At 66.0% G+C, this 52,916-nt stretch carries 71 protein-coding genes, 4 tRNA genes and 1 pseudogene (1 of these 76 cut by a window edge); 70 read left to right on the top strand and 6 right to left on the bottom strand.

The features are described 5' to 3' along the window. The first annotated feature begins 58 nt into the window (after window positions 1-58). A pseudogene (locus AC5Y4C_RS08330) lies at window positions 59-2,336 on the top strand (prolyl oligopeptidase family serine peptidase). A gap of 301 nt (window positions 2,337-2,637) precedes the next feature. On the opposite strand, the gene AC5Y4C_RS08325 reads toward AC5Y4C_RS08330, so the two are convergent. Further along, complete coding sequence (locus tag AC5Y4C_RS08325) at window positions 2,638-4,053, bottom strand: PE-PPE domain-containing protein (RefSeq protein WP_499961591.1); 1,416 nt, start codon at window positions 4,051-4,053, stop codon at window positions 2,638-2,640. 274 nt (window positions 4,054-4,327) lie between these two features. Between AC5Y4C_RS08325 and AC5Y4C_RS08320 the strand changes: the two genes are divergently transcribed. Genes AC5Y4C_RS08320 through AC5Y4C_RS08310 form a run of 3 tightly spaced genes read left to right on the top strand, consistent with a single transcriptional unit; the run spans window position 4,328 to window position 6,415 of the window. Then, window positions 4,328-5,317, top strand: coding sequence for a phospholipase D-like domain-containing protein (locus tag AC5Y4C_RS08320; protein ID WP_499961590.1), 990 nt, complete (start codon window positions 4,328-4,330; stop codon window positions 5,315-5,317). Further along, a complete protein-coding gene (locus AC5Y4C_RS08315) occupies window positions 5,310-5,873 on the top strand; it encodes a chromate transporter (RefSeq protein WP_499961589.1) in 564 nt (187 codons plus the stop codon). Before AC5Y4C_RS08320 ends, AC5Y4C_RS08315 begins: the two co-directional genes overlap by 8 nt. After that, on the top strand, window positions 5,870-6,415 hold the full coding sequence (locus AC5Y4C_RS08310) for a chromate transporter (RefSeq protein ID WP_499961587.1): 546 nt from the start codon (window positions 5,870-5,872) through the stop codon (window positions 6,413-6,415). The genes AC5Y4C_RS08315 and AC5Y4C_RS08310 overlap by 4 nt, the downstream gene beginning before the upstream one ends. Window positions 6,416-6,492: 77 nt before the next feature. On the opposite strand, the gene AC5Y4C_RS08305 is transcribed toward AC5Y4C_RS08310, so the two are convergent. From AC5Y4C_RS08305 to AC5Y4C_RS08285, 5 genes are all read right to left on the bottom strand, one after another. Continuing rightward, window positions 6,493-6,750, bottom strand: a complete 258-nt coding sequence (locus AC5Y4C_RS08305) for a hypothetical protein (protein WP_499906824.1) — start codon at window positions 6,748-6,750, stop codon at window positions 6,493-6,495. A 394-nt stretch (window positions 6,751-7,144) separates the two neighbouring features. Further along, a tRNA-Phe gene (locus AC5Y4C_RS08300) sits at window positions 7,145-7,218 on the bottom strand. A gap of 30 nt (window positions 7,219-7,248) precedes the next feature. Next, window positions 7,249-7,325 (bottom strand) — tRNA-Asp (locus tag AC5Y4C_RS08295). Between the two features lie 35 nt (window positions 7,326-7,360). Further along, window positions 7,361-7,433 (bottom strand) — tRNA-Glu (locus tag AC5Y4C_RS08290). A 143-nt stretch (window positions 7,434-7,576) separates the two neighbouring features. Then, on the bottom strand, window positions 7,577-7,900 hold the full coding sequence (locus AC5Y4C_RS08285; protein WP_500008299.1) for a helix-turn-helix domain-containing protein: 324 nt from the start codon (window positions 7,898-7,900) through the stop codon (window positions 7,577-7,579). A gap of 59 nt (window positions 7,901-7,959) precedes the next feature. Between AC5Y4C_RS08285 and AC5Y4C_RS08280 the strand changes: the two genes are divergently transcribed. The 66 genes from AC5Y4C_RS08280 to AC5Y4C_RS07955 all read left to right on the top strand — a co-directional run. Beyond that, window positions 7,960-8,229, top strand: coding sequence for a helix-turn-helix domain-containing protein (locus AC5Y4C_RS08280; protein WP_500008297.1), 270 nt, complete (start codon window positions 7,960-7,962; stop codon window positions 8,227-8,229). A gap of 32 nt (window positions 8,230-8,261) precedes the next feature. Next, a tRNA-Lys gene (locus tag AC5Y4C_RS08275) sits at window positions 8,262-8,337 on the top strand. Between the two features lie 31 nt (window positions 8,338-8,368). Beyond that, the gene (locus tag AC5Y4C_RS08270) at window positions 8,369-8,563 is read left to right on the top strand and encodes a hypothetical protein (protein ID WP_500008295.1); all 195 of its coding nucleotides are present in this window, start codon (window positions 8,369-8,371) and stop codon (window positions 8,561-8,563) included. Next, window positions 8,563-8,751 (top strand): hypothetical protein, encoded by a 189-nt coding sequence (locus tag AC5Y4C_RS08265; protein WP_500008294.1) that lies wholly within the window; start codon window positions 8,563-8,565, stop codon window positions 8,749-8,751. Before AC5Y4C_RS08270 ends, AC5Y4C_RS08265 begins: the two co-directional genes overlap by 1 nt. Next, window positions 8,751-9,578, top strand: a complete 828-nt coding sequence (locus AC5Y4C_RS08260; protein ID WP_500008293.1) for a hypothetical protein — start codon at window positions 8,751-8,753, stop codon at window positions 9,576-9,578. Before AC5Y4C_RS08265 ends, AC5Y4C_RS08260 begins: the two co-directional genes overlap by 1 nt. After that, window positions 9,575-10,492 (top strand): YqaJ viral recombinase family protein, encoded by a 918-nt coding sequence (locus AC5Y4C_RS08255; protein WP_500008292.1) that lies wholly within the window; start codon window positions 9,575-9,577, stop codon window positions 10,490-10,492. The genes AC5Y4C_RS08260 and AC5Y4C_RS08255 overlap by 4 nt, the downstream gene beginning before the upstream one ends. 23 nt (window positions 10,493-10,515) lie before the next feature. After that, window positions 10,516-11,655 carry a recombinase RecT gene (locus AC5Y4C_RS08250; RefSeq protein WP_500008290.1) on the top strand — a complete coding sequence of 380 codons (1,140 nt, stop codon included), beginning with the start codon at window positions 10,516-10,518 and terminating at the stop codon, window positions 11,653-11,655. Then, window positions 11,652-11,972: a hypothetical protein gene (locus AC5Y4C_RS08245; RefSeq protein WP_500008289.1), complete on the top strand. Its 321-nt coding sequence runs from the start codon at window positions 11,652-11,654 to the stop codon at window positions 11,970-11,972. The genes AC5Y4C_RS08250 and AC5Y4C_RS08245 overlap by 4 nt, the downstream gene beginning before the upstream one ends. A gap of 83 nt (window positions 11,973-12,055) precedes the next feature. Next, window positions 12,056-12,661 carry a hypothetical protein gene (locus AC5Y4C_RS08240; RefSeq protein WP_500008288.1) on the top strand — a complete coding sequence of 202 codons (606 nt, stop codon included), beginning with the start codon at window positions 12,056-12,058 and terminating at the stop codon, window positions 12,659-12,661. Beyond that, the gene (locus tag AC5Y4C_RS08235) at window positions 12,658-12,927 is read left to right on the top strand and encodes a hypothetical protein (protein WP_500008286.1); all 270 of its coding nucleotides are present in this window, start codon (window positions 12,658-12,660) and stop codon (window positions 12,925-12,927) included. Before AC5Y4C_RS08240 ends, AC5Y4C_RS08235 begins: the two co-directional genes overlap by 4 nt. Next, window positions 12,927-13,112, top strand: coding sequence for a hypothetical protein (locus tag AC5Y4C_RS08230; RefSeq protein ID WP_500008284.1), 186 nt, complete (start codon window positions 12,927-12,929; stop codon window positions 13,110-13,112). The genes AC5Y4C_RS08235 and AC5Y4C_RS08230 overlap by 1 nt, the downstream gene beginning before the upstream one ends. Then, a complete protein-coding gene (locus tag AC5Y4C_RS08225; protein ID WP_500008283.1) occupies window positions 13,109-13,420 on the top strand; it encodes a DUF7736 domain-containing protein in 312 nt (103 codons plus the stop codon). The genes AC5Y4C_RS08230 and AC5Y4C_RS08225 overlap by 4 nt, the downstream gene beginning before the upstream one ends. Continuing rightward, complete coding sequence (locus tag AC5Y4C_RS08220; RefSeq protein WP_500008282.1) at window positions 13,417-13,803, top strand: hypothetical protein; 387 nt, start codon at window positions 13,417-13,419, stop codon at window positions 13,801-13,803. The genes AC5Y4C_RS08225 and AC5Y4C_RS08220 overlap by 4 nt, the downstream gene beginning before the upstream one ends. 82 nt (window positions 13,804-13,885) lie before the next feature. After that, complete coding sequence (locus tag AC5Y4C_RS08215) at window positions 13,886-14,272, top strand: hypothetical protein (RefSeq protein ID WP_500008280.1); 387 nt, start codon at window positions 13,886-13,888, stop codon at window positions 14,270-14,272. A 91-nt stretch (window positions 14,273-14,363) separates the two neighbouring features. Further along, window positions 14,364-14,630: a hypothetical protein gene (locus tag AC5Y4C_RS08210; RefSeq protein WP_500008278.1), complete on the top strand. Its 267-nt coding sequence runs from the start codon at window positions 14,364-14,366 to the stop codon at window positions 14,628-14,630. 29 nt (window positions 14,631-14,659) lie between these two features. Further along, window positions 14,660-15,277 carry a DUF4326 domain-containing protein gene (locus AC5Y4C_RS08205; RefSeq protein ID WP_500008276.1) on the top strand — a complete coding sequence of 206 codons (618 nt, stop codon included), beginning with the start codon at window positions 14,660-14,662 and terminating at the stop codon, window positions 15,275-15,277. Continuing rightward, window positions 15,274-15,618, top strand: coding sequence for a hypothetical protein (locus AC5Y4C_RS08200; protein ID WP_500008274.1), 345 nt, complete (start codon window positions 15,274-15,276; stop codon window positions 15,616-15,618). Before AC5Y4C_RS08205 ends, AC5Y4C_RS08200 begins: the two co-directional genes overlap by 4 nt. Further along, complete coding sequence (locus AC5Y4C_RS08195) at window positions 15,615-15,884, top strand: hypothetical protein (RefSeq protein ID WP_500008273.1); 270 nt, start codon at window positions 15,615-15,617, stop codon at window positions 15,882-15,884. The genes AC5Y4C_RS08200 and AC5Y4C_RS08195 overlap by 4 nt, the downstream gene beginning before the upstream one ends. Next, on the top strand, window positions 15,881-16,210 hold the full coding sequence (locus AC5Y4C_RS08190) for a hypothetical protein (RefSeq protein ID WP_500008271.1): 330 nt from the start codon (window positions 15,881-15,883) through the stop codon (window positions 16,208-16,210). Before AC5Y4C_RS08195 ends, AC5Y4C_RS08190 begins: the two co-directional genes overlap by 4 nt. Continuing rightward, window positions 16,207-16,524, top strand: a complete 318-nt coding sequence (locus tag AC5Y4C_RS08185; protein ID WP_500008270.1) for a hypothetical protein — start codon at window positions 16,207-16,209, stop codon at window positions 16,522-16,524. The genes AC5Y4C_RS08190 and AC5Y4C_RS08185 overlap by 4 nt, the downstream gene beginning before the upstream one ends. Next, the gene (locus AC5Y4C_RS08180; protein ID WP_500008269.1) at window positions 16,521-17,063 is read left to right on the top strand and encodes a DUF4406 domain-containing protein; all 543 of its coding nucleotides are present in this window, start codon (window positions 16,521-16,523) and stop codon (window positions 17,061-17,063) included. Before AC5Y4C_RS08185 ends, AC5Y4C_RS08180 begins: the two co-directional genes overlap by 4 nt. Further along, complete coding sequence (locus AC5Y4C_RS08175; RefSeq protein WP_500008267.1) at window positions 17,060-17,719, top strand: DNA adenine methylase; 660 nt, start codon at window positions 17,060-17,062, stop codon at window positions 17,717-17,719. Before AC5Y4C_RS08180 ends, AC5Y4C_RS08175 begins: the two co-directional genes overlap by 4 nt. Then, the gene (locus tag AC5Y4C_RS08170) at window positions 17,716-18,357 is read left to right on the top strand and encodes a molecular chaperone DnaJ (RefSeq protein ID WP_500008265.1); all 642 of its coding nucleotides are present in this window, start codon (window positions 17,716-17,718) and stop codon (window positions 18,355-18,357) included. The genes AC5Y4C_RS08175 and AC5Y4C_RS08170 overlap by 4 nt, the downstream gene beginning before the upstream one ends. Beyond that, on the top strand, window positions 18,354-18,803 hold the full coding sequence (locus AC5Y4C_RS08165) for a hypothetical protein (protein ID WP_500008263.1): 450 nt from the start codon (window positions 18,354-18,356) through the stop codon (window positions 18,801-18,803). The genes AC5Y4C_RS08170 and AC5Y4C_RS08165 overlap by 4 nt, the downstream gene beginning before the upstream one ends. Beyond that, on the top strand, window positions 18,803-18,988 hold the full coding sequence (locus tag AC5Y4C_RS08160; RefSeq protein ID WP_500008262.1) for a hypothetical protein: 186 nt from the start codon (window positions 18,803-18,805) through the stop codon (window positions 18,986-18,988). Before AC5Y4C_RS08165 ends, AC5Y4C_RS08160 begins: the two co-directional genes overlap by 1 nt. Window positions 18,989-19,554: 566 nt before the next feature. After that, window positions 19,555-19,839, top strand: coding sequence for a WhiB family transcriptional regulator (locus AC5Y4C_RS08155; protein WP_500008317.1), 285 nt, complete (start codon window positions 19,555-19,557; stop codon window positions 19,837-19,839). Window positions 19,840-19,900: 61 nt separating this feature from the next. Then, the gene (locus tag AC5Y4C_RS08150; RefSeq protein ID WP_500008260.1) at window positions 19,901-20,860 is read left to right on the top strand and encodes a hypothetical protein; all 960 of its coding nucleotides are present in this window, start codon (window positions 19,901-19,903) and stop codon (window positions 20,858-20,860) included. Continuing rightward, a complete protein-coding gene (locus AC5Y4C_RS08145) occupies window positions 20,857-20,982 on the top strand; it encodes a hypothetical protein (RefSeq protein WP_500008259.1) in 126 nt (41 codons plus the stop codon). The genes AC5Y4C_RS08150 and AC5Y4C_RS08145 overlap by 4 nt, the downstream gene beginning before the upstream one ends. Beyond that, window positions 20,979-21,140, top strand: a complete 162-nt coding sequence (locus tag AC5Y4C_RS08140; protein ID WP_500008257.1) for a hypothetical protein — start codon at window positions 20,979-20,981, stop codon at window positions 21,138-21,140. Before AC5Y4C_RS08145 ends, AC5Y4C_RS08140 begins: the two co-directional genes overlap by 4 nt. Further along, complete coding sequence (locus tag AC5Y4C_RS08135) at window positions 21,137-21,712, top strand: crossover junction endodeoxyribonuclease RuvC (protein WP_500008255.1); 576 nt, start codon at window positions 21,137-21,139, stop codon at window positions 21,710-21,712. Before AC5Y4C_RS08140 ends, AC5Y4C_RS08135 begins: the two co-directional genes overlap by 4 nt. Further along, entirely contained in the window at window positions 21,712-22,140 is a 429-nt protein-coding gene (locus AC5Y4C_RS08130; protein WP_500008253.1) for a WhiB family transcriptional regulator, read from the top strand. Before AC5Y4C_RS08135 ends, AC5Y4C_RS08130 begins: the two co-directional genes overlap by 1 nt. Then, window positions 22,137-22,529 carry a hypothetical protein gene (locus AC5Y4C_RS08125; protein ID WP_500008252.1) on the top strand — a complete coding sequence of 131 codons (393 nt, stop codon included), beginning with the start codon at window positions 22,137-22,139 and terminating at the stop codon, window positions 22,527-22,529. Before AC5Y4C_RS08130 ends, AC5Y4C_RS08125 begins: the two co-directional genes overlap by 4 nt. Further along, window positions 22,519-23,001 (top strand): hypothetical protein, encoded by a 483-nt coding sequence (locus AC5Y4C_RS08120; protein WP_500008250.1) that lies wholly within the window; start codon window positions 22,519-22,521, stop codon window positions 22,999-23,001. The genes AC5Y4C_RS08125 and AC5Y4C_RS08120 overlap by 11 nt, the downstream gene beginning before the upstream one ends. Before the next feature lie 29 nt (window positions 23,002-23,030). Beyond that, window positions 23,031-23,303, top strand: a complete 273-nt coding sequence (locus AC5Y4C_RS08115; RefSeq protein ID WP_500008248.1) for a hypothetical protein — start codon at window positions 23,031-23,033, stop codon at window positions 23,301-23,303. After that, window positions 23,303-24,238 carry a hypothetical protein gene (locus AC5Y4C_RS08110; protein WP_500008246.1) on the top strand — a complete coding sequence of 312 codons (936 nt, stop codon included), beginning with the start codon at window positions 23,303-23,305 and terminating at the stop codon, window positions 24,236-24,238. Before AC5Y4C_RS08115 ends, AC5Y4C_RS08110 begins: the two co-directional genes overlap by 1 nt. Further along, window positions 24,225-24,617 (top strand): hypothetical protein, encoded by a 393-nt coding sequence (locus tag AC5Y4C_RS08105; RefSeq protein ID WP_500008244.1) that lies wholly within the window; start codon window positions 24,225-24,227, stop codon window positions 24,615-24,617. Before AC5Y4C_RS08110 ends, AC5Y4C_RS08105 begins: the two co-directional genes overlap by 14 nt. Further along, window positions 24,614-24,802, top strand: a complete 189-nt coding sequence (locus AC5Y4C_RS08100) for a hypothetical protein (RefSeq protein WP_500008242.1) — start codon at window positions 24,614-24,616, stop codon at window positions 24,800-24,802. The genes AC5Y4C_RS08105 and AC5Y4C_RS08100 overlap by 4 nt, the downstream gene beginning before the upstream one ends. A gap of 232 nt (window positions 24,803-25,034) precedes the next feature. Further along, window positions 25,035-25,265, top strand: coding sequence for a hypothetical protein (locus tag AC5Y4C_RS08095; protein WP_500008240.1), 231 nt, complete (start codon window positions 25,035-25,037; stop codon window positions 25,263-25,265). A 74-nt stretch (window positions 25,266-25,339) separates the two neighbouring features. Then, window positions 25,340-25,897: a hypothetical protein gene (locus tag AC5Y4C_RS08090; RefSeq protein ID WP_500008238.1), complete on the top strand. Its 558-nt coding sequence runs from the start codon at window positions 25,340-25,342 to the stop codon at window positions 25,895-25,897. 228 nt (window positions 25,898-26,125) lie between these two features. Then, a complete protein-coding gene (locus AC5Y4C_RS08085) occupies window positions 26,126-26,401 on the top strand; it encodes a hypothetical protein (RefSeq protein ID WP_500008236.1) in 276 nt (91 codons plus the stop codon). Next, window positions 26,401-28,059: a terminase large subunit domain-containing protein gene (locus AC5Y4C_RS08080; protein ID WP_500008234.1), complete on the top strand. Its 1,659-nt coding sequence runs from the start codon at window positions 26,401-26,403 to the stop codon at window positions 28,057-28,059. Before AC5Y4C_RS08085 ends, AC5Y4C_RS08080 begins: the two co-directional genes overlap by 1 nt. Before the next feature lie 51 nt (window positions 28,060-28,110). Then, window positions 28,111-29,523, top strand: a complete 1,413-nt coding sequence (locus AC5Y4C_RS08075) for a phage portal protein family protein (RefSeq protein WP_500008232.1) — start codon at window positions 28,111-28,113, stop codon at window positions 29,521-29,523. Then, window positions 29,523-30,806, top strand: a complete 1,284-nt coding sequence (locus tag AC5Y4C_RS08070) for a head maturation protease, ClpP-related (protein WP_500008230.1) — start codon at window positions 29,523-29,525, stop codon at window positions 30,804-30,806. The genes AC5Y4C_RS08075 and AC5Y4C_RS08070 overlap by 1 nt, the downstream gene beginning before the upstream one ends. Window positions 30,807-30,811: 5 nt before the next feature. After that, on the top strand, window positions 30,812-31,189 hold the full coding sequence (locus AC5Y4C_RS08065; RefSeq protein ID WP_500008228.1) for a DUF2190 domain-containing protein: 378 nt from the start codon (window positions 30,812-30,814) through the stop codon (window positions 31,187-31,189). A 20-nt stretch (window positions 31,190-31,209) separates the two neighbouring features. After that, a complete protein-coding gene (locus AC5Y4C_RS08060; protein WP_500008226.1) occupies window positions 31,210-32,115 on the top strand; it encodes a major capsid protein in 906 nt (301 codons plus the stop codon). 29 nt (window positions 32,116-32,144) lie between these two features. Then, window positions 32,145-32,669 (top strand): hypothetical protein, encoded by a 525-nt coding sequence (locus AC5Y4C_RS08055; protein ID WP_500008224.1) that lies wholly within the window; start codon window positions 32,145-32,147, stop codon window positions 32,667-32,669. 5 nt (window positions 32,670-32,674) lie between these two features. Next, complete coding sequence (locus tag AC5Y4C_RS08050; RefSeq protein WP_500008222.1) at window positions 32,675-33,070, top strand: hypothetical protein; 396 nt, start codon at window positions 32,675-32,677, stop codon at window positions 33,068-33,070. Then, window positions 33,070-33,756, top strand: a complete 687-nt coding sequence (locus AC5Y4C_RS08045) for a hypothetical protein (RefSeq protein WP_500008220.1) — start codon at window positions 33,070-33,072, stop codon at window positions 33,754-33,756. The genes AC5Y4C_RS08050 and AC5Y4C_RS08045 overlap by 1 nt, the downstream gene beginning before the upstream one ends. Beyond that, window positions 33,756-33,998: a hypothetical protein gene (locus AC5Y4C_RS08040; protein ID WP_500008217.1), complete on the top strand. Its 243-nt coding sequence runs from the start codon at window positions 33,756-33,758 to the stop codon at window positions 33,996-33,998. The genes AC5Y4C_RS08045 and AC5Y4C_RS08040 overlap by 1 nt, the downstream gene beginning before the upstream one ends. Further along, window positions 33,995-34,402, top strand: coding sequence for a hypothetical protein (locus AC5Y4C_RS08035; protein WP_500008215.1), 408 nt, complete (start codon window positions 33,995-33,997; stop codon window positions 34,400-34,402). The genes AC5Y4C_RS08040 and AC5Y4C_RS08035 overlap by 4 nt, the downstream gene beginning before the upstream one ends. A 72-nt stretch (window positions 34,403-34,474) precedes the next feature. Next, complete coding sequence (locus AC5Y4C_RS08030; RefSeq protein ID WP_500008213.1) at window positions 34,475-35,044, top strand: hypothetical protein; 570 nt, start codon at window positions 34,475-34,477, stop codon at window positions 35,042-35,044. A 22-nt stretch (window positions 35,045-35,066) separates the two neighbouring features. Then, window positions 35,067-35,426 (top strand): hypothetical protein, encoded by a 360-nt coding sequence (locus AC5Y4C_RS08025; RefSeq protein ID WP_500008211.1) that lies wholly within the window; start codon window positions 35,067-35,069, stop codon window positions 35,424-35,426. A gap of 142 nt (window positions 35,427-35,568) precedes the next feature. Then, window positions 35,569-36,444, top strand: coding sequence for a hypothetical protein (locus AC5Y4C_RS08020; protein ID WP_500008209.1), 876 nt, complete (start codon window positions 35,569-35,571; stop codon window positions 36,442-36,444). 3 nt (window positions 36,445-36,447) lie between these two features. Then, a complete protein-coding gene (locus AC5Y4C_RS08015; RefSeq protein ID WP_500008207.1) occupies window positions 36,448-36,822 on the top strand; it encodes a hypothetical protein in 375 nt (124 codons plus the stop codon). Between the two features lie 88 nt (window positions 36,823-36,910). Beyond that, window positions 36,911-41,626 (top strand): ATP synthase subunit B family protein, encoded by a 4,716-nt coding sequence (locus AC5Y4C_RS08010; protein WP_500008204.1) that lies wholly within the window; start codon window positions 36,911-36,913, stop codon window positions 41,624-41,626. A gap of 1 nt (window position 41,627) precedes the next feature. Next, window positions 41,628-42,737: a hypothetical protein gene (locus AC5Y4C_RS08005; protein WP_500008203.1), complete on the top strand. Its 1,110-nt coding sequence runs from the start codon at window positions 41,628-41,630 to the stop codon at window positions 42,735-42,737. Beyond that, the gene (locus AC5Y4C_RS08000; RefSeq protein ID WP_500008201.1) at window positions 42,738-44,465 is read left to right on the top strand and encodes a Gp37-like protein; all 1,728 of its coding nucleotides are present in this window, start codon (window positions 42,738-42,740) and stop codon (window positions 44,463-44,465) included. Continuing rightward, complete coding sequence (locus tag AC5Y4C_RS07995; protein ID WP_500008199.1) at window positions 44,465-45,049, top strand: phage gene 29 protein family protein; 585 nt, start codon at window positions 44,465-44,467, stop codon at window positions 45,047-45,049. The genes AC5Y4C_RS08000 and AC5Y4C_RS07995 overlap by 1 nt, the downstream gene beginning before the upstream one ends. Continuing rightward, entirely contained in the window at window positions 45,049-46,134 is a 1,086-nt protein-coding gene (locus AC5Y4C_RS07990) for a hypothetical protein (protein ID WP_500008197.1), read from the top strand. Before AC5Y4C_RS07995 ends, AC5Y4C_RS07990 begins: the two co-directional genes overlap by 1 nt. Window positions 46,135-46,141: 7 nt before the next feature. Then, window positions 46,142-48,733: a glycine-rich domain-containing protein gene (locus AC5Y4C_RS07985; RefSeq protein ID WP_500008195.1), complete on the top strand. Its 2,592-nt coding sequence runs from the start codon at window positions 46,142-46,144 to the stop codon at window positions 48,731-48,733. Next, complete coding sequence (locus tag AC5Y4C_RS07980; RefSeq protein WP_500008194.1) at window positions 48,730-49,722, top strand: hypothetical protein; 993 nt, start codon at window positions 48,730-48,732, stop codon at window positions 49,720-49,722. Before AC5Y4C_RS07985 ends, AC5Y4C_RS07980 begins: the two co-directional genes overlap by 4 nt. A gap of 18 nt (window positions 49,723-49,740) precedes the next feature. Continuing rightward, window positions 49,741-50,088: a phage tail fiber protein gene (locus AC5Y4C_RS07975; protein WP_500008192.1), complete on the top strand. Its 348-nt coding sequence runs from the start codon at window positions 49,741-49,743 to the stop codon at window positions 50,086-50,088. 15 nt (window positions 50,089-50,103) lie between these two features. Beyond that, window positions 50,104-50,385 carry a hypothetical protein gene (locus tag AC5Y4C_RS07970; protein WP_500008190.1) on the top strand — a complete coding sequence of 94 codons (282 nt, stop codon included), beginning with the start codon at window positions 50,104-50,106 and terminating at the stop codon, window positions 50,383-50,385. Continuing rightward, window positions 50,382-51,068: a hypothetical protein gene (locus AC5Y4C_RS07965; RefSeq protein WP_500008188.1), complete on the top strand. Its 687-nt coding sequence runs from the start codon at window positions 50,382-50,384 to the stop codon at window positions 51,066-51,068. Before AC5Y4C_RS07970 ends, AC5Y4C_RS07965 begins: the two co-directional genes overlap by 4 nt. Before the next feature lie 55 nt (window positions 51,069-51,123). Next, window positions 51,124-52,641, top strand: coding sequence for an N-acetylmuramoyl-L-alanine amidase (locus tag AC5Y4C_RS07960; RefSeq protein ID WP_500008186.1), 1,518 nt, complete (start codon window positions 51,124-51,126; stop codon window positions 52,639-52,641). Further along, on the top strand, window positions 52,641-52,916 hold the start of the coding sequence (locus tag AC5Y4C_RS07955) for a hypothetical protein (protein WP_500008184.1). 846 nt of this gene lie beyond the right edge of the window; 276 of the gene's 1,122 nt are visible here — the first part of the coding sequence; it begins with the start codon at window positions 52,641-52,643; the stop codon falls past the right edge of the window. The genes AC5Y4C_RS07960 and AC5Y4C_RS07955 overlap by 1 nt, the downstream gene beginning before the upstream one ends.

Genomic DNA, 52,916 nt, shown 5'->3' with positions numbered 1-52,916 from the left:
TCTCCCTACCATTGGTTCAACGCGGCGGCGGTGGGCCTGCGCGGGGGAAGGTCGGGTCATGGGATTGCTGGGCATGGCGTTTCTGCCGTGGCGGGTCGCACGCCGGGTGGTCGGCGCGGTGGCGGGCGCGGTCGCGGCCGCAGCGCCGTCGGCCGACGACCTCGTGGTGGTCGGTGGCATGCCAGAGGGGGTGCCGCCGGCGGCGCTGAGGCCCGAGCCGAAGCTTCCCGCTCCCGCAGAATGGCCGTTCGGCGAGGACTTCCCTCGCACCTGCGGCACCGGCCGGCTGGCCGGCGGCGCACTGCTGTGGACCGATTTCATCTACGACGACCATGGCGCCACCGGCTTGCCGCTGAACATCCCGTCCAGCGGACTGATCGTGCCGCCGCGGGGCACGTACATCTATCCGGAGGGACCGGCGGCCCGCAACGGCGCCGACATCTTTCGGGCCGCGATCGGGCTCACGGACACCGACACGTGGTGGCGGGTGGACTGGAACACGCTGGTCGACGCGTCCGTGCCGATTGCCCTGTTCACCATGGACACCGACCGGACACGAGTAGCCGACGACGCCTGGCCGGCCGGCGCCGGAATCCGCTCGGCCGGCATCGACCGGGCGCTGCTGATCTCCGGGACCGGCGCGCTGCTGATCGACCTGGTGACGCACGAGTCGACTCCGGTCGCGCACATGGTCGACATGCAGTCGCGATCGTTTCTGGCTCGGGTGCCGCGCTCGCTGCTGATGCCGAGCGGCACCTGGACAGTGCGGCTGGCGGCCGGACTGGCCAATGCCGCCGGTGACCAGTTCGCCGACGTCACGGCCGATCATGGCGCGCTGCCGGGCCAGCCCAACGTGTACAACGTCGCATTCCGCACCCACGAGCAGGAGAAGACACACCTCAATTTCTGGTCCGACGAAGCGCAGGCGGCCGCGCTCACCGACGGCGACGTGTCGCAGTTTGCGCTGGCCGTCCCATGGGATCGGCTGGCGGCCCGCACCAGCACGCCGGAACCGGTGATCACCGGCACCACCACCCGCTGGTACGTGTCCTCGGTTGAGCTCGGGCAGGGTGTCGCCGACACCAACCTGCTGACGCTGAGCACCAAGCCGCTGTTCTTGGGCCGCGTCCAGCCGTACTCGGTGTGCCTGCCGGCCACCTACGCCCCCGGCCAGGTCCTGCCGCTGACTCTGCTGCTGCACTCGCTGGCGCTCGGCCAGAGCCAATTCGCCGCGATTGACCCGCGCCTTCTGCACGAGCTGTGCGACGGTCGCGGTTCGGTGGTAGTCACGCCGCTGGCGCGGTCCGTCGTGCTGGTACTTCGACGAAGGCGAACTCGACGTCTGGGAAGTGTGGGCCCGCGTGGCCGAACAACTCGGCGCCGACCCCAACCGCACCGTCGTCGCCGGCTACTCGATGGGCGGCTACGGCACCTACAAGTTCGCGCTGTCATATCCGGAGGTGTTCTCGCAGGCGGTGGTGCTGGCCGGTCCGCCGACCTGCGGGGTGCGGCTGTGGCCCGGCACCGATATCCCGGCCGACTTCGACCCGCACTCGCACTGTGCGCGCGAAGGCGACACCTGGCGGCTGCTCGTCAATGCCCGCTGGCTGCCGTTCGTCGTCTGCCACGGGCTGGTCGACGAGCTGGTGCCGTTCCCTTCAGCGGCCGAGCAAGTGCTCGAGCTGGACCGGCTCGGCTACCGCTACCGATTCACCGTCTACCCGTTCGAAGACCACATCGCCTTCTTGTTCAAGGACAAGTTCGACGACCCTGTCGCGCACATGACAACCGGCCTGCGCCAAGCCGATCCAGGACACATCACGTTCGCGTGGTATCCGCAATTGGTCCGGCGCGATCTCGGCATTGGGCCCCACCGTGTTTGGTGGATCTCGGACTTGACCGCCGCGCCTGAGGTCGCGGCAACGCCCGGTGCGATCGCGGAGGTGGACGCCCGCTCCTACGCTCGGCCCGACCGCACCCGGACCACGCGGCGCCGACGAGGCTTCCTACCTCATTTCGACCCCACGCCCGGCCTTTACACCGAATTGACGTGGTACGAAGGGCCACCGGCTGCCGCGCTGCCCTACCTGACCCTGACGCTGGCCGGCGTCGCGGCGCTCACTGTCGACATCGGCCGGGCAGGGCTGGCCACACTGCCGAGATCCACGATTGCGGTAGTGACCGACACCGGCGCACAGCTCACCCTCGCCGCACTGCCGGCCGCGACGGCCGTGGAGCTTGACGGCGTGCCCGCAGGGCCGACGACGGTGATGGTGCCGCCGGGACGGCACCGGATCACGTTGACGGCGGCGCAGGCGCAGCTCGTCACAGCGTGACAAGATCAGGGCGGCGACTGTTCGAGCTCGTCGATCTGCCGGTCTAGGTCTGCCAATTCGATTGCGAGACGGCGCATGTGGTGTGCGACTTGAGCGCGTCGCTGTTCGAGCTGTGCGCGGCGCTCTTCACGGCCGGCGTGTTGTGCGTCGGTGTGCATGTGGTCGCTCCCGGTGGTCTGTGCAGTTGCAGCCAACAGGGAGTGTGCGCCTCGAGAGCCGGTGGTGAAGCCCGCCGCGGCGTTTGCCCGCACAAGCGAAAGACAACCGACATCGAGCCGTGATTTCGCTGACCGTCGGCCACTCAGTGCGAGCCCGCGGGGGATCCGGTGGCCGTCGACGACCCAGAGGTCCCGGAATTGGTGGGCTTCTTGGCGCCGCGGGTCAGGCTGTCTCCGAGACCGCCAAGCGCCGACTTCACGTTGCCGATCACCTGCCGGACGGGGTTCTTCGCATCCTTCGACGATCCGTCGGCGGGCTTGGTGCCGCCGGAGTTCAGCGAGAGCTTCTTGTCGATGGAGAACGGAGCCGTCGAGGCCGAGTTCGCATTGGGATTGGACGCGGCGAGGGTCGAGGTCTGCGAGTTGCTCTGCGATCCGTTGACGGCCGACGCGACCGGTCCCGGCAGATTATGCAGCGGGATCGTGACCAGGTTGCTCGGGTTGTCGATGTCATCCTTCGCCGCCTGCACACTGCCTTGCACGCCTTGGACGACCGCTCCGGGAAGATTGCGCGCCGCGGTAGCGGTTTCGGAGAACGACAACACGTTCATCGGCCGCGTTTGGGTGGGGTCGGCGGGAATCGGTTGGTTGTTCTTGTATCCGGCGTTGACGAGCTCGGTCAGCGTCGGCTCGACCGCGGCGGCGAGCACGTTGCCGCCCGGAATGAGCAGCAGCGGCTTGACCAATGGCAGATGGTCGGACTTGAACGTCACGAACGTCGTCGAGCTTCCCGGCAACGCAATGGGATCCTGTGCCAGCGAACCGTCTTCGTTCAGGATGTAGTGGTAGTGCGGCCCCGTCGGGTTCTGCGCCTCGGCGATGATTGCGTCCGGCACCGGCGCGGTGGCTTGGCCGCCGTAGCCCCAGACGTAGGCGACCAAGCTGTTGGCGTCGGCGAAGGGGTTCAGCGGGTTGGTTGGTGCGTCCGAGTTGATGTTGTACTCGTAGGCCACGTCGAGCACGGGGATGCCCGTGTTCGACGGTGTTGGTGCGCCGGAGGTCAGCAGGAGCGGCGCGAACGCCGAGTATGTGGTCCAGAATCCACCGCCGGCGCGGTTGGTGTTGTTGTCCAGCACCACCAGGTCGATGTCGTCGAGGGCGGAATCGTTGCGCTGCTTGAGGATGCCCAGCGCCGTGCCGGTCTGGCCGGCGCCCCAGCCCGAGGACAGCACGACGATCCTGCGGGGATCATTGTCGTTGTCGTGGATCGCGGTGGCGATGCCGTTCGGCCCCAAGAAGAACGGGACCACTTGCTGAGTGCCGTACCTCGACCAGTCGCGGTTGTAGTAGTCAGCGCTGGCGAAGATCTGCGCTGTCGAGTTGGCCGGCGTGATCAACGCGGTGAGTTCGATCTGCGGCGCCACGGTCACCGTCGTGCCCGTAGTCAGCGCGGTCGTCAGACTGGTGGCGGTGAGCGCGGCGGCCGCAAGTCCCGGAGCAAGGCGCCGCCGAGCGGCGCAGCGAATCCGACGGGACTTGCGATGATGCTTACCGGCCATCTGAGCCGCTCCTTGACTGTGTAGACGAGTGACGTCGCGAAGCGCTGACAAGTCGCAGCGGGGACGCCGAACTGGGCCGAGCCTAACACTCAGCTAACAAATTCTCAGCTGTCCAGCAAATTGATTTCCGCGGTCTTGCGGCACGCTCCAGGCAGCCCCGGCGCCACCTCTCGACGCCTGTCACCGGCTAGCGCTCGCACTGCCGGCCGCCGCGCCCGCGGCGCCACGTTTCATACCCGTCTGCGCGCGAATGTGGTGGTAGCCTTCGAACCTTATGCCGCCGTCTCCGCCACGCTTGATCGTGGAGCCCGACGATGGCATCGACCCGGTCCGCGAGTTCATCGCCACGGCCACGACATCGCTTCTGGTGAAACAATTCACGTTCACCGAGCAGAGCCTGCTACAGGCAGTCATCGACCGTAGCAACGCCGGCGTGGACGTGCGCGTCATGCTCAACCCGAAGCGTTCGAGTGGCGACCGCGCCAACGACGAGGCCTACCAACAGTTACAAGAGACCGGGGTCGCCGTCCAGTGGTCGAATCCGAAATTCTACGTGACACATGAGAAGTCGATCGTCGTCGACAACGCGGCCGCGCTGGTCGCCACGTTCAATCTGATGACCAAGTACTTCACGCTCACCCGGGACTACGGCATCATCACCAACGATCCTGCGCACGTCGCGCAGATCGTGGAAGTTTTCGACGCCGACTGGGAACACCGCGACTGGATGCCGACGAATTACGAAGGGCTGCTGTGGAGTAACGCGAATTCTCGTTACCACATGGCCCGATTCATCGACACCGCTCGACACCGGCTGGACGTGCAGCATCCGAAGTACGTCGACGCGGTGATCCTCGACCACCTCGCCGCCGCGGCGCACCGTGGCGTGAAGGTCCATGTGCTGTGCGGCGGCAAACACGGCATCAGCGAGTGGGACATCCTCGACACGTTCGCGTCACTTCGTACGTTGCGGCGCTTCGGGGTCAAGGTGCACAAACAAAAGAACCTGCGCGTGCACGCCAAGCTACTGATCGCCGACGGCGAGCGTGCGTTGGTGGGCTCGATGAACATCGACCGCAGCGCCTTCGACCTGCGGCGCGAACTGGGCATCGAAATCGGCGACCCGACCGTCGTCGCGCGGTTGAAAAATGTGTTCGATGCGGATTGGGAGCTATCCCACCACTACGAACCGCCAGATCCCCTCGACGCAATACCGCATACCGAGGACGACTTTCCGCACGACCAGGACCTGATTCATGAGTGAGGTCGAGCCGGCTCGCGAGAAGGTTTCACTGACCGAAATTGCGTTGACGTTCAACCACATTGCGCTTGCCTCGTTCGGCGGCGGACTCTCCGCGTGGTCGCGCGAAGTCCTGGTGGTCGAAAAGCACTGGCTGGCCGAAGAGGAATTCCTCAGTGCCATGACGATGTGCCGCATCCTGCCCGGCGCCAACCAAGTCAACATGTCGGTGTTCGTCGGCACCAAAATGGGCGGTGTGTCCGGCGCCATTGCGGCGTTGCTGGGCCTGTGCCTGATGCCTGTAGCGCTCATCTTGGTGATGGCGTTCGTGTACTTCCGATTCAAGGAAGTTCCGGCGGTCAAGGGTGTTCTGCACGGGGCATCGGCGGCAGCGGTGGCGCTGACCGTAGCCATGGTGATCAAGACCGGCAAGAAGTGCTTGACCGGCGTGGTGCCAATCCTATTGTGCGCCACGGCTTTTGCGCTCAACGGCGTGCTGCGCTGGCCGCTGCTTGAGACGCTGGCAATCGTGGCGCCGCTGAGTCTGCTGTGGGCGTGGCCGAGGAAGCAGGCCGCGTGAAGACCTACCTTGATCTGGTCATGCTCTTTGGTTCGTTGTCGCTGATGTCGATCGGCGGCGGCAACGCGGTTCTGCCCGAGATGCACATGCGTGCGGTGAACGGCAACCATTGGCTCACTAACTCTCAGTTCGCCGACATCTTTTCGATCTCGCAGGCGGCGCCGGGCCCCAGCATCCTGATCGTCGCGCTTGTGGGCTATTCCGCCGGGCTGTCCACGGCTGGGGTGCTCGGCGGAGTGATTGGCGGGCTGGTCGCCACCGTGGCGATGGTGTTGCCCGCGGCGATCCTCGTCTACGTGATCACCCAGTTCTGGCAGAAGGCGGAGAAATCGCGGTTGCGATACGCGGTCGAGAAGGGTTTCGCGCCGCTCACGGTCGGGCTGATCCTGGCCACGTCGTTGGTGATGAGCCGCGCCGCCGACCACGACTGGCGCGCTTATCTGTTGACAGGCGTGTGCACAGCGATCTTCGTTTTCACCAAGACGAACCCGCTGATCGTGGTGGCCGCGGCCGGCGGAATCGGTTACCTCGGCGTGGTGTAGCTCTTTGCAGGAGGATGAATCCGCCAATCCGCCAGCGCATCGGGTTCCTTCGTCCTAGGTGTCCTGCTGGGTTCGCGTCACCAGGCGATCAAACGGCCGGTTCTTTCAGGCCTTTCGCCGTCGGCCGGAAGGGATACCGAATAGCCGAGGGCGGTAAGCTCCGCGATCGCCTCAGCTGGTGCATCACGCACCACTGCCCGCGTCTGAATGCGCCGCCATCTCGGGCGGCCCGCGTGAATGACCTCTTCCCAGCCGTCGGTGCCTTGGAAGCCGCAGTCTCTGATCAGAAACTCGATGGTGTCTTCCAGACACGGACGAAATCGCTCGCCGCCCATCGGGAAGTGCAGCGACTCGATGCTGTGCGGCGACTTGTGCTCAAGCCTTGACAACAGATGTGAGAGCGCGCGCGGTGCGCGGTGATCTGGACGTGTGACCTTCGTTTACTCCTGGCATCCCGGTCGTAATCCCACCGGATGATCGGCGTGCGGTCCAGCTTGGCCTTCAGCATGAATCACGAAAGCTCGACAGCAATGTGGGTGCCTTAGGAGCCGATGATGCAGATGCCCACCGACAAATTGCGCGCACTTGCTTCGCGGAGTCCCGCTGATCCGAGTGCTGGCATGAGTCGGAGGGAGGAGATATCGAAGTCGCTCGAGTTCACGTAATGATCGGCGCAGACGACGAGAACGGAAGCGAGTGGAAGAAAGCGTGATGGTAGCCCGTTCGACGTGGCCAGGGCCGGGATCGAACCGGCGACCTTCCGCTTTTCAGGCGGACGCTCATACCGACTGAGCTACCTGGCCGGAAGGCACCGAGCTCGTGCCTCGCGGTGATGGCGACCCTGACGGGACTTGAACCCGCGACCTCCGCCGTGACAGGGCGGCGCGCTAACCAACTGCGCCACAGGGCCTTGCTTGTGTGACTCCATCCTACGGTCGCCACGCGTACCCCCTACGGGATTCGAACCCGCGCTACCGCCTTGAAAGGGCGGCGTCCTAGGCCGCTAGACGAAGGGGGCCTGCCGAATCGCTCCGGGGGACTCGCAACGCTCGTGTTGGAGCCTCGCTAGCTTAGGGCACGCCAAGGCCAATCCTCAAACGCGCTTCCCCGTCGCGACGCAGTATCCTTTTTGGTCGCGCCCCTATAGCTCAGTTGGTAGAGCTACGGACTTTTAATCCGCAGTCGGTTACTTGGGGCACCCTGGGACTGGGCCGGTCCCCCGTTCGGATCCGGCCCCGGGGCGCCCGGTTGTTCCGCGCCATCGCGAAGCCATTCGTATGGCAGGCCCGTGCGTAGCGCCCAGAGGCGGATGTCGCGCTTTCGCGGCTCTGTGCGGCCGTTGATCCATGCGCTGACGGTGTTGCGGCTGACCTCCAGGTAGTCAGCCATTTCCTGGACACCGATGTTGGCGACCCGCAGGCTCTTGCGGAGCCGATCGGCGAGATCCCATTCAGGTATAGCGGTCTCGACTGTGCGTGTACTCATGCGCAAACTTTTGCACACGTGACAGGTATACGCAACGTTGCGCAGGAAATCGTTATGTTTTGTTCGAAGACGTACATCATCGCTATGTCGCATCGTTGACCAACGCACAACTCTGTGCAATGCTCGCTTTTATGGCATCACACGGCGACCTCATCGGGTCAGCAGAAGCATGCGAAATCCTCGGCATTGACCGAGCCACCCTGTCCCGCTGGGCCAAATCAGGCCGCGTAGAACCCGCCGTCAAAGCTCCAGGACTGCGAGGCGCCAACCTTTTTCAACGCGAAGACATCGAACGCATCGCCCGCGAGCGCGTCGAGGCATCCGCATGAGCGCTGCACAAGCATGCGCTACAGTCGCCGGTGCCCCCGTAGCTCAATCGGAAGAGCAGCGGACTTTTAATCCGCGGGTACGGAGATCGAAACTCCGCGGGGGCACCACAAACTCCCCCGCCGACTTGGCGGCACTCAGGTGACCCGGCGTGGCTGGCTGGTCAAGCCCGACCAGTCCAAGACAGACCGCTGCGCACGCCCGGACTGCGGCCACATCGAAGGCGAACACCTGATCTGCGGCTGCCGCAGCGCCGCGTGTGAATGCCCGACGTCGCTGGAAACCGCACCCACCCCAGCCGACATCGCGGCCGTGCGGGAATGGGAACGGCACTGATGCCGCCGACGCGAACGGTGTCCATGCGGGGCGGACCAGCCGACGGACGATCGTTCACCTACAGCCACCCCCTGCCCAGAGTGCTGTCCTTCCAGAACATTTCGGCCGGGTCGTGGCTGATCCATGACTACACCCGCGTCGGCACGTCGCTGCTGTACCAGTTCGCCGGGACGGAACGGCACCGGTGATGAGCCGCCCCCACCTGCCGTGCCGGCGCTGCGGGCGGCCCTCCACGCGACGCCAGTTGTGCAAGAAGCACTACCTTGCGTTGCGGCAACGCCAGGTCGCCACCGGCGAAATCGCCGGCATCGGCTACGTTGACGCCGCCCCCGTGCGGGCACATCTGGCCGCGCTGCGCGCCGCCGGCATCGGCTACAAGCGCATCGAACGGCTGTCCGGGGTGCATCACGTCACGATCGCCCGCATCGCGCGTGTCAACGTGCGCGTCCACGCCAACATCGCCGCGCAGCTGCTCGCCGTCCCGGTCCCCGATCATCCGCACACGGCCGCCGCTGCCGGCGCCTACGTGGATGCGACCGGCACCCGGCGCCGGCTCCAGGCGTTGGTCGCGATCGGCCACGACCAGTCGGCCATCTCGCAGCGATGCGGCTACGACCCGAAGCTGCTGTCGCCGATCATCACCGGCAAGCGGACCAAGATCACCGCCTGCCACGCCCGCCGGGTGGCCGAGGTTTTCGACGTATGGCAGCTCACCCCCGGCACCAGCGTGAAAGCGCTCCGCCGCGCAGCGAAGCGGGGCTATCTGCCGCCGCTGGTGTGGGAAGAAACCACGATCGACGACCCGGCAGCCCGCCCGGACCTGTCGGCGCTGCGCCCAACAGCGCGCTCGCACCGCATCCCGGCGGATTTCGCCGCCACTTACCGCGACTATCGCGATCACGTCGGGCTCAGTGACGCGCAGATCGCCGCGCGGCTCGGCATCACCGTCGACGGGCTGTGGCGCCGCCTGGTACGGCTCGGTGTCACCGATGTCGCGGTTAGGCGGGCATCGTGATCCGCCATCTGGGCGTGTACACGCCGCGCGATAAGGGCTGGATCGCGCCCGGCTCCGAGCAGCACACCCGCATGATTTCGCCGAGCAAGATCCCGGCGATCTTGGGGCTGTCGCGTTGGGAATCGCCGCGGTCACTCTGGCTGAGAATGCGCGGTGAGATCCCGCCGACCCGGCCGAAGGACGCTTTCGACATCGGCCACGACATCGAACCCTATGCGGCGAACGTGTGGCTGCGCCGCAACCCCGGCTGGCGGCTGTCACCCAGCGAAGTCCAATTCGTTGTCGACCCAAACCATTTCGGCTTCCCAGCCCTGGTCACGTTGGATCGGCGCGCGGTGCGCGGCCGCAGCCGACGCGTCGTGCAGATCAAGCTCGCACGCAACCTGACCGACGTCGAGAAGTTCGGCGACGACCTGACCGGGGATCTGCCGGCCGACTACTTCGTGCAGGTCCTCGCCGAGATGCTGTTCACCGGCTGGACGAAACTGCCTGGGCATCTGCTCGCGCTCGGCCCCTACTACCAGGACCGCATCTACGAGGTCGAATACAACGCTGCCGCAAGGGAAGAAGCCGCGTGGATTCTCGCCGAATGCCGCAAGTTCTGGGAGTCCCTGTCCGGTGACACCCCGCCGCCGCTGGACGACACCGTCGCCACCTACGAGGCGATCCGTGCACAGCATCCCGACATCGACGCGGACACCGAAGTTGACATCGACCCCGCGCTGGCGGACGAGTTCCTCACCGCGACAGCGGATCTGAAGATCGCCGAGTCCCGGGCCAGGTTCGCCAAGACCCGCGTCCTCGACGTGATGAAGCGGGCGCAGTATGCGCGCTCGAACGGCACGCTCATCGCCCGCCGCCAGCCAAGTTCCCGCGGCTCCGTCGCCCTCTACCCCGCGAAGGGCGCGAAATGACACACCAGAAAGAAGGATCACCCATGAACGAAAACACTGCTGTGGCAACCGTCGACGACGACCACGACGCGGACCGCGACGTTGTCGTCGCTTCAGGGCTGGCGATACGGCCCGGCCAAACCCGCTTCAACGACATGCAGCTCGCGGCCCTGCGCCAGCTCGGCATCGAGAACGCCCCGGACGGTGACCTCGACCTGTTCTTCCACGTGTGCCAAACGTCCGGGCTGGACCCGTTCCGCCGCGAAATCTACATGATCGGCCGCAACACCCAGGTCACGAAGTATGTGCCGAACAAGTCCGGCGAAGGCCAACACAAAGAAACGTCGTGGGAGACGAAATACACCATCCAGACCGGGATTAACGGCTTCCGCAAGCGCGCTCGCGAGATCGCCGAGCAGAAGGGAATCAAGGTCGGATTCGATGGGCCGCTGTGGTGCGGTGAAGACGGTGTCTGGCGTGACGTTTGGCCCGAGGGTAAGCCACCCGTCGCGGCCAAGTTCACCGTGTTCCGTGACGGCGAGCCCATCTCATTCGTCGCGCACTACGCCGAGTTCGTCCAGATGACGGGTAGCGGAAACGACGCCGCCCCTAACTCGGTGTGGTCGAAGATGCCGCGCAATCAACTCGGAAAGTGCGCCGAGGCCGGAGCGATCCAGCGCGCATTCCCTGACGAGCTCGGCGCACTGGTCTTCGAGGATGCCGCCCAGTCAACGATCATCGACGCTGACGGCAACGTCGAACACCGCCCGTCGGAGCGGCCGGAACGTCGCCGGCCGAACGGATCCGGAATCGCAGCTGTGCGCGCCGAGCGTGAGCGCCGCCAATCCCAGCGCGCCATCGAGGCCGAGCCAGCCGCGAACCCCGAAGAGACAACGGCTGAATCGGAGTTGCGTAGGCAGGTCCGCGACAAGCTCAACGCCGCCATCTTCGCGACGTTCGGCGAACTGGGCCTCAACGGCGATGACCGCCGCGAAGACCGCCTGGTGGTGATCCGGGCGCTCGTCGACCGACCCGAAATCCAGTCGTCGAAACAACTCTCGGACGACGACCTCCAAAAGCTGCGCAACGAGCTGGTCGAGCGCAAGAAGAAAAACAAGCTCGACGCGGACGTGACCGAGATCCTCAACCGTGAATCGCTACGCAAGGAAGGAATGCAGCCGTGACCACCACTGATGAGAGCACCGAGGTCGATACCGGCGGCGCCTATATCGGGTTCCGCGCGACGAACATCAAGCTCGAGGACCCGCCGGAAATCGATGACGTTCTGCTGCTGATGGTGAAAGTCGAATGTGTCGGTGACGGCCGTAAGAAGGCCGCGGACGGCGAACTGCGCGACACCCGCTCACTGAAAGTGATCTCGGCGTGGAAACCGGGATCGGCGCCGCAGTCGGAAGACCCCAAGCAGCCCGGCCTGTACGAGATCGACCCGGTCGACGGGTCACCGGCCGATGACGACGACTCCGACGATGGGCTGGCCTGACATGGGTCACCGCGCCAAACACCGCTCCGCTGAGCGGATTCCATCGCTGTGGGATCAGGAAACCCCAAGCGGTCGACGAAGCCATGGCAACACCCGATCAGCTCGAGGTGTCGCCGTACGCCGAAGCGGTTCTGCTTGGGCTGCAACGCAAACCCCACATCTATCAGGGGCCCGTCCCCGATCACCGGATGCGTGGCCGGCGTTTGTCTGAAGAGATCATCGCCGCCCGCCGCGCGAGGAACCGAATCGCCAAGCGGCAACGCAAAATCAACCGGCCACACCGCAGGCGCGGCACCCTGGCCGCGCTGGTGTGGCTGTGGCTGTTCTCCGTGATCACCGCGACCGCCGTCTACTACTCGGTGCCCGCGAAAGCACTCACCTACGGTGTGTCACTGCAAGTCAGCGCATCGTGGCTCGGCGGTGACTGCTTCGGCCGCGGTGGTGTGAAACCCGCCGACACCGATGCGCGCCAGCTCGCACGGTTCTACGTTCCCGGCTGCCACGACGACGCCGTCGACGTCCAGTTCGTCACCCCGGGAACGTGGTTCGGCGTCGACCCCGACATCGGCGCCGCCTATTCGGTTGCTTGCACCGTCCGCAACGTGGCGACCGGCGACATCATCGCCACCGACTACGCCCGCAAAGGCGACGGGCACAACGCGTCATGCCTTGGAAGGTGGGATCGATGATCGACGTGGAAATCAGGCCGCGCGGCGACGGACGATACGACATCCATGTCATCGACGGCGGCAATCACGAACCGCTGCTCAACAGTTCGCAGGGATACGAATCCGAAGCCCGGGCAAGGGAAGTCGCGGTCAGGTTGTTCGGTGGGCGCTCCGCGCAACGCGAGCTGCTGCCCCCGACGCGGCGGCCGCGGCGCAGCTATCCCGAACCTGTCGACCTGATCGAGTACAGCAAAGCTGGCGGCACAGTCAGGAAGGCGATCCGATGATGAAACTGTTCACAGCCCTCGACGCCCCGAGGCTTGTCGGCGAGCTGCGGCTGCTGCTCACCGACATCCGCGACACGATCCGCGATGTCCGCGACCTTCTGGCTGATGTGCGCGACCAGCAGGAGCGGTCGCTTGAGTTGCAACGCTCATTCCACGAATCGATCGGCATCGGGTCACGGCCATGACCGAGACGCGGGCGTTTCCGTTCGGCGCCGTCCTCACCTTGGCCGTCGGCTCCGAAGACCGCATGTTCTGCACACTGGCCGACCTGTACGACGTCCTCGGTTTCATGTGCGGTGACGTCCCCGCGGCCGATGAGATCGACGACTTCATTCAACGCTGCCGGCCCGCCGTGCTCGAACAGCATCCCGGCCTGGCCGACCTGGCTATCCCCGCCGATGTCGACGTCGACGATGCCGCCAAGCTCGCATGGCTCAACAGCCAGAAACCGACCCTGCAACTGGCGCAACCGGATTGGAGGCCACAGCCGTGAACAACTTCGTTGTGCAGTTCGCGATCCGGATGCCCAACGGCGAGTTGTACAGCCGCCCGGTCGCTTCCAAGCAGCGCGTCGAAGACGGCCACTTGAACTGGATGCTATCCGAAATGATGGGCATCTCCGCCTACGCGCCACCGCCGCCGGCCATGCGTGCCCCGGCGTCGCGGTCGGAGCCGGTCATCTTCGACACCCGCAAAGACGCCGACACCAAACTCGCCGAACTCAAGCAGCAGGCCGCCAAGATGGGTGTCACCGAGTGGGGTGGCTGTGTCGTGCAACGCCTCTGCACACCGTTCACCAGTGACGACGCCGCGGTACGGTTCGCGCGGGCGGTCGAAGAATGGCTCGCACGCCACCACACTGAGGCGCAGTCGTGAACGCGCACATCGCCGCCGCGGTCATCATCGCCTGCCTGGCGTTGAACATTCTCGCGGTCCTCGACGCACACGGAGTCACGGCGTGAAGGAAATCACTGAGCTGCGCGATCGGACGTCGGCGAACGAACGTTGGCACGGTACGGCAAGCGGTTACAACTATCACAAGTGTCGGTGTGATCGCTGCACATCGTGGCAGCGCGCCTACCGCGAGCGCAACCGCGACAAGGTCGCCTTGTATCAGCGCGCCTACTACGAGCGCAACCGCGACAAGGTCGCCTTGTATCAGCGCGCCTACTACGAGCGCAACCCGCAAGCGAACCGTGCAGCCTGTAAACGCCGGCGTGAGCGCAACCGGGAACGTCTGAGCGTGTCGTCGTGCACGCGTTGCGGTATCGACTTCACCAGATGCCCACGAGCCCGGTCGTCCGATCTGTGCGTCGACTGCCGTGACATCGAGGTCGCGTCGTGATCCGATCCGCCTGCACCAGGAGAGGCGACATGAGTCGCCGTAAGCGTAATGCGGCTGCGCGTAGGGCGGTGGCGACTGTGCCGGTGGCGAAATGAGCGCCCGTGATCCGCGGCTGCTGGCGTTGGCCGACCAAATCCACAGCCACGCGGCCAATTACCTGGATGAGGTTATCGCTATCGTGCGCAGCGATAGCGCCCCTCACGAGGCCGCTGACGACGTATCTGATGAGGCATATGACGTAGCGGAGATAACCACCGAAGTCAGGAGGGGCCTCATCAAGAGCACTGACAATATCGGTTTGTTCAGCGCGGTTTTGGCTCTGGCGGTCTATCGCCTCGCACGTCCGGAGGCGCTGTGACTGAGTTGTTGCATTACGCGGGTGAGCCGTTGCGGTTCGACTGGCAGCGCCGTTACCGCCAGCCGTCGCCGTCCAGCTTCAGGAAGCCGCACGGGTTTTGGGTGAGTGTGCGTGGTGAGGATGATTGGGAGTCCTGGTGCCGCGCCGAACAATTCTGGCTTTATCGGCTGCGTCACCGGTATCGGGTGACGCTTCGCGCGGGGGCGAACGTGCTGTGGCTGGCCGACGCGGCCGCACTCGACGCGTTCCATGAAAGGTACTGCGTGGAAACGGATTTCGAGCGCCGCCACTTATTGGACAAGAAAGGTTGGCCGATCGACTGGGAGCAGGGGGGCAGCCCATTCCAAATCGGCGGCGGCCGCTCGTACTTATTCATCCACGATGGACAACGCGTGTTCTTGGAAATGCCGCGATACGACGGGGCGCTGCGGTCCGCCCGGGCGGCAGCCGTGCGCCTGTTCCGCACTTGGTTGATGGAGCCTGACATGCTCCGCATGGGCAGCCAGCATTGGTGGTCACGCGCCCAAATCCTCGGGGACATAACCGCACTGGCCGGTCGCGACCTCGCTTGCTGGTGCCCGCTTGATCAGCTCTGCCATGCCGACGTCTTGCTCGAAATCGCGAACCGGATCGAGGCACTGTCATGAGTCGGTTCGCTGATCGTGTCGGATGGCTGCTGCTGGAACATGAGCCTGTTGGTGATCGCGGCTGTCGTTGCGGCTGGAACGGCAGCCCCCACCGGCTACATCTCGCACCGTTGATCGCCGATGTGGAGCGTGAACACGCCGCCGACCGCTACACACCCTCCGTCAACGCTTTTGTTGACCGTCTCGTTGAGCATGCGCCGTGTCAGGCACGCGGCGGGGGCCTGTTCTGCAACAGCTGCGTCGACGGCCACGGGAACGGCGAATACCACACCACTCGGGCGTGGGCTGAACATGTGGAGCGTGAGATGCGCCGCGCCGGACTGAAAGTGAAACGCGCGTGACCGATCAGCTTGTGTTGTTCGATGACACGCTGCCCGCCGTGCCGGGCAGGTATCGGCAGACCGCGTTGGTGTACACCACCGGCGACGGCCACGAGCGTTACGACTGCTTCCCCCGCTTGGATCGGGCGGGTTATGAGCGGTATGCGGCTGCGATCACTGAGACGCGGGGTGTGACCAACGCTCGGGTGATGTCCCGCGAAATCCAATGCGGCCCATGGGAGGACGTTGAAGCCGCCAGTTCACGAAAAGGGAGAGATGTGCGATGAGTGATCCGTTTGAGTCCGCCGAGTGGCGTGAGTTCGCGCAACGAGCCCTCGACGATCTCGGCCCGAAGATGAGGGATTCGACTGTCGTGGTGTCACTCGTCCCGGCTGATGCCGGGGACGTGAAGTTCGCTGTGGAGCTCGGGTTTTCGATCATGCTGGACAAGCCGATCATCGCGGTCGTACCGCCGGGCAGGCAGGTGCCTAGCAAGCTGATTGTGGTCGCGGACGCGATTATCGAAGGCTCACCCGAGCAGCCCGATTTCGCGGAACGGCTTCGCCGCGAGCTGCGACTAATACGCCGTGACCGCAGTGAGGGTGGCTCATGACCGTCGCGGATTGCCGTACCGCGCGGTGCGGCTGCTACAACGACAGCAGTCCACGCACCGTGCGGCAATGGATACAGAACGGGATAAGTAATCCCGCAGGTTTCGTGTGGTTCGGTGAACCGATTTTGATGAGGGTCAGCGAACGCTGGGCCGAGCACCTGCACAACCGCAACACCAGTCCCGAACGGTTCAAAGGTTATTTCGATGGCTGGCTGGTTTACCGACTCGATGTTATCGCTCCCGGCGTAGGGGACGTCGGTCGAATCCGCTGGGAGCCAACCGGTTCCGACCATCCTCGGGAGGTGGTGTCGTGACGACCTATCTGGCTGGTCCGATGTCGGATTATCCGGATTTCAACTATCCGGCGTTTCAGGTGGCGGCCCAGGCGTTGCGTAACGCCGGGCGTGAGGTGTTGTCGCCGCACGAGCTCCGCCACGCTGATCCGTACGACTACCAGGCGTGTCTGCGTGCGGCGTTGCGGCTGTTGTTGGAGTGTGATGAGGCGGTGTTCCTGCCCGGCTGGGAACACTCCAAGGGCGCCAGCCTGGAACACGACATCTGCCAAGCCCTGGCGATGCCTGTCACCCACTGGGAGTCGGGCAGGTTGGAGCAGGCAGCCGCCCGCATCGCGACCCGGGTTTGGTGCTGCCACACCCCGATCAGCGGCCCCCACGTGCCGGGCTGTCTGTTCGAGCCGCGCGGACCCGTCGACTACGACGGCCCGGTCCAAATACGCCCGGTAGCCGATATTGACGCCATCTGCATGGCCGAGCGCGCGTGTGCGGGTTGCGGTGACGAGGTGTTGACGTTGTCGTCGCGGGACCGCTGCGACGCCTGCGAGGCAGAATCATGACCGCCCCGCCGTTTGCCTATTTCGGTGGGAAAACGACACTCGCCGACCGCATCGCCGCGATGCTGCCCCCACACGAGCACTACGTCGAGCCGTTCGCCGGCAGCCTCGCTGTGCTGCTCGCCAAACCGGCCAGCCGCATGGAAACCGTCAACGATCTCGACGGCGACCTGATGACGTTCTGGCGGGTGCTACGCGACCGGCCGGCTGATTTGGCGCGTGTCTGCGCTCTGACACCGCATAGCCGTGCTGAGGCCTATGTGGACCGGATGGCCGCCGCCGCGGAGCGCCTGCACCATGTGACTCTCGAGTGCCGCCCAGCCATTGACGTGATCCACGCTTACGGCGCATTCGACTCCGTGTGCCTCTACGTGGATCCGCCGTACCTGGGTACCACCCGGCACCGGAATTACTGCTTCGAGATGACCAGCGACCTCGAGCACGCGGAGCTGCTCGACGCGCTGCTTGATGCCCGCGCCACGGTCGTCCTCAGCGGCTACGCGAACCAGCTCTACGACGCGGCGCTCACCGGTTGGCAGCGCACCGAGATCCCGACGGTCAGCGGCCACGCTGATCCCAGCAGCAACCGACGCACCGAAATCATTTGGTCGAACCGAAGACTCGCTGAGCCAACGCTTTTCGACGAGGTGGAATCGTGACCCTCTATCCGCCTGGGATGATTTTGCGGCCCTTGGAGGGTTGGCCGATGGAGTTCACCCGCGACCGTAAACGCTCGCGGTTCGAGGCGTCGTTCAGCGAGACCCTGGAATTGCTGGACCGTGAGCTGCGCCTGCTCGACCCCGACGACCCCCACTACCCGTCATCGGTGTTGCAGATTGCGTTGCGGGAGCGGGACTTCCGCAACGATGGGATACCACGCGCGAGCGCGCAACCCGAGCACCCCGGCGTGATCCTCAACATCGAGCCCCGTGATCAGCCGCCGCTGTCGTTCCCGTGCGACACGTTCACCCACTGGCACGACAACCTGCGCGCAATCGCCTTGACGCTGGAGGCGCTACGCAAGATCAACCGCTACGGCGTCACCCAAACCGGCCAGCAGTACCACGGCTGGCGAGCCATCGAAGCTCGTGCATCTGAGTTCCCTGATGCGCCAAACGCTTTGGCGTTCCTCGCTCGATTGATCGGATGGCCGTCACCGACGCAGAGCGACGCCAAAGTCATCTACAGATCGGCGCGCGGCGCTGCCCACCCGGACCGCAACAACGGGAGTCGCACACTGTGGAATCGCGTCGAGGCCGCTGGTGAGGTTCTTCGCGCTGCGGGGTGGTTGCGGTGATCAGTTACGTGTGTGATCAGTGCGGCGCGCTGATCAGCGAGCGGCTGCGTATCACCACCACCGTCGTAACCCTGCGTGAGGAACATTTCTGCTCAGTGCAGTGCCTGATGGTCTGGGCCGCCCGCAACGGATACCACACCAAACCGAGCGAGCAAGCACCCAACCGTGTGGTGGACGTTGGCAGTGAGCAGTCCCAGCCGGTGACAAGAGGCGTTGCGCAGCAACATATTGCACTGACGGCCACGACGGCCGGCACCTTTCGACATGAGAGGTGTGGAGCAATGTCTGACCCGCTCTCGGATGACGTGATCTGGGGGTGTGACGCCGAGCTCTCGCCGGCCTGGTGCGAGGAGCACGGCTACAGCCACCTCTGCGATCACGACAGCGGCCACGACGACGTACACGTGTGCGAGTGCGGCTACCAATGGTTTGAGGGCATCGAGTGATGAGATACCGCGGCGATAAACGTGAACAGGTCACCCCGGGGACACGGCTCGGCCCCGATCACGACGGCATCATGCACGAAGTCACCGAAGCCGTCTATGACGAAGCCACCGACACCACCCGCATCCGCACCCGAAAACTCGAAACCGCCGACAGCACACTACGTTTCGTAGGCGGCCAGCAGTGACCGCCACCGCGGATCTCGATGTGAAGTTCATGGCTGACTGGAAGGCCTGCACCGAGTGCGGCCGCCGGGAACGCTACCTTCGGCGCGGACTGTGCCATGCCCACTACGAACAGCAACGCCGCAGCGGGAAGATCTCAAGCCTGGTCGACGCCGACCAGGCGCGGCTGCACATCTGCAACCTCGTCGACGCCGGATGGCGATACCGTGAGATCGCCCGCGCCGCCGGGATCGACCGCTCCCTGATCGCGTTCATCGTCAACGGCCGCAAGCAGATCAACGCCGACACCTTCGACGCCCTGATCCGGATCCGCGTTGAAGACCACGCCCGCTGGCAGCGCACTGTGTGGGACACCCGCCGCGCCAATAAGGAAGCAGAAGAGCGGCGGCAGCGTGACGCGTTGGCGCAGAAGGCAAGCCAACGCGAGATCGCAGCGGAAGCCGAGCGCCGCCGCGTAGCGGCCGAACGCGCTGCCAAGACGGCTGCTTCGACCGAAGCGCACGGAACCGCACTGCAATCCCGGCTGCTGGAACACAGCCTCGAGCGCCACACCGGTGGCGGCTGGGACATCACCGTGCCCACGCCGCCCAACGACGACCGCGGCCGCGGCGGCCTGTTCGGATTCACCGTGCCCGCATGGGTCGACGACGCGCTGTGCGCCCAAACCGATCCCGACCTGTTCTTCCCCGAAAAAGGCGGCACCACAACACCAGCCAAACAGGTGTGCTCGCGCTGCCCGGTGCGAACCGAATGCCTCGACTACGCCCTGACCCACGGTGAACGGTTCGGCATCTGGGGGGGCCTGTCGGAGCGCGAACGCAGACGACTCGAAACGACGAGGACAGCATCATGACCAATTCGCCGATGGCACAGCCGAACACCGCTCCGACGCGACGACGGAAGCAATCGCCCCCATGCAACAAGCGCAAGCGCGAACGAATATTGGAGGCCGCAACCTGATGCCATGGTTCTACGTCGACGACGGCTTCAGCGACTCCAAGCCCGTCATGAACCTGCCCGATTACCCTGTCAAAGCCCCCTTGCGGCTGGCCGCTTGTGGCCTCTGGCTTCTCGCAGGCTCGTGGTCTGCCAAAGAAGAACTCGACGGTTTCGTGCCCGCATCCAAGCTGCGGCAGCTCGGCGCCACCCCCACACTGATCCGCGCATTGACCGATCCCGGCCCTCTCGACGCACCCCTGTGGGATCTCGTTGCGGACCCGGAAACGACCCAAGATCAGACCCTGATCCGACCCAAATCGAGACCCGATCTTGACCCGAAACGGGGACCGATTCAGTTTCGAAACTGGTCGAAGTGGCAGAAGACGCGAGCCGAATTGCGGGCCAAGCGTGAGGCCGAAGCGGCGAAGAAACAGAACCAAAGAAAAAAGGGCCGCAACGCCGCTACCAGCTTAAACGCGGATTTGTCCCCTGGGGACATAGCGGGGGACAACGCAAGGGACACCTTGGGGGACTCCCCTGGGGACATGACTGTCGTGTCCCCAGGGGACACCCGCGGGACTCTCACGCGCGCGCGCGTCAGACCCGACCCGACCCGACCCCTAGTGGTTACTTCTGTGGAGGGGAGTCCGGTAGGAAGCGACCCGACCGGCCCACCACCGCCACGCCACTGCGAGAAACACCCAACCGGCACGACCCAGCCGTGCCACGGCTGCGGCGAAGCCCGCATCCAGTTCGAGGTGTGGGAACAGGCCCGCGCTGACGCCGCAGCGAAGGCCGCCCAAGCCCGCCGCGAAGCCGAAGCCGAAACCCGCCGCCAGTGCCCGATCTGCGACGACAACGGCATCGCCGAAAACAGCGACGGCGACGCATACCGCTGCGACCACCCAACAACCGGACGCCGGAGGGGTGCATGAGCTGGGAAATCATCGGCACCAGCCACCTGACGGCGCAGCCCGCCGGTCGTTGCGCGGTGTGCGGCTACCCGGTCGAGGTCGGCGCCGAAATCTGCGCCCGCTGCGGAGACATCATCGAATGACCACACAGCTGCGCACCCGGATCGCCGCCAAAGCCGACGACGCCGTCACCTGGCATCGCCTACGCGGCCACCACGTCACCCGCCGGTTCACCGCCCACATCGGCGACCACATCCGCGTCTGGGACCGCTACTGCCACACCTGCGAGATGGCATGGTGACCCGCTACGTCGCCGGCCTGGACCCCAGCCTCACCCGCACCGGCATCACCGTCCTCGCCGCCGACAACGACCACCAGGCGCGCCCGCACACGCTGCGTGACACCGGCCAATCACTGCCCGACTCGTCCGGCTGGCCCGAACGCCTCGACCGCGTCGTCACCCAGGCCCGCACCATCGCCCGCATCCTCGACCGGCTACCGCAGCGACCGGAGCTGCTGCTGGTCGAGGCGCCGATCTTCCGCGGCGAAATGCTGCCCTCCTACTTCGACCGGGCCGGCCTGTGGTGCGGCGTCATGTCCGCCATCCGCGCCCGCGGCATCCCATGGACCACCGTCGCGCCACCAACGTTGAAGAAGTGGGCCACCGGATCCGGCCGCGCCGACAAACAACTCGTCCTGGCTGAGGTCGCCACCTGGTGGCCGCACATCCCGATCCGCAACCACGACATCGCCGACAGCGCCGTGCTGGCCGCCATGGCCGCCGTACGGCTCGGCTGGCAGCTGCCCTTCCAGACCCGACGCCGCCACATCGAAGGATTGGCGTCGATCACCTGGCCGAAGGCGACCACCTGATGCCTGTCGGCCACTACGACCGCACCCGCATTCCCCGCCGCGGACGGCCCGGATTCCTGCGGAAAATCCTCGGCGACCTCGACCGCGACTGGATGAGCCGCGCCGCCTGCCGCACCATCCCCCTCGCCGAAATCGACGAGATCTTCTTCCCGATCAACGGCCGCAGCCACGAAGACAAACTGCGCTACGCCCGCAAAGTGGCGCGCGCGAAAACGATCTGCGCCAGCTGCCCCGTCATCGCACAGTGCGAGGGATACCGGCGCGCGCTCGGCGACGATAACGGGGTGTGGGGTGGCCGCGACGAACTGGACCGCAACCCCAACCGCCAACCCATCGACCTCGACGAACTCGAAGACCAACTGACCAGACGAAGCAAGGAGCACCCGCCGATGAACCATCACGGCACCGACACGGCGGCCGCCCAATGAGCGGCGGCGACGTCCTGGTGCGGGCGTGGGAGCCCAACCTGCGTGACGAAGGCGCACGCTTCACCGCGTCGATCCTGCGCCGCGACATCACCTTCCAAGCCCGCACCGGCGACAGCCTCGACGTTGAAACCATCACCATGCCCGGCCTGGTCGTGATCGCACCCTCGGCTGGGCCTGGTCGGCAGAACGCGGTCGATGTGTGCGTGCGCGCGATCCCAGACCAAATCAAATTCACCATTTTCGCCACCGTCGAGCTGGTGTGGATACCGCTCGCGGCGCATCGTGACGCGCTCGGCTACTGGCACATCGAAGCAGTCCCGTTTGTCAACTGGCTGCGGATTCTGCTGCGTAACGAACCCACCGTGAAGGGAACACCCGATGGCCGATAGCTGGCACTCACTTAATCCGGCGATCGTGACGGTTGACGCCGAGCCGCGTTACCCGCTCGGTGACGTCGGGGATCTGCTCGAATACCGCCGCGCCGGCGGCGCACTGTCACCGATCGCGCCGCGCCGATCCTTCGGCCCGCTCGGCCACTCCTACCAGGTGGTCAGCTGCCCGGTTCGCGGCTACAACCCGAACCGGCTACGGCAAGCTGATCTGCGTGCGGCCCGTCAGCACGCCATAGATTACCTGTCGCAGCCACTCGACATGCGCGACGTCGAAACCGCCATGCGCGCGATGGGCTTCTTCTTCCCGCCCACCACGCAGGTCCACCCGGTGCGGGACTGGCTGTCGAGGGTCGACTGGCCGCGATTCATCGGCACCAGCATCTTCGCCGCACTAGTCCTGCTGTGGACGGCCGTGTTCGCGTTCGCGCTCTACCAGCTCGGCGTCCTCGACGCCTGGACCCACCAATAAACCCTCCTGAACGGAAGGAGCACCGCTCCGTGCCCATCGAATCAATCCGAATCAGCGGCTACTCCGTTGCAAACAAGCCCGTCGAAATCGAGATCCGCATGGACGGCACCACCATGCACCGCTTCCTCGCCGAGCGACTCACATCCAGCGAAGACCACGAACACCTCACCCTCGAAGCGACCCGCTGGCAACCACCAACCGGCAAGCAGGCATGTCCGCTCTGCCGGCGCGTTGGCACGCACACCAGCGACTGCCTGACTCAACTTCCGAACACACTCGACACCAAAGGAGGCGACCGCTGATGAAGCTCGGTAACCGCAAACAACGCCGCCGCGCAAAAGGCACCTGGCGGCGCCCATCCCCCACCGACACACCCGCCCAACAAATGGCGGCGTTCCTGAAGGCGCCCGGCAAGTTCCACATCGTCCAGCTGCCCGACGACAAGAGCTTCGTCGTGAAAGTCACCGACGACGAGATGCCGATCTTCCTCACGATCTGCCAGCAGCTCCGCGGTGTCCTCGGCTACTGCGAAGCCATCCCCGCAACACCGGTCGAGGCGTCGGTGGCCGACGCGAACGAGATCGCGCAACACACCGCGCAGGCGTCGAAGCGCATCCGCGAAGCCCGGCACCGCGCCACCTGCAACACCGGGCCGGACGACCAATGCGACAACCCCCACGCTGAACACGTCCACGCCGCCGACATCGCACGGCAGGAGCGGGCCGCAGCGCACCAACGTAAGTCTGGCCGGCACCGCAAACCCGAACCAGACACCACCTTCGACCGCCTCATCGCTACCGGACCCATCGACAGCGACGAAGGCGCACGCCGCCTCGCCGCCCTCGAAATCGCCGCCGCACAAGACCAAGTAGCCAAAGCACAAGACCAACTCGAACAAGCCAACGCCCGGCTCCGAGACGCCATGGACCGAGGCGGCGAACTCCACAACCGCTCAGTACTCGAACACTTCGCCGAACGCGCCGGCCAAGCAATCGCAGACGGCTTCCCCAAGCCGAAGATCCAACAAGGCGTCGGGCCGGCAATCACCCGTCACGGCCGCATCGAAGCCGAATCCATCGACGCCGCCGAACCACCACCCGACAGCGAATACCGAATCGACTGCAAACACCCAGGATGCGACTGGGCCATCGTCGACTCGGACCGCATCTACGCCGCCCACATGTACGGGAACCACCTCCACGACGCGCACCCAGAAAACCGCCATGCCCACACGTAAACGACCCTCACCCGCAGCCCGCGGCTACGACCACACACACCGCATCAACGTCCAACGCCTACACCGCAACCACGTCGACGGAACTCCCTGCTGGTGGTGCGGCTTACCCATGTACCGCGACCGCACCAAGAACCCCGACTACGACCCCAACGCCACCCGCAGCGACGGAAAGCCCGACCTCACATCCGGCGTACTCGCAGGCGACCACCCAGATCCCAACGCACCCCACGCCACCCGACTACTACACGGCCTCTGCAACAAACAACGCGGCGACGGCTCACACGACGACCAACGCCCAGCACTACAACTCATCCGGCAACCATCCAACCTCGGCGACCTCGCAATGGGATGGCCCCTCGCAATGGGATGGCCCGCATGATCGTCCGCATCGAAGTCGAGCTCGACAACGGTCGACGTATCGGCGGATCCGTACCCGACGTCTTCGACAGACCAGACTTCAAAGCAGCCATCGCTTCACTCACCACACAAGCCGAGCGATACATCTTCGACGGACCACGAAGCATCGAAGGCAAGCCAAACAAGCCGAAGGACACCCAACAATGAACGCGGACGCAACCTTCGACAGCGATCCCGCTTACCGGCCGATGCGCTGCCGATGCGGAGCAGACACCGTCGCACTGCTACCCGAAGAACGCATCGCCATGCACTACGACCCGAACACACACCGCCCACTGCTGTGCATCCTGTCCGGATCACTCACCGACGAAGGATGGCGACGACTCTTCGCCGAGTGCATCCATGACAAACAACTCACCATCACAGTTAGGCACCCACAATGACCCATCGAGCCGTGAAGCAGACGACGCACATCATCGTCAACTACGTCACAGACAGCGACGCTACTTGGACGTCCTTCATCTGCGGCGACACCGAAGTCCAACTCGGACCGGACCGCCGGACAATCTTCCTTCCAACCGAAGGTGGCGACGGGCGGATCGGCGTCGACCAGCTCGGCGATCTAATCGCCTGCCTTCAGCGTCTCCGCGCGGAGCTGGAAAGCCGCTGACCAGCGATGACCCCTCCCGCCAGAATTATTACAACCCCCCGGGGTGGCCGACTCGCCCGCGGTGAGTCGGATTTTTGTTTTTCCGGACGCGCGATTTTTCGCGCTGGGTGGCCGGGCTGATGGCTGATGGGGCGGCGCGTGGCCGGGCGCAGAAGCGGACGAATACGACCGCGAATAGCGCGAAAACCACCTCTGAGCAGGGCAAACAACCCCCCTCAAAGCGGACGAAACCTGCGCAAAAGGCGGCGAAACTTGTCCGTAAAGGGCGCAAGCCGACCGCTGGTGCGAAGTTACGGCGCGAATTGTCTTGGCCGCAGGCCGACGCTGCGGCGAAAGCGCTGATAACGCAGGCAGCACGCGTAGCGGATCGGCTGGAAGTGCTCGGCAGGCTGCTCGAAGGGGACCATCACGCGTGGATGGCCGTCAAGGTCGACGGCCAGGTCGTCGAAGTCCGGGTGGACGGCGCGCTCGTCGAGGAACGCCAGCTCTCGGAAGTGCTTCGCAAGCTGATCGGCGATATTCAGAAGATGCGCGCGGCAGGCGAAGCCGGCCCGGGCGGGAATGACGGTTCCAAGCAGGACGATCCCCTGGTTCGGGTCGTCTCCGACCACTACGGAAGGAAGCGGACATGAGCGGCGCTACCGGCGACAGCGGCTTGCGGCCAAGCCGCAGGTATTTGCTGCTTCAGCAGGCGTCGACGCTGCTGTACAACTGCATCGATTGCGGAGCGGTGGTTCACGATACGGCGCGGCACGACGAGTTCCATAGTGCCCACGCTCCGATGTCCGAGGGCTGCACCTGCTGTGACGGTGGTCCGCAGTGGGGTCACGCCTGGGACTGCCCAACAGAAGGCCGGACGTTTGACCGAAGTCGAGATCTACGCCGGTCCGGATCGTGATCGGTTCGGGGAGACGCCGTTCGGGATGTGTCGTTCGGCGCCGCGGATCGTGTTCGGCGAGATTGGTGGATCCGTCGTCTGTTCCACCGGTCACGATCGCGTCGGTTCCTGTGTCGTGACACCGGACGGCTTCCTTCGCGTCGAGTGTTCAAACGGTCTGTGGATCTATGAGCTGTTCCCGGCACGATTCTCAGACGGCAACGGTCCGCCGGTTTATCTGGCGGTCTGGCGCGACTAATGACGACGGTCGCGGAAGCGAGGCTCGATGCGGAGCGCGGCCGCGTCGAGCTGCCGGAGGACTTTCTGCCGAAGCCGTGGCCGAAGTTCATCGGGCGTTGGCCGCGGCTGACCGGCCGCCAGGAGCCGGAGTTCGCGTCCTGGTTTCCGGGCGATGAGACAGACGGCGACGTCGCGGCGAACCTCGGCTTCGAGGTAGGCCACCGCTGCATGCCGTGGCAGTGGTGGACGCTGCGCAAGACGTGTTCGCGTCTGCCGGCCGACGGGGACGGAATCGCGCTGTGGACGCATCCCGACGTTTGCCTGGCCATCCCGCGGCAGAACGGCAAGACGGAGATCGCGATCCTGCGGATCCTGCTTGCGCTGTTCGTGCTGGGTGAGAACGTCATCTACTCGGCGCAGCGCTGGGCGACCGCGGAGGACGTCTTCGACCGGCTGGTCGAGATCATCACGTCGCATCCGTGGCTGGCGGCGCGGCTCGCGCCGGAAACTGGACTGCCGAACGGTTACTCGAAGGCCGGCAACCGCGGCGTTATCAAAACGAAGTTCGGAGAGATCCGGATCGGTTTGCGCTCTGGCGATCTCGGCCGCGGTCTGACGAAAGTCGATCTCGTCATCTTCGACGAGTCCTACAAGCTCACCGAGGAACAGCGCGTGGCGCTCACCGGCGCGCAGATCGCTTCGGATAACCCTCAAACGATCTACCTGTCGACGCCGCCGATCATCGGCGAGCATCCGTTCTGTCACGTCTTCGCGGGCTTCCGCCGGCTCGGCCGCCGGCGCGCGCCGGATCTGTTCTTCGCGGAATGGATGGCTCCGAAACCCGAGCCGACCGGCAACGCCGAAGAAGACGCACGCCGGCTCGCCGCGGCGCGCGACGATCCGGATGCGCCGCGTCTGGCGAACCCGTCTCACGGCGTCATTCACCGGGAACGGGATATGCAGCGCGAGCGGCGCGCTGCGACGACACCGCAAGCCCTGGCACTGTTCGACGCAGACTTCCTTGGCTGGGGTGACTATCCACCCGATGAGCTGGACCGCGAGCCGGTTATTCCGCTGGAAGTGTGGCAGACGATGGAAGACAAGACCCCGGATCTCGTCGGCGATCGCGTGATCGCGGTCCATCGGTCACTGGACCGGCGGCTGTGGGCGGTGGCGGCCGGTTCGCGCACATCCAACGGCCGCGTCCATCTCGAGGTCGGCTATCTGCGCAAAGCGAAGTTACCGGCGGTCGCACTGTACTTGGCGATCCTGATCGAGCTGTGGGATCCGGCGGCGATCATCGTTGACGGCCGAGGACCGGCGAATGTGCTGGTCGCCCGGATGCGTGACCTGGGCTTCGACGTGTATGAAGCGTCGACACCGCAGATGGCGAAGGCGTGCGGCGGCTTCGTGGACGCCGCCCTGGCCGGGGAGCTGTCGCACGTGGGTCAGCCGATCCTCGAGGAAGCGCTGAAAGTGGTTCAGAAGCGCGAGCTTCCGATGGGTGATTTCGTGTGGAATGACGCCGAGGCTGGTGTGCCGCAGTGGACTGCGGCGACGCTGGCGCACTGGGGTGTGCTGATGTTCGCCGAGGAACTGGGCGAGTCAGCGTCGCCGGCGGTCTCCCAGGACGTGGTGAATTTGGACGAGGTCGACATCCTCGAGGCCGCGTTCTGACGAGGGCCGTGCTCGTCAGCCGAGTAGGGCTGATCTTGGGACACTCCGGGTATGGCGCGACCTCCCGCTTTGGCGACTGAAGTCGGCTACGTCAACCCGTCCGCGGCCGATCCGTCCAACCCTGCCGCGTGGCTGCCGGGCTCTGTGCCGGATATGTGGTGGTGGGAGCTGACCGAGCAGGTTCCCGATCTGCGGTGGCCGCTGTCGCTGGTGGTGTACTCGCGGATGCCGCGCGAGGACGCGCGGGTGTGGTCGCTGCTGTCGGCGATACAGCTGCCCATCCGGCGCACGCAGTGGCGGATCGACCCGAACAGCGCTGAGGACCGCATCGTGGCGCATATCGCCGCAGACTTCGGGTTGCCGATCGTCGGGGACAACGGCGGCGACAAACCGAAGCCTCGGCAGCGGGACCGGTTCAGTTGGAAAGCGCATCTGCGTGACGCGTTGTCGTGCCTGCGCTTCGGGCACTCTGTGTTCGAGCAGGTGTACCGCTACGACGACACATCGGGCCCGTTCGGAGGGAAGTTCCGGCTGCGTAAGCTCGCGCCGCGGCCGCAGTTCACGATCCGCGCCTTCAACGTGGCACGAGACGGCGGCCTAGTGTCGGTCACCCAGGACAACATCGGATCGAACCTTCAGCCGGTCACGATCGACATCTCGCGGCTGGTGGTGTACCGCAACGAGCCGGAGCCGGGGGTGTGGATCGGGACGTCGCTGCTGCGGCCGAGCTACAAGCATTGGCTGTTGAAGGATGAGCTGATGCGCATCGAGGCGGCGGCGGCGCGCCGTAACGGTATCGGTGTGCCGGTCGCGTACACCAACGAAGACGACAAACGATCGTCGGCGAAACTCACCGAGTACGAGAAGATCGCGTCGCGGTTCCGCGGCGGCATGTCCGCGGGGGCGGCGTTCCCGGCCGGCGCGAAGCTGGAGATCCTCGGTGTGCAGGGCAACCTGCCGAATCTGCGGCAAGCGATCGAGTACCACGACAAGCAGATCGCGCTCGCTGGTTTGGCGCATTTCCTCAACCTGGACCGCGGCGGCAGCTACGCGCTCGCCAGCGTGCAGGCCGACACGTTCGTCCAGTCCGTGCAGGCGTTGGCCGAGGACGTCGCCGACATCACGAACCAGCACGTCATCGAAGACTTGATCGACGTCAACTACGGCGTCGACGCGGGCGCGCCGCTGCTGGTGTGCGAAGAGATCGGCTCGCGGCAGGATGCCACCGCGGCGGCGCTGAACCTGCTGGTTCAGGCCGGCCTGCTCACGCCGGATGAGTCGCTGCGCGCGTTCATCCGCCAGCAGCTCGGCGCCCCCGCCGAAGACCCCGCCACCGCCGAGCCCGGCCCGGCCGAAGAAGACCCTCCAGGCCAGCAGCCCGAGCAGCCGGTGGCCGCTCGCCAGCAGACAAAGCCGCATCTCGGGAAGATGACGCTGACCGCCGACCAGGGAGTCCTGTTCTGATGACGTTCCAGCTCGACGAAGCGGGCCGCAAAGCCGCGCGCGCTGCCCTGGGCATTGCGCCGGACGCCGACCCGATCCAGTGGTTCAAGATCCAGAACAAGGCCGACTCCGGGTCGAAGAAGACAGCGGAAATCCTGATCTACGACATCATCGACCCGTGGGGCGTGAACGCAGGCGACTTCGCTAACGAGCTCAACGCGCTCGACGCCGACGAAATCACCGTCGGGATCAACAGCCCGGGCGGCATCGTGTTCGACGGCATCGCGATCATGAACGCCCTCAAACGCCACCCCGCGAAGATCGTCGCCCGCATCGACGGTGTTGCAGCGTCGGCGGCGTCGTTCATTGCGATGGCCGGCGACGAAATCCGGACGTCGAAGTACGCCGAGATGATGATCCACGAAGCCCGCGCCGTCGTGATGGGCACCGCCTCCGACCTGGAAGAGGTTCGCGATCTACTCATCCGGCACAACCAGACAATCGCCTCGGTCTACCAGGACCGCGCCGGCGGCGAACTGAAGGACTGGCTCAAGCTGATGCGCAACGAGACGTGGTTCACCGCCGAAGAGATGGTCGCCGCCGGTCTCGCCGACACCATCATCGAGGACCCCGAGGACAGCTCGTCAGCAGACGAGGCGGAATCGCTAAAGAATCGTTTCGACCTGTCCGTCTTCAACTACGCCGGACGGCGCGCCGCGCCACCACCGGCGATCCGGAACCAAGTCCGGAACGGTGATCGACCGAAGGGAGCCAGGATGGCAACCACCAAGGAGCATCTCGCCGAGAAGTTCGGACTTGATGCCGAGCTCGACGACGACGCGTTCAACGAGGCGCTCGACGCCAAGCTGGCCGCGGCTCCCGATCAGCCCGCGCCGTCGCAGCCCGCACCCGCCGAGCCGACGACCGAGCAGATCGCCGCCCGCGCCAAGCAGCTCGGCTTCGCCCTGGTCGACTCCGCCACCCTCGAGGCGCTCAAAGCGCAGGCGAAGGAAGGCTCCGAGGCCTACGCCCGGATCCAGGCCGAGGCGGACGCCACGAAGGTCGATGAGGCGATCCGCGCCGGCAAGATCCGGCCCGCCGATCGCGACAAGTGGACGAAGAACCTGTCACTGGACCGCGACACGTTCGCCGCGGCGCTCGACAGCCTCGAAGCCGTCTTCCCGGTGACCGAGATCGGACACGCCAACAACCCCGATCCGGCCGCGTCGATGCAGGCTCCGGACGACCTGTCGTGGTTTGACACCGCCCAGCTGGAGCCGTCCGCCGCGAGCGAAGGGAACTGACCGACATGGCCAACGAACTGATCGGCATCTACGAGCCGGGTCGCGACATCACCGGCCGCGCCACCGCCGCGGTCACCGGCAAGCGGTTCCTGAAGATCTCCGGGAACCGCAGCGGCGGCAACATCGCCGTCGCACCGGCCGATCCCGGCGGCCGGGTCGTCGGGGTCGCCAAGTACGACCAGCCCACGGTCGGTGACATCGTCGGTGTGGCGCGCGGTAACTCGCGGGTCGTGCAGGTCACCGCGGACGGGCCGATCGCCGCGTTCGCCGAGGTCGAAGTCGGCGCCGCCGGCAAAGCCAAGACCAAAGCAAGTGGTGTCGCCGTCGGCTACGCACTGACAGCGGCCATCGACGGATCCGACGCCGAAATCTCGCTGTACTGAGAGAAGGGGAAACGAACACGATGGCTATCTCACCTGTCGCTTACCCGCTCGGTCCGCCGGTCGTCGCGAACAACAGCGTCACCGTTGATCTGGCGCTCAAGCAGCCGGGCCGCATCAACAAACGGCTCGCCGATCTGACGAAGCAGAAGTTCATCGCCCCCGAGATCTTCGGCAGCGCGAACACGACCACGCAGACCGGCGCGGTCATCTACGACGTCATCACCATCAACGAGCTGTACACGAAGAACGACGTCGAGCAGCGCGGCCCCACCGACGAGTACCCGATCGTTCAGGGTGAGCGTCAACAGCCGAAGGTCGCCAAGTCCGAGGACTGGGGTGGCAAGTTCTGGATGAGCGACGAAGCGGTGCGCCGCAACGACGTCGGGGAGATGGACCGGCTGACCACGCAGCTGGCGAACACCATCGTCCGCAAGGTCAACCAGCGCACCGTCGCCGTCCTCGAGGACGTGATCAGTTCGCTCGGCGGCGCCGGGGTGATTCCGGGCTCCGACTGGGGCAACGTCACCCTGACCGGCAGCGATCCGACACCCAACACTGAGCGGCCGTTCGCCGACATCATCCGCGCGCAGCTGGCAGCCGACGTCGAGGAGCTCGGCTACGTCTACAACGTCTGGATCATGAACCCGCAGCAGTACGCCGATCTGCGGATCGCCTACGGCCCCGACGTTCAGTCGATCCTCGACGACGCCGGAGTGTCGACGTTCGTGTCGAACCGCGTCACCCCCGGCACCGCCTACGCGGCTGTGCGCGGCGGCGTCGGTTTCCTCGGCTACGAGCAGATGCTGTCCACGGAGACGTGGCGCGAACCCGCCGTCAAGAAGAACTGGGTGCAGTCGTCGGTGCTGCCGATCATGGGGGTCACCGACCCGTACGCCGTCAAGAAGGTCACCAATCTCGCGGGCTGACCCCGCACGACAGGACGGGAGTAGCTGCGATGGCGAAGCGCGTCGTGAAGGCAGCGCTGTGGGAGTACATCGACGGCAACGGTCGTCGTCGGCGTGCGTTCTTCGGCGATGAGGTCGATTTGCCTAAGCGTGAGATCGAACGCGGTGACCAGCTGGGCGTGTTCGACCCGGCCCCGGTTCCGCCGGCCCGCACGGCGGTCGTGGAACGAGCGTTGGCCGACACGCGTGCCCGCACCCCCGAACCGGTCATGGCCGGGGCGGAGTCGCTTCCCGTCCCACCGCATGATGTGACCCGGGAGCTCGAGTTGCCGGAGCCGCCGGAGTCGGTGGCGGTGTTGGAGCCGATCAACCAGGCGGCGGTCGGCGGGGCGCAACCGCAGATCCTGCGCCCGGAGACGGTCGTCGAGCAGCGCACCGCCGATGCGGAGTTGCCGGCGAAGTCGGCGACCCGTCAGGTGTGGGAGGAGTGGGTTGTCGCGCACACCGATCTGTCCCGCGAACAGGCCGCGAAGCTGAACAAGGAAGAGCTTCAGGCGCACGCCAAGAAGGGCTGACCCTCTTGGCCGGCGTGGTGACGCCGATCCTGTCGAAGCCGGACTTCGTTGCCCGGTTCAGGCCGCTGGTCGGCGCGGAAAACACCCTCACCGACGATCTGCTGTTGGCGGCGTCGAACCGTATCCGCCGCAGATTCGCCGACGCTGGGGTGGAGCTCGACGAGACGGACGTCGACGTCAGGCTGGTGGTGTTCGAGGTGGTGTCGGCGGTCCTGCGCCGCGGTGATTTCGCCGGCTATGCGTCGGTGACGATCACCACCGACGACGCGATGGAGCAGCGCGTGTTCGCCAACCCGGACGCCGCGGTGGACATCACCGATGCGCAATGGTTGCGGCTGGGCCTGGACCCGGCCAGTGTGTCCGCGTCGCCGCGGGGTTGTTTCCCGGAGAACGACTACTGATGGCCGCGCTGCGGCTCGGCCCCGACACCGTGGGGCTGGTGTTCCGCGACCCGGTCCTCGACAACCACGGCGAGCAGGTGTTCGACGCCGACGGCCGACCCGTTTACACGGATCGGGTTGTGGAGAAGACCGGCGCGAAGTTCACCATCACCGGTGTCTCGGAGACGGCGGCGGTCCCGCCGGTGGCGATCTACGCCGCGAAGTGCGCCCTGCCGGTGGATGCGGATTCGCTCGCTTTGACGAAGAAAGACGCGATCGAGCACGACGGCAAACGCTACGAGCTGTCCGGTGACGCCCGGGTGAAGAAGACGCTGATCGACGGCGCCGATCATCATGTGCGGGTGATCTGTTCACGTGAGGAACCGGCGGGCACCGGTGAGCGTGTGCTGATCACGCCACGCGGCGGCCAGGACGACGACGGCCGCCGGCTTGCGGATGGGGTGCCGTTCGCGGTGCTGGCGTTGGCGGTGGACGCCGGTAACACCGCGCAACGCTACGGGGCGGCGGGCACGATCGACGAAGCAGATTTCACGGTGGTGTTGCCGCTCGGTGTGGGTGTGCGTGACGGCGACTGGATCCGCGTGCGGGGCCGCGATTGCATTGCGCGGGTGCAGCGCGAGTTCTCCCAGCACGCCGACCGCAACCAGGACGTCGTGTTGGCGCGCGCCATCACAGGGGGTGGGTGATGGCCGCCAAGCAGGGTTTCCGGGGCAACAGGAAAGCACTCGGTGAGGTTCTGAAATCCGATCCGGGTGTGGTGGCGGCGGTCGACGAGCTGGCTGAGGAACTCGCCGAGCGCGCCGGCGGGCAGGTGGAGAAGTACACGACGGACCGCCACGTCGCCGCGGTGGTCGTCGACGCCGAGAAGCAGGCCGTCGACGGGGCAGCGACGAAGGCGGCCGGCTCGCTCGGATTGAGGCTGTCATGACCCGGGTGCAGGGCGAGCCGGTCGACGCGGTGAAAGCGGCGCTGGCGGTGCTGCTGGCGGACGAGACACCCGTTCCGCGGATCGCGAAACACAAGTGGCCCAAGGACTGGTCGCTGGCCGAGCGGCGGCCGCTGGTCCTCGTCGCTGATGACGGCGGCCCGGTGGACTGGCCGGTGAAATCGGATCACACGATCCGGGTCACTGTCGGCTCCGACGACATCCCGACGTCGCGGCGGATCGCCGCGCGCTGCCTCGGCCACCTGCACGACCACGTCCCGGCCGGTTTGGCCCACATCCGCGCCAGCGGGACCGCACTCACCGAAGCGCAGCACACCCAGACCGGCGCGGACCTCGCATCGGGCACGGTCACGGTGGTGATCCGCACCGCCGACGACGGCAGATAGCTCGCCAGCAGAGTAGCCGGGGTTCCTTTACGTTCCGGATAGACGCGAATCCGAACAGGGAGAAGGAAACGCATGGCTGGCAACCCGAGCAATGTTCGGCTGTTCACCGAGGCCGACGTCTTCGTCTACAAGGGCACGACCCTGCCGGCCGCCGACATCCCCGCTGATGTGACGGAGCCGTTCGACACGACTGTCGCGTGGGACGCGCCCGCTCCCGCCGCACCGAAGTGGGGTTACCTCGGGATTCTGGTCGGCGCTGACGGCATCGAGACGCAGCGGCAGTGGGATGAGACCGACATCCCCGGCTGGGGTTACGGCACGATCCTGGTCGCGTCGAAGGACTTCAAGGCCACCGTCACAGTGAACTTCCGGGAACAGAACCCGGTCGCCCAGTCGATCCTGTGGCCGGGCTCATCGGACACCACCCTGGTCGTGCCCGATCCGGCGCATCTGTTCTTCGCATTCGAGAAGCGCACCGCGGACGGCTTCATCGACCGGCGGATCACGAAGCGGCCGGCGCGGCTGTGGGTGCCCAACGAGAAGGACGTCGAGGGCGACAACACGCCGCGCGAGCTGTCGGCGCGGATCTTCCCGAACAGCGCCCGCGAGCTGTTCGCCTGGCAGCACGGCGAAGCCGCCTAACCGGATCGGAGACCCGTAGATCATGACGCAGGTACGGCTCACCGCAGATACCGAGCGGCGCAAGAAGGGCGACGTGATCGACGTCGACGCCGCGTCGGCGCGCAGCTACGTCGCCAAAGGCATCGCCGAGTACGTCGACAAGAAAGCCGCCGACACACAGGATGAGGAGGCTAGCACCGGCCGCCGCGGCCACGTCGTGTCCGTGCAGGTGGTCGACGAAGACCCCTACCCCGGCGACACCCGCAGCGACAGCGACGATGAGCCGAGTATGAGCGACACGAAGGACGAGCTCGTGGCGCGCGCTGTCGCCGAAGGCAAGGCCAGCGAGGACGAGGCCCGGGCGCTGACCAAGTCGCAGCTCGTCGACAAGCTCACCAGCTGACGCCGCCGGGCGAATGAGCTCGCCAGCAGAGTAAGCGGCGATTCTCTACCGTCCTGACTGACGTAGATCGGCACGGCCGCGGGCGCTGGCGACCGGAGCGGGGACACGGCAAACAGGCGAAACGGCGGAGCAATGCTGACAGGTGAGCAGTGACGCAGCGCGACTTGAAGCGCTCGGCGAGCCGCACGTCCGGTTCCGCTGGCGCAACCACGACCTGACGATCCCGCGGGCACTCGAAGACTGGCCGCTCGACCTCATCCGCTGCGGCCGCTACGTCGACGCCGTCTACACGCTGCTCGGCGACCAGACCGCCCCCGTGCCGCGGTTCGCCGACCTCAACTCGCTGTCCAACGCGATGGCCGCCGCCGCCGGGGTCACCCGGCTACCCGAGAGCAAGCCGCTGCCGCAGCGCTTCCGCTGGGCGGCCGGAACCCCCGTCCCGAGCCGGTTCTTCGGCATGTTCGGCGTCGACATCTTCGGCGCCGTCCCGATGCTGCTCGGGCTGCTCGACTCCTTCGAAGACGACATCGCCTCCGATCTGCGCCGCTTTTGGGGTGTGGACTACCTCGACCGCTGGCGCGGCGACCTGACATTGCGCCAGATCTGGACCTACATCCGCCGTCTGCCCACAGATTCGGCGCTCGCCGGGGCACGCAACGGCGGCCACGAGCTGTGGACCAAGCAGACCGTCGTCCTGGCGCAGATCTGGGAGCAACTGGCGCGGCAGGTGTACGTCGGACGGCCGATGACCCGCGAAGAGCTCGACGCCGCGCTCGCCCGCCAGCGCGAAAACGAGCGCCGCGTGGACACCCTGACGGCCAAAGAGGACTTCTACTCGCCGCAGGCCAGCCGCGCCCGCCTGGAAGCAGCGCGCGCGAAGAAAGCCGCGGCCGCCGCGCGCGTCGCAGCCGGGGTGCCGCCGCCCGGGTCTGAACCTTCACCGGCAGCTCTGTCGGCGCTGGACAAGGCGATGGCAGCTCGCCGTCGCGAAATCACCCAACCCAGGAAGGCGGGCTGACCGATGCCTACAGCCAAGAAGAACACGACGGCCGACCCGAAGACCGCGGACGAAACCGGCGCCTCGGTCGCGGTGGACGACCCGCAGCCGACCGACGTCGAGGACACGCAGCTCGCCGCGGACCCCGACACCGGCGAGGTGTCGACCGATGTCGAGTTCGAGTTCCGGGGTGTGACGTTCACGATGCCCCGCAGCCGCGGTGACTGGCCGACAGAGGCGCTGCGCTGCTTCCAGGTCGGCGACAACATCGAGGCCATTCACCAGCTGTTCGGCCCGCTGCAATATCGGCGGCTGCTGGCGGTCGCACCGAAGGGCCGCGACATCAACGAGTTCGCCGTCCAGTTGATGAAAGTCGCCACGGACGAAGTCACCCCGTAGCAAACCCGATGACTTCGTACGCCGCCGCGACTTGCCGTCGCCGACCGGATGACCCGGTCGGCGGGTTCGGCATGAAAGCGCGGCGCTGATGGCACGGGGCCAGGAGGTCGGCCAGTACTACGTGATGCCCGTCATCCCGAGCTTGGAGGGATTGAGCGGGCGGATCGACTCGGCGTTCAAGCAGAAGTTCGGCGATGTCGGCAAGAGAGCCGGCCAGGACTTGACCAAGGGCATGGCGTCGGGTGTCGACGCCGGCAAGGCGCAGCTCGAGTCGGCGGCCAAGAAGGTTGAGCAGCTGTTCGACAAGCAGGCCGACGCCGCTGGCCGGTTGCGGGTCGCGCAGGAGAAACTCAACGACGCCCGCGCCAAAGGCGCGACCGGTGGCCAGCTGGCCGCGGCGGAGGAACGCTACGAGGCGGCGCTGCGGAAATCGACCGCGGCGGCCAACACCTACAAGTCGGCGCTGTCGGACTTCGAAGCGCTCAAGAAACGCGTCGGCAGCAGCAGCGGAGTCATCAACGTCGACAACGACGTCCGCAACGTGGACAGGTTGTCGAATGCGTTGACGACGCTGTCGACGACGGGCACGCGCGGACTGTCGAGCCTGGCTCAGCTGGGCGCGCGGGGCATGGATCTCGCCGGTTTTTCGGCGGGGTCGGCGGCGCTGGGGCGGCTGTCGTCGGGGCTGGGCACCACCGCCTCAGCGGCGGCCGGCGCTGAAGCCGGTCTGGCGTCTGTGGCTGCCGTCGCCGGCGGTGCGGCCGCGGCCGGTGTGGCGGCTTTGGCGGCCGGGGTTGTCGTCGCCGCGAAGAACCTCTACGACCTGGGCGAATCGTTCGACGAGACGTTCGACAACATCCGCATCAAGACGGGCGCGACCGGGCCGCGGCTCGCCGAGCTCGAGGAAGCGACGAAACGGATCTCCTCGGGTGTGCCGCTGGGGATCAACGAGATCGGCAACGTCGTCGCCAGCGTGAACCAGGCGCTGCACCTGACCGGCCCCGAGCTGGACAACGTCGCGAAGAACGTCGCCAACCTCGGCCGATTGACCGGCGAAGCGGTCGACGTCAAGTCGCTGGGGCAGACGTTCCGGGCGTTCAAGATCGACCCGAAAGATCAGGTCGACGCCCTCAACACGCTGTTTCACACGTGGCAGACCACCGGCACCGGCATCAACGAGCAGCTGTCGTTGCTGAGCAGCAAGGGCGGGCAGGCGCTTCGCGAGTTCGGGCTGAACCTCGGGCAGTCCTCGGCGTTGATGCAGCAGTTCGAGGCAGCCGGTGTCCCCGCCGAGGACGCTGTCCAGTCGCTGGGGATCGCGCTGCGCAAGTTCGCGAAGGACGGCAAGGACCCGGCGCTGGCCCTCAAAGACACGACGGCGCAGATCAAGACGCTGCTCGATCAGGGCAAAACCGCGGAGGCGCAGCAGAAGGGCGTCGAAACGTTCGGCAAGTCGTGGACGGCGGTGTTCCAGGGCATCGAGTCCGGGCAGTTCGACCTGGCCGCGCTGTCCGACGGGCTGGCCGGCGCCGGCGACACGATCCAGCAGACCGCTGACGACACGGACGACTTCGCGCAGAAGTGGCAGGAGTTCAAGAACCAGGTCGCCTCAGCGTTGCAGCCGATCGCCACACCGCTGTTCGACGGCATCCAGAACGCGCTGTCAGGGCTCACCACGTGGATCTCGGAGCATCAGGCCGAGGTCATCAACTTCTTCACGACGCTGGGTAAGGCGGCGGTCGACGAGATCGGCGCCACGCTGCATTCGTTCGGTCAGCTGGTTGATGGTGTCGCCGACGTTGTCGGGGTCATCGGTAAGGCGCAGAACCTGTCGCTTCGGCTCTACGCCAACTCCCAGGACCTGCTCGGCCGCCACGATAAGGCGGATGCGGCGCGCCGCGACGCGGACGCGGCGCTGCACTGGGCCGACGGTTTGCACAAGGTCGCTGAGGGTCTCACCGCGGCCGGCGATGCGGTGGATGCCAGCGGCGACAAGTTGGAGGCGTACGGGCGGCGCGCGGCGGAGGCGGCCAAGCTCACCGAGGGCCTCGGAACGTCGGTGCACGTGCTGCCGGACGGCAAGACGATCACGATCGCCGAGAACACCCCCGAAGTGCAGGAGCGGCTGCACGAACTCGGCATGCACATCGAGCAGCTGCCGGATGGGTCGTTCGCGGTGGTGGCCGACACCGACGAAGCCAAACGGATCCTCGACGCGTTCCGCGCCCAGCAGAACGGGACACCGATCACCCCGCCGGTCGAACCGAAGATTTCCGACGAGGCGGCCAACAAGTTCCTCGACGAGCTTCAAGCGTTCATCGCCGGCCATCCCGTCGCGGTCAACCCGACGATCAACTCCGCCAACCCAGCGGTCATCCCGGGTGTGCCGATGCCGCCACCGCCAGGCATGCCGCCACGGGCTCGTGGCGGGATCTTCGACGTCTGGGACGAAGTCGCCGCCTTCGCGAACGGCAAACTGCCGAGCCAGGCGCTGATTCAGCCGCCGGTGCCCGGCGCCGGGCTGGTCCAGTGGGCGGAGCCGTCCACCCACGGTGAGGCGTTCATCCCGCTCGCGCCGGCGAACCGGAAACGGTCGCTGGACATCTGGGCCGAAACGGGGCGGCGGCTCGGAGTGTTCGACCAAGGCGGTATTACCGACCCGCGTGACCCGCGTTTTGACCCGCCGATGCCGCCCGGCGGCTGGGGACCAGCCGGCAAGGAAGGCTACATAGCACGGCTGCGCGGCACTCCGCGTGGATGGTCTGACGCTCCTCGTGGTGATAAGCCGCGAACCGACGAACCGAGCAGCGGCTTCGGACTGTCACCTATCGACGACATCTTCAAATGGATCGTCGGCAAGTTCGATCAAGGCGGCTGGCTGACCGCCCTGACGCCGTTCATCCCGCCGTCGCCGCACGGCCCCTACACCAAGGAGCCCGGGGACCGCATCCCGATCTTCTGGCCGCATCCAGGCCCCTATCCGGGCAGCAGCGGCGACCCCGACTGGGGAAGCTTCGGCAAAGGCATGCCCCCGCCGGGCTGGTTCCAGAAGCCGGTCAACCCGGACGACATTTTCCTTCCCGGCATGGACCCCGAACACCCGTGGAAACCGAAACCCGGCGACCCGGAGTGGATTTGGCGGCACAACCGCCGCGGCGTCGACGTGTTGTCGTTCGAGCAGGGCGGCTTCACCCGCGACTGGCTCGACCAGGTCGCCCAGCAGAACTTCGGGCTCACACTCGGCTCCGGGGACCGCGCCGAGCCCGGCTCCTACCACAACACCCCCGGCGGGGCGCGTGACTACAACGGCCCCCCCGAGAAGCTGGAGCAGTTCGCGAACTGGCTGGCCGACAACCTCGGCCCCTACATCGACGAGCTGATCTTCGCCTCGCCGACGTTCACGAAGACGATCAAAGACGGGCAGCTCAAAGGCCCGTTCGGCTCGTTCTACACGCTGGGTCAGGCCGGCTATCACGGCGACCACGTGCATGTCGCGTTCGGGGCGAAAGCCCGCTCGTACATGGGTGCCGGCACGTCGGCGGTGAACATGTCGAGCTTGTCGCCGCAGGATCAGGCGGTCGCCGCGATCATCACCGAGGGCCGCCGCCGTGGCTTCTCTGACGCCGATCTGGCGTGGATCGTCGCCGACGCGATCGGCGAATCCGGCCTGAACCCCGAGATCCGCGATCACGTCACCGGCACCCACAAGGGGCTGTTCCAGCAGGACGCCAGCTACCCGGGCCGCGACACCATGGCCGGCCAGATCAGCGGCTTCTTCGACCGGCTCCAGTCCACGACCTCGCCGAGCGCCTCGATCGGTGAGCGGATCGTCGGGGTCGAGAAGGGCGGCTACGGTCCGGACTGGATCCAGCAGTACCTGCCGCAAGCCCAGGCCGCGATCGGCCGGGTCGGCCCGCAACTGTCAGCACTGGGCCGCACTGGCACCGGAACGCAGCTCGGCACACCGGGCATCGACCCGGAAACCGGTGAGCGCGGCTACTACGTTCCGGACCCCAAGCAGATCAAGCAGGCCCAGGACCGCCTCGCCGACGCCGACGAAGCGATCCGGCAGGCCGACGCCGCGGTCGCCGAAGCCCGGCAGCGGCGCGCCGAACTGAAAGCCGACGCCTCACAGTCGCAGCGCATGGCCGCCGACGAAGCGGTCACATCGGCTGAGGCGCGCGCCGCGAAAGCCCGCCGGGAACGCGCCGACGCCGAAGCCGACCTCAACGACGCGCAGCGCGGCAAATTCCAGAAAGCCAAAGACGCCACCACGAAATCAAAGTCGACATCGGAGAAGGGCGAGCTGGACCCGATCGGCGGCATCCTCGGCTCGTTCCTGAAAGAGACGTTCGGGCTGGACGGCTCGATCTTCCCGGACATCTCCGAGCTGGGTGTGGTCAAGCTCGCCAACGCGATCCTCGGCATCAAATACGAGCCGCAAGGCAAGGGCTTCCCCTGGCAGACCGGCTACGCGGGCGGCGACGGCACCCCGTGGTCGGGCAACCCGTTCGCCACCGACCAGCCGATCATGACGCCGCAGGCCGCCAGCGGGCTGCCGTTCGGGATGATCCCCGCCGCGATCGACGCCGCCGGCAAAGCCGCCCCCGGCATGGCGGTGCCCGGCAGTGATCCCAACATCGCCTACAACCCGACCGGCGCGCCGCCGGGGCCGGTCGACATGAGCCGCAACGTGTCGATCCAGGTTGACTCCGGACCCACCGCCGCCGAGATCGGCAACACCGTGCGCCGCGAAGTCGCCAACGTCGACCGCCTCCACACCTACGTCCCGGCGGGGGCGTGACGTGACAACGACGATCGACGTGCCCGGCTACCCGCAAACCACCGAACATCCCTGGTCGAGCTTGCCGGATGAGATCCGCGACGAAGCGGTCACCCTGAAATGGATCGGCAGCGACGGCAAGGTGTGGCCGCTGGCAGGCCTCGAGGGCGGCGTGGAGGGCGCGTTCATCGCCGGCGACATCGAGGGAATGGTTCACATCCCGTTCGATTCGATCTGGACGAAACCGGCCTACGGGCCGCCGCGGTTCCAGCGCGCCATCCGCGGCCGCAAAGAGATCTCGTTTCCGCTGGGCCTGATGAGCGATACGTCGCTGGGCTGGTATGACACCGGGTCGCGGTGGTGGCGTGGCTGCAAGAAAGACGAGACCGGGTTCTTCACCGCCACCACCCGCCGGTTCGGCGAGTTGTGGCTGCCGATGCAGCTCCTCGAAGCGAAATGCACCCTCGCCGATGATCCTGCGCGGCAACGGTTCTCGCTGCACGACATCATCCTGGCCGTCGACGGTGATCCGTGCTGGCGGCGCCCCGATGTGCGGCCGGCCCCGTTCATCCGCAAGCCGGGGCCGAAAGCCGATGGTGTGTTGCGGGCGGTGAACCGCGGCACCGAGCCGGCGTGGCCGATCTACGTGATCTCGGCGCCCGGCAAAGTCTGGTTGCCGGACGGGCCGAACGCGTTCACCACCCCCACGGTCGAATCCGGGATCTTGAGTGATTGGCCGCAACTCGGGCGGCTGTTCGGAATCCCGTTCATCGACGAGCTTTTGGGCACGCTGACCCGCAAACGCACCGACGTGAACATGGTCGCCGTCCCCGAGCTGCAACCCGGTGAGCACGCCATCATCGACACCGACCCGAGCCACCGGATCGCGATCACCACCAAAGATCCGGTCGACAACCTGGTGAAGAAGTTCATCCGCAACAGCGAACTGTTGAACTGGATTCTCGGCGAGTACGGCGACAGCGGCATCCCGCTGCTGAAACGCTTCAAGGGGCAAGGGTTTACGACACCGATCCCGCCCCGCAGCGTGGCGACGCTACCGATCAAGCACTCCCAGTCCGGCGGGAAGATCTTCGTTCAGGTTCCGCAGCGCTTCGAGATGGCGGTCGCATAGATGGCGTCGACAGCGACCCTGGACCGCGGGCTGGACCCGAAAACCCTCGACGGTGAGCTGACCGAGCAGATCTATCAACAGCTGCTCGAACGCCGCCACTCCTACCTGAACCGCAAGGTGAAAAAGCCGCTGATCCGGCTGTGGGACAAGGAATTCAACTTCATCACCCGCATCGAGGACGTCGACCGGTGGATGTGGGAAGAACTCGCCACCGAAGACGGCACCGCCGAGATCACGTTCTCCGGCAGCCACCAGGACTGGCTGCGCGAAATCATCACCATCGACACCCGCGTCGAAGAAGACCTCCACATCACCATCGACCCGGACCCTGACAACCCCACCGACTGGCGGAACCGGTGGGGCGGCAAGGTCCTCACGATCGACGACGACGAAACCGCCGGCGAAGCACCCACCACGACGCTGCACTGCATCTCCAACCGGCGCCACCTGTCCGGGATCTACCTGGCCGCAAACCCGATCTTCCCGATGGAAGTGCAGCTGCCGAAGATGTACCTGTGGGGCGGACCCACCGCATTCACTTGCGCGTCAAGCACTTTCATCAACCTGTTCCGGTTGTACACCCTCAACGGCTGGTATCCGATCCCCCGCAATCTGTTCGCGCCGGAGACGTGGCTGCAAAACATCAGCCCGCTGAACTGGCCGGTGCAGGTGATGCCGATCAACCCGATCTTCGACCAGTCACGTTGGTGCACAATCGGTTCCCGCTGGAAAGACGCCGCCACCGTGTTCGCGCCGGTGATGAAAGACGCCGGGGTGATCTGCCGCGCCTACACGTGGCTGCCCGGCGACCCCGCCCCGTACACCGAGGCGTTCGGCAAGACGCTCGGCGAGATCCTCAAACCCACACGGGCGTGCGTGATCCTGTCGTTCGAGGACAAGTCCGGTGTCACCGGGCCGACCGGCACCGCCCTCGACGGCGGCCTGAACCTGATGGCCGCCACCCTCGACGACCTGATCACCGAAACGATCATCCCGCTCGACCGCGACCTCGACGGCGAAACCGACCCGTTCTTCCGCAAGCTGCTCATGGTGGCGCCGCAGCCACCACCGATCGTGTACCGCGACGTCGGCTACGGCAACGTCAAGAAAAAGAAACGCGTCATCCACAAATCGCAAGCCACCGACATCATCGTCGGAGGCAAGAGCCCACAGTGGGTGAACCAGGCCATCACGTTCGCAATCCGTTACGGCATAAGCCAATTGGCGCAAGTCGTGCTCGGCCAGGAAGCCCCCGGCGTCGAAGGCCTCGACAACCTCTACCAAGGCCAGCTCGACGACGTCTTCCTCGCATTTCAGCGCTACGTCAACCCGATCCGTTCGGCGCTGGCCGGAAGTTACGCATTCCGGGAGCATTTCGCGCAGAACACCGGAACTGCCTACGTTCTCAACGCGATTCAGGGCTTAGCCGCCGGCGACGAGGAGATGCGCGCCTACTCGTCGATGAAATTCGACGTCGGCGACGGCCCCTACGTGTGGGGGCTGGACTACACCCTCGGCGACCGGGTTTCAGCGGAGATCCGCAGCGTGCTCTACACCGACCAAATCCTGGCCGCCCGAGCGGAAGGAACACGGGATCTGGCCGGCGACGTGCAGGTGTCCTTCGGTGATGACAAACGCGAAGAAAACCCGATCGCGCGTGGTTTCCGCACCATCGGCAACGTCGGAAACGCGTTGGCGCTGTTGGCCGGAAGTGGAGATCTGTTCTGATGGGTAAAGCAGCCCGGCTGAAGAATCGGCGCCGCAAACTGCCAGCCGGCATCCCCGAGTCGCCCTACACCGACGCCTTCACCGAACAAGAGTGGAACGACGTCCTCGCGCGCGCAGAGCATCTGATGCGCTACTTCCGCGACGCCGTCAACATTCTCGACGGCACGATCTTCGGCATCGACGACGCCACGTTGAAGCTGCTGCTCATCCACGCCGCCCTGGCCGGCATCACCCAAGACGACAACCTCGCCCTGATCCGGCCGAAAGTGCTGCCCGATGAGCAGGGCCGCCTCGTCGACGCGGTGACGTGGATACCGAAACGGTTCGACACCGCCAAAGCACGCCAGGCCGACGCCGAAGAAGAAGCGCGCCGCCGGAAACGGGCGATGGACATCCAGCTCGCCCAAATGACCCCGGAAGCCCGCCGCGCCTACGACCGCATGTTCGCCCCCGCGGCCGCGGAAGCGTTCACCGCCGGCGCGCAACGCGAAGCCGGGTGGCGCGCCCCCGCAGCCGAAGAGACCGACGCCGCAAGAGAACTCCGCGAACAAGCCGCACGGCTCCGCGCAGAAGGGAAACTCTGATGACCATCCCCGTAGAACCCATCTACATCGGGTCGCGGTTCGTCAACATCAAGTTCTACGCGATGCCCCGCAACCCGGGTGATCCCCAGATGATCGCGGGCACGTTGACGTTGATGCCCGACGAAGCCGCCCTCACCCTGGATGCGTTGATGGGGCCGCGGGGGCCGCGCGGGCTTCCCGCGCCGTTCTGGAAACCCGAGTGGGCGTCGACGATCACCGATCCCGCTGACCTGCCGGACAATCTGGGTGAGGCCGACGCTGGGCGGGCCTGGTACATCGCCGGGTTCTGGCACATCTGGGACGGCGACAACTGGCAGGTGCTGTTGGGCGCGATCCCCGGCCCGCCCGGCCCGACACCGAACATTTCGATGACAGCCGAGCAGGTCGAGATGACCGGGTCGACACCGTACGGCGACATCGTCGTGCAGGAAGGCGGCACCGACGAAAACCCCAGCTTCCATCTGCTGATCCCCGGCATTCCCGGCCCGAAGGGCGACAACAGCCGCATCTCGGAATCCCTTGACTTCCAAGGCGAGCCGCTCGACGGGCAGACGATCCTGTGGAACGCCGCCGATGAACGCTGGGAGCCCGGTGACGCCAGCCAACAGATCGTCCGATACATCACCATCCCGGAGTCCAGCTTCGGGCCGGCCGGCACGTTCAGCGCGGCCCGCACGGTGATCGCCGCGCCGACCATCCCCGGCCAGGAGTGGGCCTACTACCCGAAGGTCGGCGGCCATGTCCGCTGGAAGCGCGGCGGGTTGTTCAACTCGGCGCAGATCTGCGTGGAAGTGCGGGCGCTGCCGCAGGGTTCCGACGACGCCCCGGAAACAGGGCAGCTGATCGGCAAAGCGCTGTACGACCCGTCGACGTTGGACGCCGAAACGATCGCCCACATCCGTGATCACTGGTCGGACACCGCCGACCCGTCGCGGGCGGTGTCGCCGGATTCCGCGGTCGGCCGCATCCCGAAAGGCCAAGGCATCGACCTCTACGTGATCCTGTACCGGCAAGGCGGTTCCGGGTCGTACGTGTACGCGACGAAGGATTCACACCTGTCGCTCGAGCTGCTTCCGGTGAGCTGACGCGCTGATGCCGAAAGCTGTCGACAAGCACCCGCAGGCGCGTGGCGTCGGGAACTCGCTGTACAACCCGCTGCGCTCCGGGGTGGCCAGCTGGACGGACCCGTATTCGGCGATCGACGACACCGCATCCCAAGCGGGGCAGGGGATTCGCGGCAAGATCGAAGCCGCCGTCGAGGCGATCAAGGACGCCACCGGCATCGATTTGACCGGGTTCGTCGACTTCATGTCCCAGCTGTTCGGGACTGACCTGTCCGACCCCTCCGGGTCCGGGCTGAATCGCGACGATGTCGTCGGCACGTTCATCAATAACGCGTTGAGCCCGAACGGGATCGCGACGATAGCGCAGATCGTGCAGGCGATCACCGGTAAATCCGGTGGCGGCTCAAACGATCTGACGCAGTTCTTCACGCAGCTGAAGAACATGCTCGGCAATCCGAGCAACCTGGGCGGCAGCGACTTCAATCTGCTCGACGCGTTGAAGAAGCTGGGCAACAACCTGACCACTGTCGGCATGCTGTCCGGTAACACCCCGGTGCCGACGCACTTGTTCAACGCGATCGCACCCGGGGCGCGCAAGAACGTGTTGCCGGACCCGAAATGGACTGATTACGCCACCCTGCAAGGTCAGGGGCAGTGGATGATCGACCTCGCCGGCGGTATCCGCACCGTCCGCCAGGGCGGTGTGATCACCGTGTTCTATGTGGTCGGCACGTATGCGATCACCAGCGGTGTGCCGATGGCCGAAATCAATTATGCGGCTGAGTATTTCCCGCTGATCGACTCCGCGACCGTCGACCCGTGGAACCAGAGCAAGATCGAATACATCTTCGTGCCGTACCCGGGATGGTTTTTCCCGCTGGACAAATCGGAGTCGGCGGGTGTGCAGACGCTGATCTCGATGATCAAGCAGTGCCCGGGCAAGTTCATCCTGATGGGCACGTCGCAGGGCGCCGACGTGGTGAGCATGGTGTACGACGAAATCCGTTCCGGCAGTTTGCAAAGCCGCCGCCCGGACTTGTTGGCGGGGGTGACGTTCGGCAACCCGATGCGGCCCACCGGGCACACCTTCACCGACCCCGTGTACGGCACCTACCCTGATCCGGACCCCAACGCCTCGGGGGCGTCGTCGAAGCACCTGAAAGACCCGGAGCCGTTGTGGTGGGACATCGTTGTTCCGGGTGATCCGGTCACGTTGACGTCCAACACGTCCGCCGAGGGTGTGTACATCCGTAAATTCTTGGACATCACCGCTGAGCGGTGGGATGTGGCGTTTCAGACGCTGATCGGGTTCATTTTCGCGCCGTTCAACATCATCCCGTTCATCCAGGCCGTCTACACGGCGTTGACGACGGCGAACAGCCCGCACGCCCAGTACGGCTCCTATAAGCCGTTCGCGTCACAGGGTGATACGCGCACGGCGTTGCAGGTGGGTTTCGACTACATCGGCAGCTTCGCCGGCCAAGCGAACCCGGTCGGTGAGCGCCACCTGCTCAAAGGGGTCATGTCGGCGGTCGAAGAAGGCCAGATCATCACCGCCGGCGCTGATCTGATGTGGTGGAACCTGCCCACCATTGCCGGTGAGGCGGTGAAAATCGCTGTCGAGGTTTACAACTCGACCGGCCAGCTGATCACCACGCTGACCTCCGCCGACACCACGGTCACCAACCCGACGCGGGATACCGCGTGGACGTATCACACCTATTCGGGCAAGTTCTTGATGCCCGCGGGCGCGAAGCTGGCGTGCTGGGTGATCGACGTGTCCGAGCAAGCCATGACTCAGGGCATCGTCTGGTTCCGCAAACCGGTGTTCGAGCTGGCCGCCACCGTCGACGCCGGCGTGCTGGGCAACATCGAGAACATCGCCAAGCTGCTGCTCGACAGCGTGCAAGGCAGCCAAGGCCAGGACAGTCTGGCTGAGACGTTCAAGCATCTGCTCGACGGCATGGGATCAGCGCTGACGCCGGGCGGCTCCACAGCATCGGGGTTGTCGTTCTCCGACGTGTTCCGGCTGCTGCAACAAACCCAGGAGAAGGCGTCGACCGCATTGCAGCTGGCGCAGGCGGTGCAGCCGTCGGGCTACCAGGGCACCGAGCGCACCACCTGGACCGACCCCGGCACCTACACCTTCAACCTTCCGGCGTGGATTCAACCCGGCGATCTGGTGGACCGGGTCGCGCTCGGCGCCGGCGGCGCCGGCAAAACCTCGGGCTTCATCATCGAGGACGGCGGCCTGCCCGGAACCTGGGCCGCCGACACCCTGGTGTACGGCACCGACATACCCACCGGCACAACGCATTTCACTGTCACTGTCGGCGCCGGCGGCGCCCCGTCGGCCGGTAACGGCGCCGCCACCACCATCACCGCAGCCGGGGTGCCGCCGCTCACCGCCGCCGGCGGTCTGGGCGGACGGAACAGCGACTACCACGGCCAAGGCCCCGGTGACTTCGCGTGGGCCGACTACAGCTATCCGGGCGGCGCCACCGTCGGCGCCAACGCCGCGGGTTCACCCCCGGGCGGTGGTGGCGGCGCGGGCGGCTCATGGCAATCCGGGCGCGCCGGCGCTCCCGGCTTCTCGGCGATCGCGGTGCGCCGGCCATGACCACACCAGCCGCGGGGATCTTCTGGCGAGCGCAGGTTTTCAAGAAGATTGTGATCGCCGCGCAGGCCCAGCTGGGTGCGGCGGCCGCGCCGGTGGAAGCCGGCCTGGTCGGCATCACCGGCACCGCGCAGCTGGGAATGGTGGCGCACAGCAATTCGACGGCGCGCTGCGACATCGCTGGGACCGCGTCGCTGGGGATGATGCGCCCGCAGGCGATGCTCGCGACCCTGGACTTGTCGGCGAACGCGGTGCTGGCGATGACCGGAGTGGAACGCTACAGCCGACTGCTGCCCATCACCGCAGATGCGGTGCTGGCGATGGGCGCCACCAGCGTGTCACCGGCATCCGTCGGCATCCCCGGCACCGCGGTGCTCGGCATGAACGCGGTCGGCCACAGCCAACCGCTGTTCGACGCCGCAGGCGCCGCCTATGCCGGCACGTCGTCGACCCCGACCTGGAACCACACCGCGCAAGCCGGCGCATACGTGATGGTCGGTATCTCGTTGCGCGCCACCACCACCGGCGTCGCCGCCATCACCTACGACGGCCAACCGATGACTTTCCTCGGCACCGTCAACATGGGCGGCGACACCAGCCGGCCTCTCTACGTTTACGGCCGCGCCAACGTGGCTGGCGGGACGAAAACCATTGCGGTGAAACTCAACGGCACCCCCAGCGGCGTGACATTGGAATCGGTGTCCTACACCAACGTTGCATCCGTGTCCGCGCCGACGACAGCGCAAGGCTCCGGCACCAGCGCAGCGCAAACCGGCAATTGCGCGGCCGGCCAGAAAACCGTCCAGATATTCGGCTTCGCGAACACCGGAGGCACTGGCACCGTGACGCCCGGCGGCGGCACCAACCGCTACGCGGGCGGCACCTCCACCACGAAGCTCGTCATCTCCGACGCCGACGCCACCACGAATTTCACCGCCGCCGTCACCAGCACAGCCAGCTGGGGCGGCCTCAACTTCGTCCTGTCCGGATAACAAGAAAGGGAAACACCGATGGCACTATCCAACGCGGCTAAGCAGGCCGCCAGCAACGCCATGGCGGCGCTGGGCACCTACATCAGCCTGCACACCCAGCCCGCCGGCACCACCGGCGCCAACGAAGCGAGCGGCAGCGGCTACGGCCGCCCACCCACCACCTGGACACCCGGCTCCACCGGCGTCAACACCGGCACCGCGGTCAACATCCCCTGCGCCGCAGGCACCTACAAAGAGGCCGGCTACTGGAACGCCCAAACGAACGGCACCTTCTACGGGTCCGCAGCGTTCACCGGCGGCGACGTCACCGTCAACGGTATCGGCGCGTCCATCACCGTCACCCCATCCATCACCATCAACGGCTAGAGGAGCAACTCGACGATGGATGTGCAGACCACCCATCAGATCATCCCGTTCGGCGCGAACATGATGACCCTGTTCGACAACGACACAGGCACCGGGCTCGTGCTCGCGACCCGCGACGACCCCGCCAGCCCCTGGACCGTCCACGCCGACGGCCTCGCCGATGTCGTTGTCGCCAACGACGCAGGGAATCAGCCACGCAACCCCGTCATCCAGGCGATGGTCGACCACGCCCTCGCCGCGCACCCCGGCGACTACGTCACCGTCAAAACACCTTTCGGGCTGCGCGAACAACCATGAGCCGCGGGCTTGGCCGGTGGGCGATCCTCGACCCACGCAACCGCGACTACCCGGCCGCGCCGCCTGCGCGGGTGCAACGCAAGTCGGTGCTGTGGCCGCATGACGCGCCGCTGCTCGACCAGGGCGACGTCGGCGGCTGCACCTATTGGGCGCTGGACAACTGGCTCAACACCGACTACGCCGCCCCGTTTCGGCATCGCGACGGATTCATGGACGACGCCGACGCGCGCGCCGGCTACGAGCTGACAACCCGCCTCGACAGGATCCCCGGCCACTACCCGCCGACCGATACCGGTTCCACCGGCAACGACGCGTGCAAAGCCGCCCGGCAGCTCGGCCACCTGACCGGCTGGCGGTGGTGTTTCAGCTTCGACACCGTCATGGGCTGGCTGCAACAAGGCCCGTTAATCGTTGGAACCTTGTGGACCACTTCGATGGATGACCCGAGCCGCGACGGGCACATCGCGCCGGCCGGTGAGCTGGCCGGCGGCCATGAATGGTTGCTGCTCGGCTACGACGCCGCCGCCGATGACGTGATCGGGTTGCAGACGTGGGGTGAGGACTGGGGTGTGAAGATCGCGTCGCAGCGGCGCGGCCGGTTCCGCATCACCGTCGGCGACTTCCGTTGGCTGCTTTCCCAGCAGGGCGAAGCGACCGTCCCTTTCGGCGCCGCGGGCCGGTAAAGCCGCTGGTTGATCGGTTCGCTCAGGAACTACGGCGCGTGTTCGACTCGGTGACGTGCCCCTAGTTCCGAACGCGTACACGCCGGACACGATCGCGCTCGGCATCATCGCCGAAGGCCGGCGAGAGGGCGTCGACGATCTGGCGATCGTGTGCGCCATCTGCTGCGGGCTGGTCGAGTCCGGGCTGACGATGTACGCCAACGAACGCGACCCGCACACCCTCGACTACCCGTACCAGAAGCTGTCGACCGACGAGAACAGCGCGGGCATCTATCAGCAGCGGTTCCCGTGGTGGGACGACCCGTCGACCGAGGACTTCGGCGGCAGCTCGGATCGGATGGACGTCGCCCGCTCGACGCGAATGTTCCTGAAATCGCTGCTCGCCCAACGTGACCCGGACTATCACACTGATCCTGGTACGGCGATCGCGAACGTGCAGCGACCCGACCCGCGCTACAGGGGCCGCTACGCGCAGCGCATGGGCGAAGCGTGGTCAATCTTCAACCGGCTCAAGGACGTTGAGGCGCACAACCCTGGCGCCCCGGCCGTGGTGCTCGCGCAGCGCCCGGACTTCGTCGAGCTGGAGCGCTTCGGTAAAGGCTTCAACAGCCGTAGCCGCACGCCGAGCAACTTCTTCCTCCATACCGAGGAAGGCAACTCGACCGCCGAGCAGCTCGCCGCGTTCTGCGACGGCAGCAACGGCGTCTCCTACCACTACACCGTCCGCGACGGCATCGTCTGCGACGTCGTCGACACCGACTACTACTCCTGGTCGGTTCTCGACGCGAACGTGTTCTCCATCAACCTGTGCTTCGCCGGCTCGCGGGCCGCGATGAGCCGCGACGAGTGGCTGGCGCGGGAGCGCGACATCGAGATAGCCGCCTACCTCGCGGTGCAGGACTGCCGCAAATACAACATCCCAACCGATGTCATCTACCCGCCCTACCACGAAGCGGCGGGCATCGCCGATCACCGCTACGTCACTGAGCAGCTCGGCATCGGCACCCACACCGACGTCGGCGGGCCGATGAATCCGCCGTGGACCGGCTTCCCGTGGGACGTCTTCGCCCGCTACGTCGCCAAATACGCAGGAACCGAACAACTCGAAGGGGGCTTCATGGCCAACATCAGCGACACCGACGCCCGGCTGGTCGTCGACGCGGCGAAGAAGATCCTGGCCGTCGACAACGGCCGCGACGACCGCAAGTGGCCATCGCGGTCGTTCTTCGCGCGCGACGCCAACGGCGTGGACGACACGGTCGGCATGGGGCTGTTCGCCGACGCGAACGGGCACAACCTGCGGACCGCGCTCGGCGCGCTCGCCGGTGAACCCGACGCCGTGGCCGACGTTGAGCGTGTCGCCGCCGGCGATGTGCGCGGTGTGATGGCTGACCAGGAGTGGTTCCGTGAAGCGGCGATCGCGTTCGCGCAGGCGATCAAACCGCTCTGCGGAATCCTCAAGCAGTTTGTTCCGGTCGAGCAGCACAGCACCGGAACAGTTGTCGACGGCGAGCTCGTCGAGGCACCGGCGGCGAAGAAGGCCACCAAGCGGGCACCGAAGAAGCGTGCCTGATGGTGTGGAAGCAGCCGCAGCTGACCGATCCGCCGATGGGTCCGACCGACGAGATCCGCAAGCTGCAACACCGGCTGCTCTACGCGTACGGCACCAACTCGCGGGCCGCAGCCGAGGGCGTCACCGAGTCGGGGATCTTCGACCCACCGACCGACCGGGCGCTGCGCAACATTCAGCGCTGGCTTGCCGAGCACGAAGACCCGAAGTACAACCGCGAACCCGGCGTGCTCACCTACGACTGCAAGGTTCGGCTCGGCGTCTACATCCCGCCTAAG

The organism is Mycobacterium sp. NGS35 (genome assembly GCF_059812855.1).
The sequence above is the reverse complement of the archived record's forward strand: the minus strand, read 5'-3'. Positions and strand labels throughout refer to the sequence as shown.

What these genes read in the sequence shown, in the direction of transcription:
- AC5Y4C_RS08325 (WP_499961591.1), bottom strand. Translation starts at nt 4,053, where the DNA reads ATGGCCGGTAAGCATCATCGCAAGTCCCGTCGGATTCGCTGCGCCGCT.
- AC5Y4C_RS08320 (WP_499961590.1), top strand. Translation starts at nt 4,328, where the DNA reads ATGCCGCCGTCTCCGCCACGCTTGATCGTGGAGCCCGACGATGGCATC.
- AC5Y4C_RS08315 (WP_499961589.1), top strand. Translation starts at nt 5,310, where the DNA reads ATGAGTGAGGTCGAGCCGGCTCGCGAGAAGGTTTCACTGACCGAAATT.
- AC5Y4C_RS08305 (WP_499906824.1), bottom strand. Translation starts at nt 6,750, where the DNA reads ATGGGCGGCGAGCGATTTCGTCCGTGTCTGGAAGACACCATCGAGTTT.
- AC5Y4C_RS08285 (WP_500008299.1), bottom strand. Translation starts at nt 7,900, where the DNA reads ATGAGTACACGCACAGTCGAGACCGCTATACCTGAATGGGATCTCGCC.
- AC5Y4C_RS08265 (WP_500008294.1), top strand. Translation starts at nt 8,563, where the DNA reads ATGCCGCCGACGCGAACGGTGTCCATGCGGGGCGGACCAGCCGACGGA.
- AC5Y4C_RS08260 (WP_500008293.1), top strand. Translation starts at nt 8,751, where the DNA reads ATGAGCCGCCCCCACCTGCCGTGCCGGCGCTGCGGGCGGCCCTCCACG.
- AC5Y4C_RS08250 (WP_500008290.1), top strand. Translation starts at nt 10,516, where the DNA reads ATGAACGAAAACACTGCTGTGGCAACCGTCGACGACGACCACGACGCG.
- AC5Y4C_RS08240 (WP_500008288.1), top strand. Translation starts at nt 12,056, where the DNA reads ATGGCAACACCCGATCAGCTCGAGGTGTCGCCGTACGCCGAAGCGGTT.
- AC5Y4C_RS08235 (WP_500008286.1), top strand. Translation starts at nt 12,658, where the DNA reads ATGATCGACGTGGAAATCAGGCCGCGCGGCGACGGACGATACGACATC.
- AC5Y4C_RS08230 (WP_500008284.1), top strand. Translation starts at nt 12,927, where the DNA reads ATGAAACTGTTCACAGCCCTCGACGCCCCGAGGCTTGTCGGCGAGCTG.
- AC5Y4C_RS08225 (WP_500008283.1), top strand. Translation starts at nt 13,109, where the DNA reads ATGACCGAGACGCGGGCGTTTCCGTTCGGCGCCGTCCTCACCTTGGCC.
- AC5Y4C_RS08210 (WP_500008278.1), top strand. Translation starts at nt 14,364, where the DNA reads ATGAGCGCCCGTGATCCGCGGCTGCTGGCGTTGGCCGACCAAATCCAC.
- AC5Y4C_RS08200 (WP_500008274.1), top strand. Translation starts at nt 15,274, where the DNA reads ATGAGTCGGTTCGCTGATCGTGTCGGATGGCTGCTGCTGGAACATGAG.
- AC5Y4C_RS08190 (WP_500008271.1), top strand. Translation starts at nt 15,881, where the DNA reads ATGAGTGATCCGTTTGAGTCCGCCGAGTGGCGTGAGTTCGCGCAACGA.
- AC5Y4C_RS08185 (WP_500008270.1), top strand. Translation starts at nt 16,207, where the DNA reads ATGACCGTCGCGGATTGCCGTACCGCGCGGTGCGGCTGCTACAACGAC.
- AC5Y4C_RS08175 (WP_500008267.1), top strand. Translation starts at nt 17,060, where the DNA reads ATGACCGCCCCGCCGTTTGCCTATTTCGGTGGGAAAACGACACTCGCC.
- AC5Y4C_RS08160 (WP_500008262.1), top strand. Translation starts at nt 18,803, where the DNA reads ATGAGATACCGCGGCGATAAACGTGAACAGGTCACCCCGGGGACACGG.
- AC5Y4C_RS08150 (WP_500008260.1), top strand. Translation starts at nt 19,901, where the DNA reads ATGCAACAAGCGCAAGCGCGAACGAATATTGGAGGCCGCAACCTGATG.
- AC5Y4C_RS08145 (WP_500008259.1), top strand. Translation starts at nt 20,857, where the DNA reads ATGAGCTGGGAAATCATCGGCACCAGCCACCTGACGGCGCAGCCCGCC.
- AC5Y4C_RS08140 (WP_500008257.1), top strand. Translation starts at nt 20,979, where the DNA reads ATGACCACACAGCTGCGCACCCGGATCGCCGCCAAAGCCGACGACGCC.
- AC5Y4C_RS08130 (WP_500008253.1), top strand. Translation starts at nt 21,712, where the DNA reads ATGCCTGTCGGCCACTACGACCGCACCCGCATTCCCCGCCGCGGACGG.
- AC5Y4C_RS08125 (WP_500008252.1), top strand. Translation starts at nt 22,137, where the DNA reads ATGAGCGGCGGCGACGTCCTGGTGCGGGCGTGGGAGCCCAACCTGCGT.
- AC5Y4C_RS08120 (WP_500008250.1), top strand. Translation starts at nt 22,519, where the DNA reads ATGGCCGATAGCTGGCACTCACTTAATCCGGCGATCGTGACGGTTGAC.
- AC5Y4C_RS08110 (WP_500008246.1), top strand. Translation starts at nt 23,303, where the DNA reads ATGAAGCTCGGTAACCGCAAACAACGCCGCCGCGCAAAAGGCACCTGG.
- AC5Y4C_RS08105 (WP_500008244.1), top strand. Translation starts at nt 24,225, where the DNA reads ATGCCCACACGTAAACGACCCTCACCCGCAGCCCGCGGCTACGACCAC.
- AC5Y4C_RS08100 (WP_500008242.1), top strand. Translation starts at nt 24,614, where the DNA reads ATGATCGTCCGCATCGAAGTCGAGCTCGACAACGGTCGACGTATCGGC.
- AC5Y4C_RS08095 (WP_500008240.1), top strand. Translation starts at nt 25,035, where the DNA reads ATGACCCATCGAGCCGTGAAGCAGACGACGCACATCATCGTCAACTAC.
- AC5Y4C_RS08080 (WP_500008234.1), top strand. Translation starts at nt 26,401, where the DNA reads ATGACGACGGTCGCGGAAGCGAGGCTCGATGCGGAGCGCGGCCGCGTC.
- AC5Y4C_RS08075 (WP_500008232.1), top strand. Translation starts at nt 28,111, where the DNA reads ATGGCGCGACCTCCCGCTTTGGCGACTGAAGTCGGCTACGTCAACCCG.
- AC5Y4C_RS08070 (WP_500008230.1), top strand. Translation starts at nt 29,523, where the DNA reads ATGACGTTCCAGCTCGACGAAGCGGGCCGCAAAGCCGCGCGCGCTGCC.
- AC5Y4C_RS08065 (WP_500008228.1), top strand. Translation starts at nt 30,812, where the DNA reads ATGGCCAACGAACTGATCGGCATCTACGAGCCGGGTCGCGACATCACC.
- AC5Y4C_RS08060 (WP_500008226.1), top strand. Translation starts at nt 31,210, where the DNA reads ATGGCTATCTCACCTGTCGCTTACCCGCTCGGTCCGCCGGTCGTCGCG.
- AC5Y4C_RS08055 (WP_500008224.1), top strand. Translation starts at nt 32,145, where the DNA reads ATGGCGAAGCGCGTCGTGAAGGCAGCGCTGTGGGAGTACATCGACGGC.
- AC5Y4C_RS08045 (WP_500008220.1), top strand. Translation starts at nt 33,070, where the DNA reads ATGGCCGCGCTGCGGCTCGGCCCCGACACCGTGGGGCTGGTGTTCCGC.
- AC5Y4C_RS08040 (WP_500008217.1), top strand. Translation starts at nt 33,756, where the DNA reads ATGGCCGCCAAGCAGGGTTTCCGGGGCAACAGGAAAGCACTCGGTGAG.
- AC5Y4C_RS08035 (WP_500008215.1), top strand. Translation starts at nt 33,995, where the DNA reads ATGACCCGGGTGCAGGGCGAGCCGGTCGACGCGGTGAAAGCGGCGCTG.
- AC5Y4C_RS08030 (WP_500008213.1), top strand. Translation starts at nt 34,475, where the DNA reads ATGGCTGGCAACCCGAGCAATGTTCGGCTGTTCACCGAGGCCGACGTC.
- AC5Y4C_RS08025 (WP_500008211.1), top strand. Translation starts at nt 35,067, where the DNA reads ATGACGCAGGTACGGCTCACCGCAGATACCGAGCGGCGCAAGAAGGGC.
- AC5Y4C_RS08015 (WP_500008207.1), top strand. Translation starts at nt 36,448, where the DNA reads ATGCCTACAGCCAAGAAGAACACGACGGCCGACCCGAAGACCGCGGAC.
- AC5Y4C_RS08010 (WP_500008204.1), top strand. Translation starts at nt 36,911, where the DNA reads ATGGCACGGGGCCAGGAGGTCGGCCAGTACTACGTGATGCCCGTCATC.
- AC5Y4C_RS08000 (WP_500008201.1), top strand. Translation starts at nt 42,738, where the DNA reads ATGGCGTCGACAGCGACCCTGGACCGCGGGCTGGACCCGAAAACCCTC.
- AC5Y4C_RS07995 (WP_500008199.1), top strand. Translation starts at nt 44,465, where the DNA reads ATGGGTAAAGCAGCCCGGCTGAAGAATCGGCGCCGCAAACTGCCAGCC.
- AC5Y4C_RS07990 (WP_500008197.1), top strand. Translation starts at nt 45,049, where the DNA reads ATGACCATCCCCGTAGAACCCATCTACATCGGGTCGCGGTTCGTCAAC.
- AC5Y4C_RS07985 (WP_500008195.1), top strand. Translation starts at nt 46,142, where the DNA reads ATGCCGAAAGCTGTCGACAAGCACCCGCAGGCGCGTGGCGTCGGGAAC.
- AC5Y4C_RS07980 (WP_500008194.1), top strand. Translation starts at nt 48,730, where the DNA reads ATGACCACACCAGCCGCGGGGATCTTCTGGCGAGCGCAGGTTTTCAAG.
- AC5Y4C_RS07975 (WP_500008192.1), top strand. Translation starts at nt 49,741, where the DNA reads ATGGCACTATCCAACGCGGCTAAGCAGGCCGCCAGCAACGCCATGGCG.
- AC5Y4C_RS07970 (WP_500008190.1), top strand. Translation starts at nt 50,104, where the DNA reads ATGGATGTGCAGACCACCCATCAGATCATCCCGTTCGGCGCGAACATG.
- AC5Y4C_RS07965 (WP_500008188.1), top strand. Translation starts at nt 50,382, where the DNA reads ATGAGCCGCGGGCTTGGCCGGTGGGCGATCCTCGACCCACGCAACCGC.